This is a genomic window from Paraburkholderia sp. FW306-02-B, assembly GCF_058782725.1.
In genome coordinates this window covers 685,059-742,729 of sequence record NZ_JBYSXZ010000001.1, presented here as the reverse complement: position 1 = coordinate 742,729, position 57,671 = coordinate 685,059, and the positions used below count along the sequence as shown (strand labels likewise).

Sequence of the window (57,671 nt, the reverse complement as noted above, 5' to 3'; positions counted from 1 at the left end):
ATAGCGATGGTACGAGTAGTCGACATCCGAAAAGCCGACCCGGTCGTGTTCCGTATCCGCAATCTGCACCATCGAGTAGCGAATCGCGCCGGATGCCGAAATGTTGTGCAAGGCCGAGAAAACAACACCTTTGTGGCGCGACCATACGACGTTGTGAAAGATCGTGACTGACGCTGTCATTTTGATGCCACTCCTCGAAAAATCGTCTTTGTGCCCGTTGCGCGACCTGTCCGCGCGAAGAGCCCCAAGCGTTCCTGAAGATCCGGAACAGCGTTCTACGGCTCGCTGTGCGCGCCTAAGCGTGCAGCGCGGCGGCGGGCGTCGAACCGGCGTGCGATGTAACGAAATCCCGATAGGTTGCCGCGATGCCCTCCTCGAGGCCGATCGTCGCGCGCCAGTCCATCCGCGCCAGCCGCGATACGTCGAGCAGCTTGCGCGGCGTGCCGTCAGGCTTGGACGCATCGAATACGAGTTCGCCCTCGAAGCCGACCACGCGGCTGATGCATTCGGCCAGCTCGCGAATCGACAGATCATCGCCGACACCGACGTTGAGCAGGCCCTCGGTCACGTTGTGCTCGAGGACGAACAGCGTCGCTGCCGCCAGATCGTCGACGTGCAGAAACTCGCGGCGCGGCGTGCCCGAACCCCACACCGTCAAGGTGGCGGCGCCGCTTGTCTTCGCCTCGTGCGCCTTGCGCAGCAGCGCCGGCAGCACGTGGCTGCTGTTCAGATCGTAGTTGTCGTTCGGACCGTACAGATTGGTCGGCATCAACGCGACGAACTGGGTGTTGTATTCGCGGTTGTAGGCGTCGCACAGCTTGAGGCCGGCAATCTTCGCGATCGCGTAGGCATCGTTGGTCGGTTCGAGCGCCGAGGTCAGCAGATACTCTTCGCGAATCGGTTGGGGGCATTGCTTCGGATAAATGCACGACGAGCCGAAGAACACCAGCCGCTCGACGTGGGCGCGATACGCGGCATGGATCACGTTGGTTTCGATCACGAGGTTTTCGTAGATGAACTCGCCCGGCTTCGTCGCATTGGCGAGAATGCCGCCCACTCGCGCGGCCGCGAGCAGCACGACGTCGATCTGTTGTTCCTCGAAGAAGCGATTCACGGCAGCCTGATCCGTGAGATCGAGTTCCGCCCTGGAACGCGTGACGATGTTGCAATAACCATCGGCGCTTAAACGCCGGACCAGCGCGGAGCCGACCATGCCACGGTGGCCCGCGACGAAGATGCGTGCAGTTTTGTTCATCGCAGTCACTCGTGATGTTCCAGTGTCGTAAATCCGGCCAGCGTGACGAGCGCATCACGTCTCGCGATCTGATAATCCGCCCGCACCATTTCCTTGACCAGCGCGCTGAACGGCGTGGTCGGCCGCCAGCCGAGACGCGCATGCGCTTTCGACGGATCGCCGAGCAGCGTTTCGACTTCCGCCGGCCTGAAGTAGCGCGGATCGACGCGCACGATCACGTCGCCCGGCGACATCTTGATTTCGCGTCCTTCGACCTTCTCGACAATCCCGACTTCGTCGACGCCGGTGCCTTCGAAACGCACCGTCGCGCCCAACTCGGCAGCAGCGTGCTGAACGAACTCGCGCACGCTGTACTGCACGCCGGTGGCGATTACGTAATCTTCGGGCTGCTCCTGTTGCAGCATGCGCCATTGCATCTCGACGTAATCGCGCGCGTGTCCCCAGTCGCGCAGCGCCGACAGATTGCCGAGATACAGCGTCTTCTGCATGCCCACGGCGATACGCGCCATGGCGCGCGTGATCTTGCGCGTCACGAAGGTCTCGCCGCGCACCGGCGATTCGTGATTGAACAGAATCCCGTTGCACGCGTAGAGACCATAGGCCTCGCGGTAATTGACGGTCGTCCAGTAGGCAAAAAGCTTGGCGACCGCGTACGGGCTGCGCGGATAGAACGGCGTCGTCTCCGACTGCGGAATCTGCTGCACGAGACCGTACAACTCCGATGTCGAGGCCTGATAAAAGCGTGTCTTGTGCTGAAGCCCCAGAATCCTGATCGCTTCGAGAATGCGCAAGGTCCCGAGGCCGTCCGCGTTGGCCGTATATTCGGGCTCCTCGAACGACACCGCCACATGGCTCTGTGCCGCGAGGTTGTAGATTTCGTCGGGCTCGACGCGCTGGATCACCCGCAAGATGCTGGTCGAGTCGGTCAGGTCGGCGTGATGCAGAAAGAGCCTCTGCTCGGGATCGTGGGGGTCGCGGTAAAGATGATCGATACGGTCTGTGTTGAACAGCGATGTCCTGCGTTTGATGCCGTGCACGTCGTAGTTCTTGGCGAGCAGCAACTCAGCCAGGTACGACCCGTCCTGTCCAGTGATGCCGGTGATCAGCGCGACCTTGCGTTTCATGGAGCATTCTCCTCGGTGAACATTGTTATGCCAGTGCCGCAGCGCGGTTGAATAATGGCGGTCGGCCGCGGGCCGCCGCATCAACCGGCGATGCTGTCGTATCCGTAGTAGCCGCCGTGATAGCCCGAACCGAGGAAAGCCCCTTCCTGCGGCACATCGGTGAGCAACACGCCCTTGAGCGACACGCCGCCGTTGAACAGCCGCTTGGCCGTCTCGGATATCTCGTTCAACGGATGGCGCCCGTAGCGCACCACCAGCAGCGCCGTGCCCGCGTATTTGCCGATCACCGTCGAGTCGGTCACCGCCAGCACCGGTGGCGTGTCGACGATGATGAGGTCGTACCTCGACTTCAATTCGTCGAGCATCGTCTCGAAGCGTTTGCTCATCAGCAGTTCGGACGGATGGGCGGGCAGCGTGCCCTTGGCCAGCACGTCGAGTCCCGGCAGTACTTCGCGCTGGATCATGGATTGCAGATCGCCGCCGCTCAGCACGTCCGAAAGCCCTGGCTGGTGTGCGATACCGAAATGCGAATGGACGTCGCCGCGCCGCATGTCGCCGTCGATGATCAGCACGCGCTTATTCGCGGACGCAACCAGCGCGGAAAGATTCACCGACAAAAACGACTTGCCGGTATCGGGCCGCGAACCCGTGATCATCACAACGTTGTTCTCGGCATGATCGAGCGACAGTTGCAACGAGGTCCGCAGATTGCGCACGCCTTCCACCGCGATGTCTTGCGGCGCCTGCTCGGCCAGCACATGAAGCCCGCGGCGGCGCAGCATGACGTTTTCCTGCAATCGCAGCTGATGCTGGCTTCTCGGCACGACGGCGAACACCGGCACGCCTAGCACGGCCTCGATTTCGTCCGGACGCTCGACGCCGCCATACATCGCCCGCTTGAAGAACGTCAGCATGATGCCGATCAGCAAGCCGCCGCCGAGCGCGATCAGGATCGCCAGCACACGCTTCGGACGCACCGGCTCGTCAGGCGCCTCGGCGAAATCCACCACGCGCACGCTGCCGACCTGGCCGGCTTTCGCCACCCTGAGTTGCTGCGCGCTATTGAGCAGATTGGTATAGAGCTCCGTATCGACGTGCACGTCGCGCAACAGCCGCAAGGCGGTCTGTTCGGTATCGGGCATCACGGCCACGCTGCGGTTCATGTTGTTCTGCGCGCCCTGCAATGCCGCGATCTGTGCGTCGAGTGCCGCCACCGCCGGGTGATTCGCCGTGAAGCGCGTCGACATCTCCGCCCGCTGCTGCTGCAGGTCGAGCAGCTTGGTCTTGTTGTCGACGATCTGCTGAAGCAGCAGCCGGCTTTCTTCGCCGAGATCGACCGTACCGTGCGTATTGCGGAACTTGTTATAGCGTTGCTCGGCTTCGTCGAGCTCCTTGCGCAAGCCCGGCAGTTGCTGATCGAGGAACGCCAGCATATGTTCAGCTTCAGTCGAGCGGCTTTCGACATCCTGGCGGATGAATTCGCGCGCCATGCTGTTGACGATATTCGCGGTCAACGCGCTGTCGCCGCCTTCAAGGCTTGCGCGAATCACGCCGGACTGAAGCGTGGTTTCGGCGACCACGAGCGCCTTTTGCAGCCGGTCGACGGTACTCAGCGTCGAGGCACGCTGCAATTCGAACCGCGAACCGGCAGGCCCGACCAGCGCATCGACACGCAGCGCAACCGGGCCATCGGCGGTATCGGTCTGCACGGTCTCGCCGACATGGCCGGAGAGAATGGCGATACCGTTCCTGTCGCGCAGCACATACGATCCGTCATTGCCTTTGACCAGCGTAAAGGTCGTGTCGTAGAGCTCCTTCGTGGTGTCGAAGCGGGACACCGAAATACGCTCGCTGCCCCACGCGTAACCGGACAGGTTGACGAAAGACGGCAATTTGAAGCCCCATTGCCCATTCACCAGCCCGGCGATCATCCCGCCGATAAACGGCAGATAACGCGGCGTCGCCGTGATGTCGAGGTGCAGCGCCCTGACGGTTTCCTCCGTGACGAGACGCGACTTCAGCAACTCGATCTCTGCCGCCGTCGACGGCTTGGTGTCGAACATGCCGGTGAGCGGCGGCAAAGAATCCTTGCCGTTGGCGTTGTTGTTACCCGTCTTGTCCTCGACATGGAACAACACATCCGCGCGGTAAGTCGGTGGTGCGAGAAACGCGTAGACGCACCCCAGCGCCAGCGCGATCAGCATCGCCATCACGATCGTGCGCCAGCCACGCACGATCGTACGCAGATAGTCCGACAGGTGGAGCTCATCCTGCGTGGACACGTCGGTGTAGCGGTTTTCGAAGTTGATTGCCATTTTCATCACCCAGCAAAGCCCGGCGGTTCAAGATCTCGACAGATCGTTTTATTTCGCGAGCACAGCTCCCGTTACCGCGGCATTGATCGCCGGCAGCAGCAGGTTCAGCACACGGTTGAAGCGAACGAGCGAACCCTGGCCGACATACACCACGTCCTTCGGCTGAAGCTCGAACTGGTTGGCGAGCAGCATCGACACGGGCGAAGTCGCATCGAGGTGATAGACCTGCGGCTGCTCGCTCATCGAATTGCGGATCACGAACAACTGCCTCGTTTGGGCCGTGTTCGAATCGAAGCTGCCGCTGTCCGAAATCGCCTGCGAAAGCGTCAGCGAACCGTTGCGCATCGGCATGATGGTCGCCGGCTTGTTGACCTCGCCCATCACATACACGCCGCTGTCTTCGCGCGAAGCCACGCGCACCAGGTCGCCGGGTTGCAGGTAGATGTCCGACGGATTGCGGCCGCGTTTGATCAGATCGTCCACGTTGAGCGGATAGGTGACGCCGTTGCGGACCAGCTCCACGCGACTGCGGTCCGCGTTAGCACTGAAGCCGCCGCCCTGGTTGATCGCGCTGGTCAGCGACATCGGAATGTCGTTGAGAGACTGCGCGCCGGGCGTCCGCACTTCGCCGTCGACATAAACCTGCGCCGCACGGAACGACGCGACTCGCACCGTGACCTCGGGCTTCTGGTACACCTTACTCAGGCGGCTGTGCAGTTCGCGCTGGATCGTCGCGACGTCTTGCCCGGCGACGTGCACAGTGCCTGCATACGGAAACTGCACGTTGCCGCTTTCATCGATCAGAAAGCCGGGCGCCGCATCCGACGGTTTCTGATTCGCCGCGGGTTGTCCGAGCGCCGCCGCGAGTTCCGGGTGATCCCACACGACGATCTGCAGCACATCGCCCGGACCGACCTTGTAAGCAGTCGGTTTGCCGAACAAAGCGGCCGTCTGCGGAGTCAGTGCCGCGGACGCCGTCGCAGCATTCATCTTGCGCAGCATCGCCAGGTTGATATCGGTAATCGGTATCTGTACCTGCTGCGCCGCCTCCGTGCTGTAATCCCCACCCGTATCCTGCAGCGCGGCAGGCGTAATCATTCGCTGGCCCGGTGCCAGCGAGCACGCGGAAAGCAGCGTTGCAATTGCGCAAACCAACACGCTTCCTGTACGTAACCCAAGCGAACCCATGATGTTTCCTCCTTGCGCCAGGGAGCTGTCCTCGGGGGAGGCAGCGCCCCTTGTGCTTGTTAACTACTTAGTAAGCGTTGCGATGCCTCAGTCCCTCGACGATCGTCACGCCGATGATCCGCATGTCGAGTGCGAACGACCAATGTCCCAGGTAGTACAGGTCGTGTGCGACGCGACGCTCCATTTTCTCGATGCGGTCGGTTTCGCCACGAAAGCCGTTGATCTGCGCCCAGCCGGTAATGCCCGGCTTGATTCGATAGCGATTGATGTAGCCGGCGACCACCTTCTGATAGAGGTCGTCGTGCTCGAGCGCATGGGGACGCGGTCCTACGACCGACATGTCGCCACGCAGCACGTTGAAGAACTGCGGCAATTCATCGAGGCTCGTGCGGCGTAGAAATGCACCGACTTTCGTGACGCGCGGATCGTTGCGCGTCGCCTGGCTGAGGGTGCCTTTTTCCTCGACATGCGGACGCATCGAGCGAAACTTGTAGATCGTGAATACGCGCCCGTCCGCGCCTTTGCGCTTCTGCTTGAACAGGACAGGGCCGCGTGACGAAAGCTTTACCGCGATCGCGATCACGATCAGGATCGGCGCGAGGCCGATCAATGCGGCCGCCGCGAACAGGCGGTCGAAGATTTCCTTCTTCAGCATCGAACTGGCGGACAGCGGCGAGGCGACGAGGTTGATCGCCGGCACACCGAGCAGATCGATGACGCCGCTGCCGTCGAACAACGCAATGCTGCGCACGTCCGGCATGAAGCGGATATTCACCAGATCGTCGCGAAACTCGCTGATCAGCTTGCAGATCAGCGGCTCTTCGGCGAGCGACAACATGAGCCAAAGCTCGTGCACATCGTTAGTTCGAATGTAGCCGGCGAGCGCATCCACCGAATCGAACACAGGCACGCGCGCGCTGGCGACAGCGGGCACCTCAGGGTGTGTGTTATAGACGGCCGTGGCGCGAAAACCCGTGCCGGGCGCCGATTCGATCCGCCGAATGATCGCGTCGCATTGCGAGCCGCTGCCGACAATCGCGACCTGATGCAGGTTCAAGCCGGCGCTGCGCGCGCGCGCCAGCACCGCATGCGTGATCAACCGGTAGGCGATCAGCAGGCCGCCGGTCACCGCGGTCCAGTAGGAGAACCACAGTCTCGACACGAAGTCGATGCGATGCAGCGAGTACATCAGCACCAGCGCGCTGCCCTGCACCATCAGCCACGCAAGAGAGACCTGGCCGGCCAGCGCCAGCTTAGAGCGGCCGCGCCATGATTCGTAGACGCCGAACGCCGGAAAGGTGGCCAGCGCAAACGCTGCGGAAAACATCACCAGCGCCCAATAGAAACCGGATTGGGCGAGGTAATCGAAACGGATCTGGGACGCCACCGCCGCTCCCGCGAGCACTAACGCAACATCGAACACTCGCGCGAGCAAATCCTGAAACTTGCGCATTTTGCTTACCTCGTTCTTACCGTTCTTTTCCGCACATGATTCCCGGCCCGCTGTTAGGAGCAGCGGCCGTAGCTGTCGTTGAACCTCACAATGTCGTCTTCACCCAGATAGGTGCCTGACTGGACTTCAATGATTTCGAGCGGCACTTTCCCCGGGTTCTCGAGCCGGTGACGCGTGCCGAGTGGAATGAAGGTCGATTCGTTTTCGCTCAGCAGAAACTGCTCGTCGCCGCGCGTGACGAGCGCCGTGCCGCGCACCACGACCCAGTGTTCGGCCCGATGGTGATGCAGCTGCAATGAAAGCTGGGCGCCCGGCGTGACGACAATGCGCTTGACCTGGAAGCGCTCGCCCCGGTCGATGGAATCGTAGAAACCCCATGGGCGGCGCACCTTGCGATGCGCATCGGCCTCGGGCGCGTGCTGCGCCTTGATGCGCGCCACCAGCCCCTTCACGTCCTGCACATGGGAGCGGTCGACCACGAGCACGGCGTCGGCTGTTTCGACCACCACGACGTTGCTCGTTCCGACGCAGGCGACCAGCCGTCCTTCCGAATGGGCGTAACTCGACACCGCACCTTCGAAAGTCACGCGGCCGCGGCCGGCGTTACCGCACGAGTCCTTCTCCATCGCGGCCCAGACCGCGTCCCAGGAACCCAGATCCGACCAGCCCGCATCGAGCCGTACGACGACGCCGGCTGGGTTCGCGCCGGACGCTGTATCCGCGTCTGTGTCTGCGTCTGTTGCACCCAGACGCTCCATCACCGCGTAGTCGATCGAGTTCGCAGGCGCGCTCAGAAACGCCTCCACCAGCGGACGGAAATACGCGCCGTCGGTATGGCCGTTTGCGAATGCGCGCTCGCACGCGGCGTGCATGTCGGGCTGCAGACGTTGCAAGGTATCGAGCCAGACCCGCGCCCGCACGATGAAAATGCCGCTGTTCCACCAATAGGTGCCGGCCGCCACATACTGCGCCGCGATTTCCTCCGCCGGCTTCTCGACGAAACCGTCGATCGCATAGCCGCCGTCAGGCAACTCGGCGCCGATGCGGATATAGCCGAAGCCGGTATCGGGACGGGTCGGCGGCACGCCCAGCGTGGCGATCGCGCCCTGGTCCGCGTGCCTGGCGGCGCTTTCGAGTGCGCCTTGCAATGCCCGCACATCGGCAATCGAATGGTCGGCCGGCATCACGATGAGAATGGCGTCGTCGCCGTCCGCACACGCGAGCGACGCGGCGAGCGTCAACGCCGGCGCCGTATCGCGTCGCGCAGGCTCGACAATCAGGCGCGCATTGACACCGTTTTCATGAAGCTGCTCGGCGATCACAAACCGGTGCTCCTCGCCGCAGACGATGACCGGCGCAGCATCCACATTCCAGCCCGCGGGAAATCCGTCCATGCGCCGCGCGGTCGCCTGCAACAGCGAGTCGGAGCCGACCACGTCGATCAGTTGTTTCGGATAGTTTTCGCGCGACACCGGCCACAGCCGCGTACCCGAGCCACCCGCAAGAATGACCGGCACAATCCGCGTGCAACGCACCCCGGTTGTCCCGGCGCAAGCACCATCCGGGCCAGCCGACGCCATGCTCATCGTCCCATTCGTCAACATATTCGCATTCCTTACAATACATAAGAGTCTGCGGAAATACTTACCGAACCACTGCGCTGCGGGCGTGATCAGCCAAGGAGCATCGCGTGCGCTATTCGCCGACCATGCGGCGGCTCTGAATCCGGAACTCCGTGGGAGAAATTCTCATACGTTTGCGGAACACCTTCGCGAGCCGGTCACCGTTGCCCATGCCGGTGCGCCGGGCAATCTTGTCGACCGGCAATTCCGATTCGGTCAACAGACTGCAGGTCACCGCAAGGCGTTCGTGCAACAGGAAACTCGAGGGCGTGATGCCCATTTCCATCTTGAAGCGGCGCAAGAAGTTGCGCTCGCTCATCGCGGCGAACTGGGCTGCGTCGGCGATCGAAATAGCCTGCTGGCAATTCTCTTGCAGCCAGCGAGCCGCCGCGCGGACTTTGTCGCCGGCGCTCAAGCCACCGTCTTCGCCAAGCAGCGGCGCAAGATTCGCGCAGGAGTCGGCGAGCAGACGTTCTGCAACCGTGCGTGCAGCGGCTCCGCCAAGATCGCGCTTGACCATCGCAAGCGCGCTTCTCATCGACTCGAGCCGGTCGCCCGTGTCGCCGTTCTGCTCTGTCTGGCGCGGCGGTATGGGTTGTTGGCGGAAATCGCCGGATTCCTTACTGTCGGCCAAAGACGCGGCCTCCAGCAAAGCGCGTCCTTCCGCGATCGGACGAACCATGCCCGTGTTGCGGCGAACGCGCCGAAGCCACGCGATCAGCCGTTCGTCGGTAGAGGCTGCGAACGCGCCTTTACCGCCGGCGACATACAACGCGTCGAAGCCGCCGTAGTGCCGGGCGTCGAGCCCGTCCGTCCAGACGCGTAGAGCGGAGGAACAGGTCACCATGCCGCCGTCGGCCGACAGAAAGGAGACGTCGTACAGCCATCCGCCCGAGCTGGACGAGGCAAGTTCGTTGGCTGCCTGGAACACTTCGGCAACGACGCCGGCGCCCAGCAGCGAGCATTCGTTGAACATCAGTATCGCGACGCGGCGCGTACCCTTGTTCGGCGCGTGCACCCAGCGCAGCATTGCAGACTCGAGACTCGCACAGGTCATAGTCATCCTCTCACCAGAAAACGGATCTACTTTTCACCTTGAACGACCGGCACAGAGAGGCACTCTGTGCGGTGCATCATAGTCATGCCGAATCAAGCATTTAACCGCCATGACTGAAAGCGCAGACAATTTGGCGCTTGGGCATGGGGGTCGGCCAGTTATTTTCGGAACGACCATCGACTACCAATTTTTCAACGAATTACAAATTCAATTCCACATATGAATAAGTTTACATTTCGCGAATCTTATATGTGTATTAATGGTGTTTTTTGTGCGCCACCACACATACAAGCGCTTCCCGAACTGCTTGAATTTATGTTTGATCGATCCAACATCCCGTTGATTTGAAGTGACTTTTTTCCACCAAACCGACAGAATGAGCGCAGCCGCCTTGGCTCTACAGAGCTTTGCCGCCATGAATAAGACAGCGGACTTTCTTCCGACGATACAAATACGCCGCCGGGATATCTAAAGCGAGTCTCAAATATAAACGTTTTTTAGCGAGACGAAATTATTTAATTCGTTGCTATTGGGACTTATGAATATAAACGTGACGATTAATGTTTCAAACGTGAAACACGCAAGTAAGACAACTTCAGACCGTACGGCAATAGACGGGCCAGTGGCGGATTCTGTCGTGTGCGATACGGTATATTTCCGCCGCCAGATTGCGGAAATACACTATGCGGTTTACACAACAGTTTGCTGTACGAGGTAGCCGAAGGCGGGTCTGACCTGGTGAAGTAGCAGTTCGCCGACGCGCGCGAGCACATTTTTGCCGTGGCGGCACGCACTGAACGAGGATGGGGAACACATGCCGAACGTACGCGAATATCGCGCGCTGCGACCGCTCGCCAGCGCCTTTGCCACCTGGACCACTGGGCAGCATGTCGCCGCCTGGGCGGCGGTGTTTGTCATCGGCCTGGCCGGCGCAAACTGCAACGCGGCAGGCGCTTCTGAGCAGGAAGGCGCAAGCAATGCCGATGCGCCTGGCAACGGCGCGGCCAACATCGCTGCCGACGGCCGGACATGGCAGCCGTGCGCGGCGGAAAACGAAACGTGCCGGTTCACCGGCACGCGCGACGTGCTGTACGGCACGGCAGAGCGGCACGTGGTCAAGACCCTCTCGAACGGCACCGAATGCAGCAACAGCGTATTCGGCGACCCGGCATTCGGCGAGAACAAGCGCTGCGCCGTTGCGCTCCTCGCGAGCAAAGACGCGCCGCAGAGTACGGCGCCGGAAGCGGCTGTCGCGCGCCCTGCATTGCGCGTGCCTGGCGGCCAGGGGCTACGTTGCGCCGCACCCTCTACGCAGAGTAGCGCGGCCGGCAACGGCGACCTGCTCGAAGCGGACACGCCGAGCGACGGAACGCGCCTGTTCGCGTCAGGCAAGCCGTTTGCAGTCACATTCACGACGCGCCCGACGCAAGGCGATACGCTCAACTGGCAGATACGCGACAGCTGGAATGCGGTGCGTGCAAGCGGCCGATTCCCCGTTGCCGCAGGCGCCGGCCTATCGACACTCACTTGTGCGTCGACCCTCGCCGGCTACTTTGCGATTTCCGCTTCGCTGGAACGTGCCCACGGACAGCTCGAGTCGCGCGGCACACGTCCGGCGGGCATCGTCACTTTCGGCGTGCTGCCCGACACGTCCGCCACCTTGCCGCCGGTACGCTTTCCGTATGAAGACCTGCATCGATTCGGCGGACAAGGCACCGCCTATCTGGCGCCCGGGCAGCACTGCTGCGATGGCGACGGCTATCGGCCGGTCTATACGGCGCTCGGCCTGTCGTGGGCGAATGACAATCGCAACTGGTATATGGAGGAGCCCGAAAAAGCCGGCACGTTCGATCCCGCGGCCAGGCAGCTGATCCCCTTCTTCCGGCGCGGCGACATCATGCGTCTGATCCAGCTCGACGGGATTCCTAAGTGGGCAAGCCCGACCGGCAAAGAGACTCACAGCTATGCGCCGACCTCGCTCACGCAATTCAAGGACTACATGGCCAAAGTGGGCGCGGAGTCGAGCCGCGTACGGTTGACCTATTTCCCCAGCCAGCGGGACAACTACTATCAGGTGACCTGGGAGCCTGACGCGGACGGCGGGCTGCCGTGGCGCGACACCGACGCGAATTTCGTCGCGTTGTACGAGGCAGTCTGGCGCGGCATCCACTCGACCGATCCGCACGCCGTGGTGATGGGTTTGACCTACTCGTCGGTACAAGGCAACGTCCAGTGGCTCAGCCGGCTGGGCCCGCTCGGTATCGGCCGCTACCTGGATGGCCTGAGCATTCACGGCTACTACGATGCGGGGACGTCTCCGTCGCATCCGCCCGAGCGGCTCGCCAATGCGGGTGATCCGGCCGTGGCGGCCAATGCGCTGCCCGCGGCGATGCGCGCGCTGCGCCACCAGATGCACCAGTACCTGAAGCCCGGTGCGCCGCTGTTCGTGACCGAAACCGGCATCAGCTACGACATCGGCGAATCCTACGGCAAAAACTATCCGGGCTGGAACGTGCTGTACGCACAGGCTGCCGTCGTCGCGCGCACGCACCTGATCCTGCTGGGCGAAGGCGCGGACATGTCCTACCTTTTCTATCTCGCGGATATGCCGGACGCCGCGCCCGGCTACGGGCTCTTCTTCGAGCTCGATCATCCGACCGGCGCCTACGGCCCGATTCGCATCAGCCCGAAACCCGCTGCGCTCGCGACCGCGGCAATGACCCGGATCATCGACGGAACCGAGACGCTCGGGCCGCTCAAGGGTGTGCCCAACGGTGTCTATGCGTACGCATTCCGCCGCATCGGCGGCGGCAAGGTGGTGACCGCGCTCTGGACCCACGACAACGAAAAGTGGAACGCCAAGGCGGGTTTTAGTACGAGCCAGAACGTCGACTATCGTCTGAGGGTCGATGCGCCGGGCAGGTCGGGCGAAGTCACCGCGTTCGACATGATGGGAAACGCAACGACACTGCCGTATCGCGACGGTGTGGCCAGCCTCAAGCTGTCCCCGGCGCCTATCTATGTGATCTCCGCCAACGCAGCGGTTTTCAAGGACGCGGTCATGACGCCGGAGGGCTACGCGCCGCGATAAGCGCCCGCGCGCGGCGCGTCGGCAGCAAATAGCAGATGCCGGCAGATGTCGAGAAGTGACGATACTTCGGCGTGCCGTGACAGGGCCGCCTGCCTTTTGCTCGCGTAGACTCCAGCCGGGTACTGGTTCGCATGCGTATCAACGCGCTGGAGCCCAAAGATGAACGGCCTCGCATGGACCATGCTGGTGCTTGCCGCGATGATCGGTTCATTGCTTTTCGTGACGATCGGCGCGATCGTTCTTGCGCTGTTGCTGGGGAATGTTTCCGACCGGCTCACCAAAGACGGCTCGGACCATCACGATGACTAGTGCCCTATGTCCGACCGCCGTTCACCCCCGCTCGACCCGCAGGAGATGTCATGCTGACAGAGATCGATTTCCTGGACGTGCTCCGCCTGACGCCTCTGGTCGCGATCGATCTGATCGTCAACGATTCCGCGGGCCGCGTGTTGCTTGGCCGTCGCCGCAACCGCCCCGCTCGCGGCACATGGTTCGTGCCCGGCGGGCGCATTCTCAAGGACGAAACACTCGACGCCGCGTTCGCCCGCATCGTCGATGCCGAACTGGGCATCGCGAAACTCCGACGCTCGGTTGCACGCTTCGAAGGGGTATTCGAGCACCACTACAACGACAACTTCGCAGCCGAGCCGGATATCTCGACCCATTACATCGTCCTCGCTTATTCGCTGCCGCTCGGCAGCCTCGGCAGTTCTGCGCCGGTCGGACGGCTCGATCAGCACAGCGAGTATGTATGGCTCACGCCTGCCGAATTGCTGGCGTGCGACGACGTCCACGAGAACACCAAGGCGTATTTCCGCTAGCGCATGCGGGGCCGGCATGGGCTGATGCGCTGTTGCCCGCGCGCAATCTGATTCCTGCTGTGAGTCCGCTAACGTGCCGGGCCAGTCCGGTACAGTAAGATCGAGCTCACCGTCAGGGCTCGAATCCACATGCGATCAATGGCAGCCAGGCTCGTTCGAGATTCATCCATTGTTTTCTTCCTGCTCATTTTCTTCGCCGTCCTGGCTGGTTCGGCGCGTGCTGCCGACTGCCGCGCCGGCACGCTCGTCACCGTCGTCGCCCATCTCGACGACGATCTGCTGTTCGTGGACCCCGCCATCAGCGAACGTCTCGACGCAGGCTGGTGTATCACGACCGTCCATCTGATCGGCGGCGCCAATGGCGCGGACTTCGCCTACGTGCAGACCCGCGAGCGGGCGTCCCGACTTGCTTACGCACGCATGGCCGGCGTGCCTGACGACTGGGCCGAATCCAATATCCCGATTGCCGGCAAGCTCGTTCATCAAATGGTGCTGAAGGCAAAGCCGCAAGTGCGCCTGCTCGAGTTACGCCTGCCCGGCGGCGGCGTGCGTGGCGGCCGCGAACCGCTTGGCCTGCTGTGGGAACAGCGCGCAACGCTTTCGACTTACCCGATGAACGCGGACGGCTCCGTTCGTGTGCAATACGATCGTGCCTCCCTGTCGGCGACGCTGAGCGTGATACTCGCGGATGCCTCGCGGATCTTCACGCTCAATCCGGACACGGTACCGTTTATCGAGCATCCCGATCACATTTTCGCCGCGCGCATGACGCGTCACGTCGCCCAGACGCTCAACAAAAGCGTGCCCATCGAATACCACATCACTTATCCGACCGGCGGATGGCCCGCCAATCTTCGCGCCGCCGAGGTGCAGCGCAAGCGCGACATCGTCGCCAGCTACTTTGCTATCGACGGCAGCGACTCGTCGCATGTATTCGGCGAGTATCAGTGGGACGGCAACTGGGTCGCGCGCCGCTATGCGTTCGCCGATCGCACCGATCGTCCCGCCGCGGATTTCCAGCCGCTTCCTGTTCAACTGTTCAACGCAGCGTCGAACCGCTGTCTGAGCGCCAACGGCGCCGGCCGCGAGCCCCTCCTTGCCGCATGCACAGGCTCGCCAACGCAACAATGGCGTTGGCAACCGCTGGCGGTCTATCCCGGCAATGCGCACAACGCCGCGCTGGTCAGCGTCGCGACATCGCAATGCATCGCCGAGCGCGACGGCTTTCTGATCTCGGAGACATGCGACGAATGGGACTCGGCTCAGCGCTGGACGCCGTGGGACTTCGGCCTCGTCTACACGCCGCAGCGGCATTGCCTCGGCGAGAACGACGGCAAGCTCGCCATGCGCGGCTGCACCTTGCTCACGACCCGCTACCGATGGGCGACCACGCAACGCACCCAGGCAACCGACCTGCGGCTCGCGACGGCAATGTATGGCGATATCGCCGGCCGCGGCGAGCCATCCGCCATCTATGTTCAACGACAGCACGACGGGCCCGGATTCAACGTGTATGCGGCGGCGCTGTCGAAAGCGTCGCGCCCCGTCCTCTGGTACGCCAACCCCGTCCGATTCGATTACCGTTCGACAACACCGAGCTGCGCCAACGACAAGCTGTGCTTCGACAGCGTGCGTTTCCTGCTGGGAGACTTCGACGGCGACGGCCGGGCGGATCTGATGGCCATCGCCGCGCGCCGCGGCGGGACCGCGTTCTGGTTACTGCGCAACGCAGGTGACAGGTTCGAGGCCCCGCGTCTCTGGCTACAGACAAACCGTGTTTTGAAGCCCGAACTGGCACAGCAGTATGTAGCGGCCGACTTCACCGGAAGAGGACGAGCCAGTGTGCTGATCGCCCAGAAACGCGCCGATAGCGGGCTCGACCTCTGGATCGCATCTTCCACAGGGGCAGCCAGTCCCGCGCCGGCCTTATGGGCGCAAGCAAAGAATTTGCCGCAAAACGCGAACTTTCTGCCGGTCCACACAGAGGGCTCGCGGGCGTCACTGGTTGCCCTCGACGGTTCGGACGGCAGGCTCGCGCTCACGCAAATCGCCAACGATGGAGCGCATCTGCTGATCGGCGAGCGCAGCGTTCTGCCGGCGCGTTTCGTCCCCGGCTTCGTCAAAGCGGCGATCGGCGCTCCGTATGGCAAAGACAGCGACGCGTTGATCCTGTTGACACCGCATCTGGACAGCGCGAGCGACGACGCCGTCATCGACATTTCTACCGTGGACCTTGCAGACGCGGCGAAAGCACCTAGACAGGTGGCGGCATTACGCGGCATGTCATGGTCGGATGTCTTTCCGGCGCTCGTGCGTGACAACCGGAATACGGCGCTAGTGCTCTATCGAAGGACCGACGCGACGCTCGGTGACTTCTATTTCACCGGCGGCTCAGCGGCGCTTCTGCGCTACCCGGTCGGAGAAGGTTTCGCCTTGGGGACCGCACAGGATCTTGGCGAACTGCCGGGGTTCTTCTCGGAGACTGTGCGGATCGACCGGCTGGCGCAGTAGCGCAAGCCGGTCGATCCGCTGCCGCTCACGCCGAAATCGCAAGCGGCCGGACGAACTTCCGCGCAATCGTCATATAGCGATCCGCGGTGTCATGCAGCGTGTATCCCGCCAGGTGCCGGTTCGCCCGCGGCGTGCTCAGCGCCGCGAGCAATGCCCGGCCGTAAGCCTCCGGATCGGTCGTATCGACGAGACTGACGCCGGCAAAGCCACTTGCGAAACTGAACGACGGAATCCGGCTGGCCACGACCGGAATGCCCGATGCGAGCGCCTCGAGAAAACCGATGCTCTGCGCTTCGAAGCGCGAAGGCATCGCGAAGACGCGCGACGACCGGAGGATGGCGGCGACATCCGATCTGGGTCCGCATACGGTCACGTGGCTCCCCAACCCGAGCTGGTCGACCAGCGACAGCACGGCATCGTGATACGCGACGTCTTCTACGACACCACATAGCAGCAAGCGCGCCTCAGGCTCGCTCTGCAACACGCGCGCAAACGCGCGGATCGTGTCCAACTGGCTTTTCCCTTCGATGTAGCGGCCCAGCTGAACAATCTGCTTCGCGGGCACATCGGTATCCGGCGTCGGTGCGTCGAGATCCCCCGCGAACTGCGACGCATCCACGCCATTAGGAATGACCACCAGAGCTGGGTGTTTGCCGATCTCCCTCAGGTATTCGTCGATATTTTTCTGCGACACGCCGATGACCGCCCTCGCCCGCCGCGACAGCAGACGCTCTGCCTGCTTGAGCGCGCCGTTCTCGAAGTCGTTCACGCCGGAGTGCATCACCCAGACGATCGGCGTATGGACGGGCAGAAGACGGACATATAAGGCAGCAAGCGTTGCGTGAGCCACGATGAAATCAGGCCGGAACCGGCGCACCACGCGATACAGGTGCAGCAGCTTGCCCACCCGGCCGTAGTGGGTTTCGGGGAAGAGGCAGGTCACCCCTGCGGCCTGGAGTTCAGCGCGAATGCCGGCGAAATCGTCCTGCTGCGGGAGCAGCGATGCCACACACACTTGATGGCCACCGCGCTGATGATGAATGGCGAGACCTTTTACCAATACTTCCGCTCCGGATAGCCGCGGTGCGTGAACAAGCTGAAGAATTCTCACGATTTATCTCTCGGGATAACCGCATTTCTTACGCAGCGGATGGACATGCCGACCCGGCAATCGCACCGACCCAAAGAATCGCCGACATCCCATCATCGTTTGATTTGGCGCGCCCCAATTTCTTATGCGGCGTGGCATTGTCTCCGAAAGACAGCGACAGTTCCGCTGCGAAGTCACTATCGCCGAAGAAACGTTACACCGAAGCTCCAGCACTATTACGCCAACTCTAAGGCACTATCGGCTGCGCAATGCGCGCTAACGCCCATTTCTCGCCGTCTTACGCCAACTCAATAGTTAGGTATCCGTTACGTTAAATTCTTGACCCCAATTTTTCATGGCGGAAGAAAACTGGTATCGGCAGATATTTTCTTTCTTGTGAACAAGGCAATTAGTACTGCGTCATTGTTCATACGTTACAGCTCGTTACTTCTTTTAAACATACTAATGCGTATTGTTGCCGTCGATTCTCCCCAATAAAGCCTGCCTCGCTTTAAGGGACAGTAAAAAGTTCATTGACGTGCGCGATGAGCTCGAGCACGGCGATGCGAATTCCGCTGTTCCTTAAGACGTTGCCTGTTTTCGTCGTACTTTCCTGATCGCTTTATTCCGCCACGCCGGCTTTGCCGGCCGCGCGAATCGTTAGACAAGACGTTTTCCCGCAGAGAATTTCGCGGGATGCCGACAACCCAGGAATGCATCACTCGTCGCGCAGCCGGACAGTTGCGCACTCAAGACGGCCCGTGCCGACGGCTCGGTCATCGGCTGGCTTGCCAATTGAACCCAATGTTCAATCCGTCTCGCGACGCGGCTCGTGCGAGACAACGGAAGAACATTTAGCTAACGCATGGCTTACTGATTGATGAAATCACATCTACTTCTACTCTCTACACTCTCATTGGCACTCGCAGGCTGTGGCGGTGGCGGCGGTGGCGCCTCCGGCAGCAGCGCGGCAACCCAGGCGAACGGAACCGGTGGCTCCGCCACCTCGAACGCCTCGGGAAACACCGGCACAAGCAGCAACCCGGCCTCGACGTCAGCGCTGTCCGCCAACCCCAACGCAAAGCTCAGCTGCGCTGCGCCGGCCACTTCGGCGGGCTCCGGCAGCGCCGTCATCTCCGCCGACACGCCTAGCGCGGACGGCACCCGCATCTTCGCTTCAGGCAGCACCTTCCAGCTTGCCTTCACCACCAACGTTTCGTCCGCGGATACGCTGAACTGGTCCGTCACGGACACCGTCGGCAGGGTTGCGGCAAGCGGCAGCACCGCCGTACCCGGCGGTTCGCAGACCATCACGCTCAATTGCACCTCGACGCTCGCCGGCTATTTCGCGGCGTCGGGCACGCTCGCGCAGAACGGCGGCCAGTTGCCGCAAGCAGGCACGCGTCCGGTCGGCATCGCGACTTTCGGTGTGATGCCGAACCTGTCCGGCGTCGTTCCCGCCGTCACCTACGCGCATCAGGAACAGCACCGCTTCGGCATGCAAGGCGCGAACGACAACGGTCCGCTGCTCGCCGCGCTGGGCATCTCGTCGACCATCGACGATCGCCAGCTCTCGAAGATGGAGCCGAACGGACCGAACACCTTCAACCCTTCGACCAGCAATCTCGACCCGTTCTACAAGACGGGCAACGTGATGCGCCTGATCCGCCTCGACGGGATTCCCGCGTGGGCGAGCAGCACCGGCGCGTTCCAGGACGATGTGAGCGTGCCGACCGATCTTTCGTACTACCAGAGCTACATGAGCCGGGTAGGCACGGAATCGAACGCCATTCGCACCGCGTACTTCCCGCAGCAATCGGCCAACTACTATCAGGTGACGTGGGAGCCGAACCAGATGTGGACCGATACCGATGCGAATTTCATCGCGCTGTATAAAGCCGTCTATCAAGGCATTCATTCGACCGATCCGCACGCCGTCGTGATGGGCCCGGCCGATGCGTTCCCGAGTTTGACCACGACGCGCCTGAAGCGTCTCGCGCCGCTCGGCTTCGGCAGCTATATCGACGCCGTGGCCACGCACGGTTACTACGATGCGGGTACGTCGCCCTCGCATCCGCCTGAGCGCTACGACGCCGATCCGTCGACCGCCAGCGGTTCGTTGCGCGGCCAGATGCGCAATCTGCGCGCGGAAATGGCCACCGACTATCGTCCGGGCATGAAACTGTTCTCGACGGAAGCCGGCATCAGCTACGACCTCGGCAGCTCGTACGGTCCGAACTACCCGAGCGCGAACGTGTTGTACGCGCAAGCTGCGGTGGCGGCGCGCATGCACATCATCACGCTCGGCGAAGGCGCGGATCAGACCTACGTGTTCTACGGCGCTGACTACCCGGGCGAAGTCGGCTACGGCACGTTCTTCGATCTGAACGATGCCCAAGGCGCGTTCGGCGCGTCGAACCTCAGTCCGAAGCCGGTGGCGATGGCGATCGGCGCGATGACGCGCGCACTCGACGGCACCACCACGCTGGGCCCGGTGAACGGCACGCCGACCGGCGTCTACGCCTACGCGTTCCAGCAGGTGGGCAACGGCGCGGTGATCACCGCGTTGTGGGCGCATAGCAATAGCGTGTGGAACGCGAGCGCCGGGTTCAGTTCGACCTATAGCGTGACGTACAGCCTGAGCGTCGATGCGCCGGGCACCAGCGGCACGGTGAAGGTCATCGACATGATGGGTAATGCGTCGACCGCCAATTACAGCAACGGTGCGCTGACGCTTACCCTGACGGAATCGCCGGTGTATGTGGTGTCGAACAACGCGTCGGTCGCGAAGTCCAATGCGACGGTTCCGGTGGGATACGCCGGCATCTAGGCACCGACCTCTTGAAGTAGAAGCACAAAAGTCAGCCGGCATGGAGATCCTTGCCGGCTGACTTTTTTCAGACGCGTGCCGCGAAAGCAGACTCGGGCGACCTCAGCCTTCCCCCAGTTGCCCCTCCATCCCGCTCAACTCCTGTTCTCGCTCCTTCGACACCTTGCCGATCGGCGGCCCGGCAAAGCTCTTGCGCACGCCTGCGCCGTACCAGATCGCCAGCAACACCGCGAGCAAGCCGACGATCACGTAGACCACCTTCTGGTTCGGCGGCTGCATGCCGACATACGCCAGCACCAGCGCACCGATTACCGCTGCCACCGCGAACGGCTTCGACAGCATGCCCAACTGGAACGGGCCCTTCTCGTTCCACGTGCGGCCTTCCGCGAGAATCCCCGCGGCGATGGGCATCGCATATGAAATAAACAGGAACACCGCGCTACCCGCGCTCAGCACGGTGAATGCATCGCCATACAGCGTGACCACGATCGCCAGCACCGCCGAGGTCCAGATCGCAGCACCCGGCGTGCGATGCGCCGCGTTCACTTTACGCAACCACTTCGACGCAGGCAGACCGCCGTCGCGAGCAAACGCGAACATCATCCGCGAGGTCGACGTCACCGCGGCAAGACCGCACACGTAATTGATGAAGAACATCAGCAATTCGATCACGATGCGCAGCGGTCCCGGAATCGGCGCAAGAATCGCTTCGAAGAATCCCGTGCCCTGCTTCACCGCCGCGCCGAGATCCGGCATCACCAGCACGAACGCACACACCATTACGTAACCGAAGGTGGTCGACCAGAACACCGAACCGACGATGCCGCGCGGCACGTTGCGTGCCGCCTCGTGCGTCTCCTCCGACGTATGCGCGGACGCGTCGAACCCGGTGATCGTGTAGGCGGTCAGCAGCAGGCCGGACAGAAACGCCATCGCGATGGTCTGCTTCGGCCACGCGCCGCCGTCGACGCCGGTGAAATTGGTAAACGTATAAAGCCGCGAAAGATCGATCCTGACCGGCGAATACACCAGCAGCGACACCACCAGCATGATCGTCACCACAAAGATCAGATAGCCGGACAGGTCGGTGATCTTGCTGGTGATGCGAATGCCGCGATGATTGAGGAACGCTTGCGAAGCGGTGATCACGGTCAGAAAGATCGTCTGCTGCCACCAGCCGAGCGAGTCGGGATTCACGCCGAACATCGGCGCGATCAGCGTGCGGAAGAACGGATCGTAAGTGCCGTAATTGATCGCCGCGACCACGAATACGAGGCCGAGCAGATTCAGCCACGCGGTGAGCCAACCCCACGTTTTGCCGCCGAGAATCGAGCTCCAGTGATAGAGGCCGCCGGCAGTCGGATACGACGACGCGATCTGCGCCATCGCCGCCGCGACCACCATCGCGAACAGCGAGCCGAGCGGCCAGCCGAGTCCGATCGACGCCCCGCCCGCCGCCGACAAGCCCATCTGGAACGACGTGATGCCGCCCGACAGAATGCAGATCAGCGAGAACGACACCGCGAAGTTCGAGAACGCGCCCATCCGGCGGGACAGTTCTTGCGCGTAGCCCATCTTGTGCAGCAGCTTGACGTCGTTGTCGGCGGGTTCCGCCGACGGCACGGCCGTGTTGATGTCCATGACGCGATCCTTTGAACAGGGTTATGACGAAGCGGCTCAGCGATGAAGAGACGTGACCGCGCGACGGAGAACCGGCTCACGCAGCCGTGAAGCAGTTATCGACGTACAGATGCGCGCCGTTGACGAAACTGGCGTCGTCGCTGGCGAGAAACAGCGCCGCGCGCGCGACTTCTTCCGGCGCGCACAGCCTGCCTTGCTGCACTGACAAAGCCGCCTCGCTCGCATCGAAACCGTATTTCGCCAGCGCGCTGATTTCGCGGCGGCCATGCGGCGTGTCGATGAAACCGGGGCACACCGCATTGCAGCGAATCCCGCGATCGCGATACTCGACGGCAATCGCGCGGGCGAACATCGCGCATGCGCCTTTGGTCGTGCAGTACAGCACTTCGAGCGGCGTCGCCGCGACCGACGAGATCGACGCCGTGCAGACGATCGAACCGCCGCCCGCGGCGAGCATGTGCGGCAGCACTGCGCGCGTCATCATGAACATGCTTTTGACGTTGACGTTCATAAGCCAGTCGTAGTCTTCGTCGGTGGTCTCGACGAACGGCTTCACGACGATGCTGCCGGCGTGATTGAACAGCACGTCGATGCGCCCGAAGCGCGCGATGATGTTCGCCACCGCGGCATCCACGGCCACGCGCTTCGACACATCGGCCGCGAACAGCTCGGCGACGCCGCCTGCCGTGCGAATCCGCGTCACCACTTCCTCACCCGCATCGGTATTGATATCGACGACGGCGACCTGCGCGCCTTCCTGCGCGAACAGCAGCGACGCCGCGCCGCCCGCGCCCGTTGCGCCGCCTGACACGATCGCGATCTTGCCTGCCAGCCTGCCTGCCGGTCTGCTCATGCGTGACTCCTGTTCTGGTGCATTGCGTTGTGCACAAAGTAGGGGTGGCAAAAAGCGGCGACTATCCAAAATTGGCAAAAAGTAAAAATGCCGTAAAAATCCGGCTTGCTGACAAACACATTACAGCCGGGCTTGCGCGCGGTGGCGGCTCACGGTAACGGCTCGTCGCATAACGCCGGCGGCGGGTTTTTTTTCACATACACTGGACGGCACGAGGCTTTCGGGGAGCGCCACCACAGAATCGGGAGAAGCTATGCAGGCGGTCTATCAGACTCGCAGTGCCGTCGAGATTCGCTGTTGCCGGAACATCGACGAGCAGGCGATGTTGCTCGACGCGTGGAACCAGAGCTATTGCCAGATTTCTCGCGGCGCCTTCGACGGCTCGGTGAGTTCGTTTGCCGCGGGCGGCGTACGGGTGCTGGTCGAACGCCTGAACCGCACGGTTTATCAACGCGGCCAGGTCGCGCCGTCCAGGCTTGCTGTCGGCGTCCCGTTTCAACTCGAGGGACATGCGTTGCTGTGCGGGCAGACCAGTCACCGCGACGGCTTGCATGTGTTTTCCGGCGATGGCGGGTTTGAGTTTTTATCGCCTGACAAGCACGTCGTGGTGAATCTGGAGATCGAGCCTGGCGCGATTGGCGATCGGCTGGTGCGATCGCAGCTTGATGAGTTGACGCCGCTGCTGGGCACGAGGCCTGGCGTGCTGAATGTCGATCCTGCGCGGTTGCAGGGCTTTCGCGAGGTACTGAAGCAATTGCTCGACGCGGCGGCTGCCACGCCGACTTTGCTCGACGATGCGGGGGTGGTTGCTGCGTTTGAGAAATCAGTGATATTTGGTCTTGCTGATGCGTTACGGGGAATGCGGGGGGCGGATCCGCACGGGCATCTGGAGGCGCGTACCGCGAGGAATTGGCAGCTAGTGCGCAGTGTTCGCGAGTTGGTTGAAGGATCGCCTGATTGCCCACTGTCGGTGGCGGAGCTTTGTGCCCGGTTTCGCGCGAGCCGGCGCACATTGCAATATGCTTTTGAGGATACCCTTGGGGTGAATCCTTCGGCTTATATTCGAGCCGTTCGGCTCGATCATGTGCGGCGTGAATTGCGTGGGTCTTCTTCTGTTACTGAGGTCGCTACGCGGTGGGGGTTTTGGCATTTTGGGAATTTCTCCAATGAGTATCGGGGGCAGTTTGGGGAACTGCCCAGTGAGACTTGGCGGCGTAGCCGCGATCGAATTGTTTAGGGGTTTTTTGCGCGTAGCGGTTGATTGGGGTGTTTGCCTACGGCGTCGGGGTTTGCTTGAGCTTGGTTGCCTGCGCGGCGCTTTTTGTCTGTGTGCCTGCGGTGTTGGCCTTTCCTTGATTTGTTAGTGGTCTATTAGCTTCGCCCCTGTGCTGTTTGCCTTCGCGGCGCTTTATGTCTGTGCGCCTGCGGTGTTGGCCTTTCCTTGATTTCTTAGTGGTCTATTAGCTTCGCCCCTGTGCTGTTTGCCTTCGCGGCGCTTTATGTCTGTGTGCCTGCGGTGTTGGCCTTTCCTTGAATTGTTAGTGGTCTATTAGCTTCGCCCCTGTGCGGGGCAGGCACTTACTTTCTTTGCGGCGGCAAAGAAAGTAAGCAAAGAAAGCGGCTTCATACCGCTAACTTTGAAGCGGGTCCCCTGGCTTGGAGGAGGTAGTGGAGCATCTGGAATCAGTGTGCCCGCGCACTCCGCGCCGGTGACAAGGCCGTCATCCTTCCGGCGGCGCTGCGCGCGCCGTGGCGGTACTTCACAAAACCAGCGGACCCGTCGACCGTAGGGTGCTTCCTGGGTCTGCGATTGTTCAAGCGTAATGGCTTGCCTTTGCTGCGCTAGCGTAACTCGCGGCTGTGTTTCGCTCGGCACTTTCCCGTGCCTGCGGTGGCTCGCCCTCCGCCCCCATGCCTCGCTGCGGCGCTCGCGTTTTGTCCGGGGCGCTGGCGCGCCGTTGCATTGCCAATCCTCACTATCGTACCGGTTCTTCGCTTTGCGTGATGGCTCGCACTCGCACATTCGGGTGCTTCGCCGAGGCGAAGCCGATGGCCCCCACCAAGCCCAAACGAAGCCCCTGGTTTCCCTGGCAGACCGTTCCGGCGAGCACGTAGTGCGAGGTGGGAAGAATGATGCGGGAAGCGCGTACGCTCTATCGGCTTTGAGAAGTACCGCCACGGCGCGCGTAGCGCCGCCGGAAGAATGACTGCTTTGTCACCAGCGCGGAGTGTGCGAGAACACCGATTCCAGATGTTCCACTATCCCCTCCAAGCCAGGGGACCCGCTTAAGTGTTAGCGGTGTGAAGCCGCTTTCTTTGCTTACTTTCTTTGCGGCGGCAAAGAAAGTAAGTGCCTGCCCCGCACAGGGGCGACGCTAATAGACCACTAAGAATTCAAGGAAAGGCCAACACCGCAGGCGCACAGACATAAAGCGCCGCGCAGGCAACCAAGCTCAAGCAAACCCCAACGCCGTAGGCAAACACCCCCCAATCAGCCGCTACGCGCAAAAAAAACCCAAACATCAAAAACAAAACCAGCGCACACTACTCTACTGCTCCCTCGCGGAGCGAAAAAAGCCAAATTGGGAGTCCATCATGGCAAAAGGTCAACTCCGCAGCAACCGCGAAGCGAAAAAACCCAAACAGGAAAAGAAACCCAAACCAGCCACTTCGCCCTCAGGCGCGCCGCCGATCCGCGTAGCACCGAGCACGTCCGCGACGCAAAAGAAGCACTAGCAAAGCAAGCCCGCCCCGCAAGGCGGGCAGCAAATAGCTATTTAGAAATATCCTCCAACGCGACATCGCGCGTCTTAGGCCCAAGCGTAGCAATGGCCACCATCACGATGACCATCGCTCCCGAAATAAACACAAACACGCCGTTCACCCCGAAGCTGTTCAAACACGCCGCGATCACGAACGCTGAAAACATCGCCGAGATCCGGCTCCACGAATAAACAAACCCCACTGCCCGTGCCCGGATGCCGGTCGGAAAAAGCTCCGCCTGATAGGCGTGATAGCTGTACGAAATAATATTGCCCGCCAACACAAGGCACACGCCCAGGCTCACCAGCAACACCGTCTCGCGCGCCTGGCTGAACAGCAACCCGCACACCACGTTGACCGCCGCCATACAGACGATCACCGTCTTGCGCTCGAAGCGATCGGCAATCAGCAATCCAAGCAACGGCCCCAACGGCGCAGCAATCGCGATAACACTCGCATACATCAAACTCGTCGTGACAGTAATGCCCTGCCTGATCAATAGCGTCGGAATCCAGTTCGCGAAGCCGTAATAACCCATCGTCTGAAACACGTGGAAAATGATCAGCATCAGCGTGCGCTTCCGATATGGCGGCGCCAGCAGATCCCGAAACGCCGCACGCGCACGCACCGGTTCGGGCAACGCCGGCTCCGGCAATCGCCGGCCATATTCGCGTTCGACGCGCGCTTCGAGACGCGTCATCACCGCGTCCGCTTCGTCGATACGCCCTTTCTGCGCGAGCCAGCGCGGACTTTCCGGCAACCCCAAACGGATCCACCACACCACCACGGCGCCGATCACGCCGGTCAGCACAACCAGACGCCAGCCGTCGAGCCCGAAGTAGCGATGCGGCACCAGCAAATAGGACAGAAACGCGACGATCGGCACCGCGCAAAAACCGACCGCCTGCGAACATGCCGACGCACGGCCGCGCACATGCTTCGGCACGAGTTCGGAGATGTACGTGCCGATCGTGACGATCTCCACACCAATGCCGATCCCCGCGATGAAACGCCATAGATTCAGCCCAGGCGCAGTGTCCTGAAACGCCATGACGATATTGGCCGCGGTGTACCACAGTAGCGACCACGTAAAGATCGCCCGTCGGCCGAAACGGTCGGCGAGAAAGCCGCACGCCGCCGTGCCGATGAAAAGCCCCGCGAACAACGCGGCGATAAAACTGGCAACACCGCTGGTGCCGAACAGTCCGTGCGTCGTCGCGGTCAGAATGCCGCTGCGCACGAGGCCCGGCGCGATGTAGCCGGAGAACATCAGGTCGTACAGTTCGAAGAACAAGCCGAGGCTCAACAGCATCACCAGCTTCCAGATCGAACGCGTGGCAGGCAAGCGGTCGAGCCGCGCGGAAATGCGCGCGCCGTCCAGCGCGATCTTGTCGGCTTGCGCGCCAGGCGCGACGTCGGCACCCGCCCCTGCGCCGGACGGCAAACCGCCAAGCGTACCGGCCTGGCCCACCGCCGTTGCATACACCGCATGATTCGACGATTTCATCGTCTGTCTCCTTTGTCGATCGGCGTTGGCGCTTTAGCTGTCGACCAGAGTTCGCGTGTCGGCTGGAGTTAGCGCTTTAGCGCTTACTCCGGCCCCATAGCGCTTACTCCAGCTCCATAGCGCGTTACTCTGGTCCCATGCAAAGCACTTATGTCGATCCGGAGTTAGTGCTTCAGCACTTACTCCGGTCCCACTCAGAGCGCTCCGATCCCACGCAAAATGGTTGCTGAATTCCGGTCTGACGCCGGATGAGATTGATTGTTTATCCGCGACGCTTTGAACACCCGCCTGCTGCCTGCTCAAGCGGCTTCGCTCGGCGTCTGAGCCACACCGCCGCCGAGCGCCGCGATCTGCGCTTCGTCGTATCCCAGGCCGCGCAGCACTTCGGCGGTGTGCTCGCCGATCTTCGCGATCGGCTGGCGCGGCTGCAGGCGTTTGCCATCCATCGAAATCGGCAGCAGCGGCATCGCGGTTTCGCTGCCGTCGTCGAGCGTCAATCGGGCCAGGCCGCCGCTCTGGTTCAGATGCGGATCGTCGAACAGTTCTTCGGGTCTCGTGATCGAGGCGAACGGAATGTGATCGCGTTCGAACTGCGGCACGAGCGCGGCGCCTTCGAAGGTGCTCAAGGTTTCGCCGAGCGTCTTCAGCAGCCGGTCGCGCGCCAGCACGCGATCGTTGTTGGTCGCGAGAAGCGGGTCGGCCAGCAGATCGGCGCGGCCGAGAATCGCGCACAGCGCGCGCCACTGGCCATCGCCGGTCGCGGCGATGAACATCTGCTCGTCGTTGGCGAGCTTGAACACATCGTAGACGGCCCATGCGCTGATACGCTCGGGCATCGGCGCGGCAGGCACGCCGGTCGCGGCGAACTGCTGCATGTGTTGCGCGGACAGCAGCACGCAGTTTTCGAACAACGCACTCTGCACCTCCTTGCCGCATCCGCTCGTATGCCGTTCGTGCAACGCGGCCAGCACGCCGATCGCGCCGAACATGCCGCCCATGATGTCGTTGACCGAACTGCCGGCGCGCAGCGGGCGTCCCACCGGTCCGGTCATGTAGGCGAGGCCGGCCATCATCTGCACGACTTCGTCGAGAGCGAGACGGTGTTCGTATGGGCCGTTCAGAAAACCCTTGTGCGAGACATAGATCAGCTTGGGATTGCGTTCGCGCAGCGTCGCGTAATCGAGACCGAGGCTCGTCATGCGGCCCGGCTTGAAGTTTTCGACGAACACGTCAGCGGTATCGACGAGCTTATGCAACGCAGCCCGCCCCGCCTCCGTATCGAGGTCGAGCGCAACGCTCTTCTTGTTGCGATTGAAGGTGCGGAAAAAACCCGCGCCGGTGCCGAGCAAACGGCGCGTGCCGTCGCCGCGCGGCGGCTCGACCTTGATCACCTCGGCGCCGAGGTCGCCGAGAATCATCCCGCAGGTCGGCCCCATCACCATATGCGACAACTCGACGACGCGAATGCCCGCGAGCGGCAACGCGCCCGCGCTTTGCTGGGAAGAATTCATTTGCTACGCCTGTGATTCGGAAAAGTAAGCGGTGGCGGCGAACTGCCTGGGCAAACCGGCGCGCGCCAGGTAGCCGTACAGCGGTTCGCCGGGCAAGGCGTCGGCGAGCACCGCACGCGACGCGATCAGGCGCACGAGGTCGATGCCGGTGTCGTAGCCCATGCTGTCGAGCATGAACACGAGGTCTTCGGTATTGACGTTACCGGTGGCGCCGGGCGCATGCGGACAGCCGCCGAGGCCGGCCAGCGATGCGTCGAATTCGCGGATGCCGTGTTGCAGCGCGACCAGCGTGTTGGCGAGGCCAAGCCCGCGGGTGTCGTGGAAATGCAGCGAGCGCAGTTTGTTGCCGGCAACGCCGCGCACCAGCTCGATGATTTCGCCGACCTGGCGCGGCGTCGCTTCGCCGGTGGTGTCGCCAAGCGCGATCACATCGGCACCCGCCTGCAACGCGGCGCGTGCAATCGCGGCGATATCGGCATAAGGCACCGCGCCTTGCAACGTGCAGCCGAACACCGTCGATAAACCGGCGATCAACTCGACACGTTGCGGGCTCGGGTTCGCGTTTGAGTTTGAGGCTGTGTCGATCAGCTCGCGCATCGCAGCGAACGCGTCGATCATCTCCACAGGCGTCTTGCGCACATTGGCGAGGCTATGCGCGGTGCTCACCGAAATCGGTGCGACGATCCGATGCACGCCGCACTCGAGCGCGCGTTGTGCGCCCTTCAGGTTCGGCACCAGCACCGTCACGATCAGGTCGTCGTAAGTGAGGGCGTGGGCGATCACTTCGTCGGCGTCGGCCATTTGCGGCAACAGCTTCGGCGGCACGAACGACGCGACTTCCATATGCCGCACGCCGGCGGCATAGGCGGCGTCGATCCAGCGCCGTTTGAACTCGGTGGGCATCGCGCGCGAGATGCTTTGCAGGCCGTCGCGCATACCGACTTCGGTCACGACGACGCGTTCATGGGTGTCACTCATGGTCCTGGATTCCGGTCTTGAAACCGCGGCTAAAGCCGCTCTGGAGCTGAAAATAAAGAGGCTGAGCGACAGCGTGCCCGCGCAGGGCCGCGCGGCAAAGTCTGCGTTGACGACGCACTCCATCGCCATTCGCGATGACGGGCGAGGCAAGCGGGACGGGCGTGCGCCGTCGCAAAGGGGAAACCCTTAAGGGCTTTTCAGAGGGGCCTTGGCAGGACAATCGCGGCTGGAATTCAGGCGCTGTTCAGCAAATGATCGAGCAGATGCGTCGCCGCCAAGGTCAGCGCATGGCGCTCGCGCATGCAGATCACAAAGCGTCGCTGCGCCCACGCTTCGCGCAGCGGCACGGCCACAATGCCGTATTCGTCGGCGGCGTGTCCCGGCAACGCTTCGCGCGGCAGGATCGCGACGGCGAGGCCCGCCTGGATGAAACGATAGGCGGCGTCGAAGGTCGACACATGGGTTCGATAGTTCAGCTCGCTGCCTTTTTCCACGGCAATGCGCTGCATCAGCGCGTTCACCGACGCGTTCGATGCGAGCCCGAGATGATCGAATGCCAGCGTCTGCTCGAAGCCGATGTCGGTCTCAGCCGCGAGCACATGATCGCGCGGCACGATCAGCGCGAGGTGGTCGCAGCGATACGGCAACACGTCGAGACTGCCCATCGGCACCACATCGCGGCAGATGCCGAGATCGGCGACACCTTCTTCCAGACCGCGTACGATCTCCGCGCTGACGCGCTCTTCGACATCCACGCGAATCTGCGGATTGGCCTTCAGAAACACCGATAACGCTTCGGGCAAGAACTCGACCATCGACGACACGTTCGCCAGCACCCGGACATGGCCGCGCGCACCGGCGGCATATTCGCTGAGTTCGGCTTGCAGCCGTTCGTGGCCGCGCATGATCAGACGCGCGTGCTTGAGCAGCGCCTCACCGGCGGCAGTCGCGCGCACGCCGCGCTGACTGCGCGAGAGCAACGCGACATCGACGAGCGCTTCGAGATCGGCAAGCCGCTTGCTAACCGCGGACGGCGCGATGAACTCGCGTTCGGCCGCGCGGGCAATCGTGCCTTCCTCGCATACCGCGATGAACAGGCGCAACGTCACCTGATCGATTTGCCACATGAGCGAACGCGCCTCGGGTGTTTTGAAGTGGAAAAATTATGCCCGAGGAAGACCGCGGCCGAGCCGATGCCAGGGTATTCACGCCCCACGCCACACGCCCGGCGCACGCGGAGTTACGCAGGTTTTCCGCGCGCCGTCTTGCTGGAGATTATCGGTCTGGCTATGCTGACGCACGCGTCTGGCGTGCGCAACCAAGGCAAACAAGCGGCGCCGCACGGGATACGATCAGGCAGAACAATCAACCGGGAATCTCCATGTCCACCACTAGCCTCTTCTTCATCGCCGCGGGCGTCGGCCTCGCAATCGCCGCACCGGTCGGCCCGATGGGCATGCTGTGCATCCGCCGCACGTTGACCGGCGGTCCGCGCGCGGGACTGGCGATCGGTTTCGGCATCGCCAGCGGCGATGCGTTCTACGGTCTGATCGCGGCGCTCGGGCTCGTCGGCATTTCGCAGTTCATGCTCGCCTACGACCGGCCCTTGCATCTCGTGGCGGGCCTCTTTCTGCTTTACCTCGGCGTGCGTACACTGCTGCAAAAGCCCCCCGCCGACGCGCCGAACGGTGACGGCAAGCTCGCGCAGATCGGCCGCGCCGGCGCGCTGCGCGCGTACGCGAGTTCGCTGCTGCTCACGCTCACCAATCCGCAGACCGTCATCATGTTCGCCGCGTTGTTCACGACGCTGGCGCCGCGCGGCGCGTTTTCATCGAGCATCGCGTTGACGACGGTCAGCGGGGTGTTTTGCGGCTCGATCGCGTGGTGGTGTTTTCTCGTGACCGTGGTGTCGCTCGCGCGTCACGCGATCGGCAGCAAGCTGCGGCTCGCGATCGACCGGCTTGTCGGGATCACGCTGGCGGCGTTCGGTATCGTCGAAGTTCGCCGCGCGCTTTGAGCGGCAGAGGTCGGCCAGAGATCACAGGTCGTTGCGAAAGGCGCGCTTGCCGACTCCCCAGCAAGGCCCGCCGAGGCCGTGCCTGCTGACGGTTTTGTACGCAAGCGCGGCAGTTTTGCGACAATAGCGCCTTTTGCCGCGCCGACCACGCGCCTGTCCATCGACCATCGAAGGCACGCGCGTGCCGGCATTGCCGCTCAACCGACCCAACCCACCCGACCGTCAGCGGTCTGCTCAATGGCCTTTCCCCACATCGATCTGCTGTATTCCGTATCCGGCCTGTTCGTCGGCTTTCTGGTCGGACTGACGGGCGTCGGCGGCGGCTCGCTGATGACGCCGATCCTGGTCCTGCTGTTCAATGTGCATCCGGCCACCGCCGTCGGCACCGATCTGCTGTACGCCGCTGCGACCAAGGCGACCGGCACGCTAGTGCACGGCCTGAAAGGCTCCGTCGACTGGCAGATCACACTGCGTCTGGCCGCCGGCAGCGTTCCGGCGGCGACCATTACGCTGGTGCTGTTGCATCGTTTCGGCATGGACACGCCGGGCGCAAGCCGGCTGATCCAGATCGTGCTCGGCGTAGCGCTGCTGGTGACGGCGGTGGCGCTGGTGTTCCGGCCGCAACTCGCGGCGCTCGGTGCGCGCCATCTGCCGGTGCCGAAGCAAGGCCGTACGCTCGCGCTGACCATGGTGACCGGCGCGGTGCTCGGCGTGCTGGTGTCGCTGACTTCGGTGGGAGCGGGCGCCATCGGCGTGACGGTGCTGTTGCTGCTGTACCCGCTGCTGCCGACCACGCGCATCGTCGGTTCCGACATCGCGCATGCGGTGCCGCTCACGCTGCTGGCAGGCGCCGGGCACTGGCTATTGGGTTCGGTCGACTGGTCGATGTTGTTGTCGCTGCTGGTCGGATCGCTGCCGGGCATCGCCATCGGCAGTTATCTGTCGTCGCGCGCGCCCGATGCGCTGCTGCGCAACCTGCTCGCCGCCACCCTGACGCTGGTCGGCGTGCGCCTTGTGCTGGCCTGAACGCCAGACCGACGCGCCAGCGTGCCGGCTATTTGAAAAAGCGGCAGGTCAGATCGGTCTCGAACTGCCGCACCCATTGACCGTGATGGTCGCGATAGGACTGCGCCCAGCCGCCGCGCCGCACCGTGACGAGGCGCTCGTGCGCGGCGTCGTGCGGATCCGCGCAGGCGCTGATGTCAAAATGCGCAGGCGCGAAGCCGTGCCGCGCGCACACCAGCTCGAAAGCCGCCCGATCGCTGATCGGTAGATCGGTATAGCGCAAAAGCGTGGTTTCCATGGCGTTGACTCCGGTTCACCACTCGTCACAGTACGCCTCACGACGCGTCAATTGTGTGTCATAGCGCACGCAGGACGGTTCGTTGCGGTGCCGTCTTCCGGCTCGAACTGCCCCGATCCATCATCACCGTTTCAAAAATCGCCGCTGCGAAAAATAAAACGAAAAAAACGGGCCCCGGCGATTCGCCGGAGCCCGTTTGCTGGCATGCATCAAGATGGCGCAAAGCGGCAACGGAGTGCGCGCTTCGTGGAGCGTGGCGCGCATGGCGCCTTGCGGCGCGTCATGCACTTATTGCGCTTATTGCCCCTCGTGCCGCCGGCTTATTGCTGCTCAACGCTCAGCTTGTTCGACACCGACGTCACACCCGCGACGCCCTTGGCGACTTCGCCCGCCTTGTCGATCTGGCCCTGGTCAGGCACCGAACCCGTCAGCGTCACCGCACCGCCGCGAGCGCGCACCGAGATGTTCGCCACGTCGATGCCTTGTGCCTTGGCGAGCGCGCCGCGCACTTTGCGGCCGAGCTGGCTATTGGCCTTCTTGGTGGTCGCGGCCGGGGCGGCCGGGGCGGCCATGGCGCCGCTTGCCGCCGTATCGCTTGCCTGAGCGTACACATTGCACGCCACCACCATCGCCACAACCGAGCCCAGCGTTTTCAGAAAACCGACCGATTTCATAATTTCTCCTTTTGCTTCACATTGGACCGCCTCTACCAAGCGGCTTCGTTACGACTACCGGCGGCCGGGCCCGGGCGCGACAACGCGTGGCTGAGCGACGGCCGACTATGGTTGCAACACGGTGCGCGAGAGGCGAGAGAAGCCAGCCGCCGTTAGCCGCACGCGATGACAGGCATGCATGCGGCATGAAGGCCGGCAAGCCGCGAAGTCCGCCAACGCGCCCGGTTCTGCTATGTCGTGCCGGGTCGCGCTGCGCAAACGTCTAATCGCGGCAGCGATGCACAATTTAATCTAGCCGAGCCAGAAGCGCAAAGGGTTTAGTCATGCTCGGGGCGCGTGCCGCGTGCCGTCGACGGGTGGTTCGTGCCGGTGTTGACGCATCCGTCATACTTTGAGTGTGGGTCGTTCGCGCTACCGTCATGCTTCGTTCACGCGCCTGTTCACATGCTTTCCGCGCGCTTTTTCACGCGCTTTTTCACGTTTTGTTACGGGTTTGTCGGCGCTCACCCTCGCCGTGCGCGCCGCCGCCGCGCGAATCTCAGGTACCATCGCCGCGAATGCGAGCTGCCGCGCGGCGCCCCGGCATCAAGCCAGGCATGGCGCGAGCGCCTCGACTTGCGCTACGCTAAAGTGCCGCCGCAACCCTGTTCACCTTCGACCGTAGCCGTCACGTCATCCGATGAAGCCTGCCACCGGCCGCAAACGCCCTCCCCGCCTCGTCGCCCGTTTCGTCGCAATCTCGTGGCGCGATCTGGCGGTCTCGTTCGGTCCGATCCTGCTGGTCGCCATCGCGGCGATCTGGGTCGCCGTGCGTCTGATCCAGCCCGCCCCGCCCAATACGCTGACGATCAGCGCCGGCCCCGAAGGCAGCACGTTCTGGACCGCCGCGCAAAAGTACAAGGCCATTCTGGCGCGCAACCGCATCACGTTGAACGTGTTGCCGTCGGAAGGCTCGTTGCAGAATCTCAAGCGCCTGTCGGACCCGAAGTCGGACGTCGACGTCGGCTTCGTGCAGGACGGCGTCGCGCCCGGCCCGGTGAGCGACGCTCTGATGTCGCTCGGCAGCGTGGCGTACGTGCCGCTGGCGATTTTCTATCACGGTCCGACCGTCACGCGGCTGTCCGAATTCAAGGGTTCGCGTATCGCGGTCGGCGCCGAAGGCAGCGGCACGCGGGAATTGGCGCTCGCGCTGCTCAAGGCGAACGGCATCGAGCCTGGCGGCGCCACCAGACTGCTGCCGCTCTCCGGTGACGACGCCGCGCAGGCGCTCATCTCCGGTAAAGTCGACGCGGCCTTTCTGGCTGGCGATTCCGCGCAACCGGCGGTAATGGGCAAGCTGTATCGCACGCCGAACGTGCAGTTCTACGACTTCACCCAGGCCGATGCGTACACACGCCGTTTTCCGTATCTGACGCAACTCGAGATGCCGATGGGCGCGTTCGACCTCGGCAAGAATCTGCCGTCCGCGCCGATTCACATGGTGGCGCCGACCGCCGAACTGGTGGCGCGCGACTCGTTGCATCCCGCGCTCTCCGATCTGCTGATCGAAGCCGCCCGCGAAGTGCACGGCAAAGCGAACATCATGCAGCGGGCCGGCGAATTCCCCGCGCCGCTCGCGCACGATTTCCCAATCAGCGACGACGCCGCGCGCTACTACAAGTCGGGCAAGAGCTTCCTCTACCGGATCCTGCCGTTCTGGCTCGCGAGTCTCGCCGACCGGCTGCTGGTGGTCGTGGTGCCGCTGATCGTGCTGCTGATTCCGGCGCTGCGCGTGGTGCCGTCGCTGTATGCGTGGCGGGTGAAATCGCGCATCTATCGCTGGTACGGCGCGCTGATCGCGATCGAACGCAGCGCGCTCAGCGAGTATTCGGCCACCGAACGCGCGTCGCTGATCGAGCGGCTCGACGCGATCGAGGAGTCGGTCAACGGCCTGAAGATGCCGCTCGCCTACGCGGACCAGTTCTATGTGCTGCGCGAACATATCGGCTTCGTGCGCCGGCGGCTTACGCATAGCCGCGAGGCCCAGCGCGAAGCGTCGGACGAACCGGACGAACCGGACGATAGGCCGGAACCGCCCGAGACGAACGAAGCGACCGAAGCACCCGGCGCATCCGAGGCGGGCAAGTCTTCAGACGACCGCCCGGCATCGCCCGCGCCCAGCCCGGTCTGACGGTCACCGCAACGGCTGCGACCGGTCCCAAACCAGGCGCCAACCCATATTGACCGCTGCAAGCAGCGGCCGCACCGCGTAAGATCATTACAAATCCGACGGTTTAGCAGACGCACACCGTTCGGCCCAGGCAATCCGGGAGACATTCATGACCGTTGGCATCGACGCCAGGCAACCGCTGTGGTTTTACGATTTTGTCTCGCCGTTCACCTACCTGTTGCTCGAGCAACACGACAAATGGCCGGGCAACGACTTCGCGTTCACGCCGGTCGTGCTGAACGACCTGTATCGCCACTGGGGTCAACTACCGGCTTACAACGTGCCCACCAAGCGGGTGTTCATGTACCGGCACGCGTTGTTTCGCGCGGAGCAGCTCGGCATTCCGTTCAAGATGCCGCCGGCTCATCCGTTCGACTCGATGAAGCCGCTGTTGCTCGCCACCGCGGTGAACGGCGACATCAGCTTCGTGCGCGAGATCTTCCGTTTCATCTGGCGTGAAGGCCGCGATCCGTCGAGCGACGCAGCGTTCGCCGAACTGTGTGAACGCGTCGGCCAGCCGGACGGGCCCGAGTTGATCGAAAGCAAAGAGGTCAAGGCGAAATTGCAGCGCAATACGGCGAATGCGATCAGCTTGGGCGTCTACGGCGTGCCGACCTTTTACCTGAACAAACAATTGTTCTGGGGCGAAGACGCACTGCCGATGGTGCTGTATTGCGCACGCACGCCGAACTGGCTCGATTCGGAAGAAGTGAAGCGCATCAGTTCGCTGCCTTTAGGTGTCGCGAACACCACCGTAGGCGAAGTGTAATATTCAGACGGGTTCGGTGCGCTGAGCACGTAATGAAATGCGCCATGGCCGCCGCCCATGCCTTGCTGATGCCGGCCATACCGTGCCCGCTATGGCCGCAGCACTGCAATCGGGCCTAAGGTTATGACCTTTGTGCGTTGCTGCGCGAGCCGTCTTGCGGGCGGTTTCGCGCGACGCTTCATTCGAGCCCGATCCGCTTGCACCGCCTCGCCTAAACCATGGACGACACCGCCGCCTCCCTCGATATCTGGCTCGTGCGCGTGCTGCGCACGCTGCTGGTCGAGCGCAGCGTCACACAGACCGCGCTGCGGCTGAATCAGACCCAACCCGCCATCAGCACCGCGCTGCGCAAACTGCGCGAGACGCTGAACGATCCGATCCTCGTACGCGGCAAATCGGGCATGGTGCCGACCGAATACGGCGAATCGCTGCTGGCGTCCGCGCAACGCGTGCTGCGCGAAGTCGATTTCGTCGCGACGCCACATGGCGACTTCGACCCCGGCCGCTCGCGCCGCACCTTTCGGGTGGCCGCACCCGACTATCTGAACGACTTCTTCATGCCGACCGTGATCGCGCAGTTTCGCGAGGCGGCCCCGCATGCGCGTCTGGAAATCGATTCGCTGAGCCCGATGCTCGATCACTCGGCCGCGCTCGATGCGGGCGAACTCGATCTGGTGATCGGCAACTGGCCGAAACCCGATCCGCGCTTCGGCAAGACCGACCTGTTCTCCGACACAGTGGTGTGCCTGATGCGCGCCGATCATCCGTTGACGCGCGCGCCGTTGACACGTGAAGCGTATCTGGCCGCACCGCATCTCGCGCCGACGCCCTATAGCGGCGCGCGCGGCGGCGCAATCGACATCGGTTTCGCGAGGGCGCGCGCCAAACGGCGCATCGTCGCCACGCTGCCCTACTTCGGCCTCGTGCCGCAAACGCTGCTGCAATCGGATCTGATCTTCACCACCACGCGCCGCTTCGCGACCCACTACGCGAACATCCTGCCGCTTGCGGTCGTCGAGGTGCCGATTCCGTTTCCGCGCATCAAGTGCTATCAGTTGTGGCATCCACAGCCGGATCGGCCAAGCGACGTCGGCTGGCTGCGGACCTTGATGTCGCAAGTGTCGGACGGATTGGTGGCGCAGAAGGCGCGGCGCGTGAAACGGCCGCAGGAAAAGAAAACGTCAGGGGAACCGTCAGCCGCAGCGGGCTGACGGTTTTTATTTGACCGCTTATTTGACCACTCAGACGCTCGCGCAGAGCTTGTGCGTCGTCTGTGCCGCGGCCTGCCGCGCGCGAATCCGCAGCAACTCCGCACACACCGCCACCGCAATGGCCGGCGGCGCCTTATCGGCGATGCCCGTCACGCCGATCGGGCAAGTCATCTCGACCAGCCGATCCGGACCCACGCCGCGATCCAATAAGCGCCGCTCGAATTTCACGCGCTTGGTCTTCGAGCCGATCATGCCGAAGTAGGTGAAATCGCGCCGCCGCATGATGCGCGCGGCGAGCGAGAAGTCGAGCGCGTGATTGTGCGTCATCACGAGGAAGTACGCGCCGGGCGGCGCCGTGTCGACGATTACGTCGGGCGTGTCGGTCGCCTCGACCTGCACGTTGGCCGGCGTTTCGTCGGGGAACAGCTCATCGCGTTCGTCGACCCACTGGACGACGCACGGCAAGCGCCCGAGCAGCGCGACGAGCGCATGGCCGACGTGGCCCGCGCCGAACAGCACGATGTGCATCGGCGCCGGAGGCGGCGCTTGCACGGCGCTACGCCGGCCGATCTGAACGGAAGAGAAGTCGTTCATGGCGATCATTCCAGTGAGTATTTTATCGCTGCCGGCTACGCTCGTGCCGCCGCGGTTGCTGCCCGCACCGCGCCGACTGCCTTGAGGATTTCCTCGCTCGTCGCGGGCGCGTTCAGCGGCGCATTGACCTTGTGGCCACCCACGGCCGACACTGCGTCGCGAATCGCAAAGAACACCGAGAACGGCAGCAGCAACGGCGGCTCGCCAGTCGCCTTCGAACTATGGATGCTGTCCTCGGCATTGCGGTTCCTGAACAGCCGCACATTAAAGACCGGCGGCGTATCGTTGACGGTCGGAATCTTGTAGGTGGACGGCGCGTGCGTCATCAGCTTGCCGCCGGCGTTCCACCATAGTTCTTCGGTCGTGAGCCAGCCCATGCCCTGAATGAACGCGCCTTCCACCTGGCCGACGTCGAGCGCCGGATTGAGCGACGCGCCCACGTCGTGCAACGCATCCGCGCGCAGCACGCGCATTTCGCCGGTCAACGTGTCGATCACGACTTCCGACACGGCCGCGCCGTACGAGTAGTAATAGAACGGCCGGCCTTGCAGCTTCGATTGATCCCAGTAGAGCTTCGGCGTCGCGTAGAAGCCGTCCGACCAGAGCTGGATGCGCGCGATGTAGGCCTTCGCGATCACTTCCTCGAACGGCACCACGACATCGCCGACCAGCACGCGGTCGTGCGCGAAGCGCACATCCGCGGCGCTCACCTGCCCTGCGCCGAAGCGCTCGGCCGCAAATGCCGACAGACGTTCGCGCAACTGGCGCGCGGCATCCTGTGCGGCTTTGCCGTTCAGATCGGAACCGGTCGATGCAGCGGTGGCCGAGGTATTGGCGATCTTGCTGGTGTCGGTGGCCGTGACGCGAATGCGGTTGAAGCCGACACCCAGTTCATGCGCGACGACCTGCGCGACCTTCGTGTTCAGGCCCTGGCCCATTTCGGTGCCGCCGTGGTTCACCAGCACCGAGCCGTCGGTGTAGATGTGCACCAGCGCGCCGGCCTGGTTGAAGTGCGTCACGTTGAACGCGATACCGAACTTGACCGGCGTGAGTGCCAGGCCTTTCTTCAGCACTTCGTTGTTCGCATTGAACGCGTTGATCGCCGCGCGCCGCGCACGGTATTCGCTGGTCGCCTCGAGTTCATCGATCAGCTCGTGAATCACATTGTCTTCGACCACCTGACCGTACGGCGTCTGGTTGCGCTCGGTCTTGCCGTACAGATTGCGGCGGCGCACGTCGAGCGCATCTTCGCCGATCGAGCGCGCGACGTTGTCCATGATGTATTCGATCGCGAACGCGCCTTGCGGGCCTCCGAAGCCGCGGAACGCGGTATTCGACTGCGTATTGGTCTTGCCGCAGAAGCCGTCGATCGTCACGTCGGACAACCAGTACGCGTTGTCGAAGTGACACAGCGCGCGCGTCATCACCGGACCGGACAGATCGGCGGAGAAACCGCAGCGCGAGGTCATGTCGACGCTCACGCCGTCGATGACGCCCTTGTCGTCGTAGCCGACTTCATACGTGTAGTGGAAATCGTGGCGTTTGCCGGTGACCATCATATCGTCGTCGCGGTCCGGACGCAGCTTGACCGGGCACAGCAGCTTCCACGCGGCGAGCGCCGCGCAGCAGGCGAACAGACCCGATTGCGATTCCTTGCCGCCGAAGCCGCCGCCCATCCGCCGGCATTCGATCAGCACGTTGTGCGACGCCACGCCCAAAGCGTGCGCGACCATGTGCTGCATTTCGGTCGGATGCTGCGTCGAACAGTAGATGTGCATGCCGTCGTCGTCTTTCGGCACCGCGTACGAAATCTGGCCTTCCAGATAGAACTGCTCCTGGCCGCCGAGCAGCATTTCGCCGGCTTCGCGATGCGCCGCGCGGGCGATCTTCGTGCCGGCTTCGCCGCGTGCGAGTTTCATCGGCGGCAAGACATGTTGATTCGCGGCGCGGGCCTGCTGCGCGGTCAGAATCGCCGGCAGCTCTTCGTAGACGACTTCAGCACGGCGCGCAGCCAGACGCGCCGCTTCATGCGACGTAGCGACCACGATGAAGATCGGCTGGCCGACGTATTGCACGACACCGTCGGCGAGAATCGGATCGTCGCCATGGATGATCGGGCCGACGTCGTTGACGCCGGGGAAATCGTCCGCGGTAAAGATCGCGACCACGCCGTGCGTCGCGCGCACCTTGTCGAGCGACATCGAGACGATTTTAGCGTGCGCTTTCGGCGACAGCCCGAGCGCGGCGTGCAGCGTGCCGGCAAGCGTCGGAATGTCGTCGGTGTAGGTCGCGCGGCCGCTCACGTGCAGATGCGCGGACTCGTGCGGACGCGAGATGTGGACCTGAGTAAAGTCTTCCTGTTCCTGAAGGTCTTTCAGGAACGGTTCGGCGTGCTGATTCATTGTTGTGTTCTCCGTATCCTTTGGGCTGCTCAGGCGCTGGCGCCGGCCGGCGCGCAGGCAGCGGCGACCGCGCGAACATCCAGCGCGCTCTTCGGCAGCGGATTGTTCGGACGCGTTTCGAGCCAGAAGCGGTACAGCGTGTTTTTGGCGGATTCGAGGCGATAGTTGCTGGTTGCGCGCATGTCGGAAAGCGGCGCGTAGTCGTTGCCGAGCGCGAGCATGGCGGCCTGCGCGGTGGCTTCGTGCCATTCGGCGTCGCGCAGCACGGCCTCGGCGTGCGTCGCGCGCTTCGGCGTGGCGGCCATGCCGCCGAAGGCGATGCGCGGCTCGCAGATCACGTTACCGTCGGCGATGAACGAGAACGCCGCGCACACGGCCGAGATATCCGAGTCGAAGCGCTTCGAGAGTTTGTAGGTGCGGAATTGCAGATTCTTGCGCGCACCGGTGCGCGTCGGCACCTTCAGCCCGACGACGAACTCATGCTCCGCCATGTCCTTCTTCTGATACGCGAGGTACAGATCTTCGAGCGGCATGTCGCGTTCGATCTCACCGCCGCGCACGATGACGCGCGCGCCGAGCGCGATCAGGCCGGGCATCGAATCGCCGATCGGCGAGCCGTTCGCGATGTTGCCGCCGAGCGTGCCGGCATTGCGGATCGGCAGCGACGCGAAGCGTTGCCACATTTCGGTCAGCTCCGGATATTGCCTCGCGATTTCCGCGTACGCGCTTTCGACGGTGACGCCGGCGCCGATCTCGATCCACTCGTCGTTGGTTTCGAGCTTTTGCAACTCGGCAATCTGACCGACATAGACGATGTTGCCGAGCTCGCGCATCTGCTTGGTGACCCACAGGCCGATGTCGGTGCTGCCGGCGAGAATCCGCGCGGCGGGTTCCGCTTCCTTGATCCTGGCGAGGGCTTCGACGGTGCGCGGCGCGTCGAACTGCTGACCGGCGTGCCGGTAGTGGAACGTGTCCGCGCGTTCGAGCGTGGCGAGCGTCTTCGCCAGCGCTTCGACATTGACCGGCGCTTTCGGCGCGGGGGCCTGGAACATGCGCACGGCCGCGTCGACGATCGGCCGGTAGCCCGTGCAGCGGCACAGATTGCCGGTCAGCGCGTTGCTGATCGCGTCGCGCGACGGCACGGTTTTGTTCGCGCAGCGATGTTCGTGGCCGTGCTTTTCGTACAGCGACCACATCGACATGATGAAGCCCGGCGTGCAGAAACCGCACTGCGAGCCGTGACACTCGACCATCGCCTCCTGAACCGGGTGCAGCGAGCCGTCCGGCTGGCGCAGGTCTTCTACGGTGAAGAGCGCTTTGCCGTCGAGCGTCGGCACGAACTGGATGCAGGCGTTGACCGCCTTGAATTTGACGCCGCCCGCCTCGTCGCGCTCGCCGATCACGACCGTGCACGCGCCGCAATCGCCTTCGGCACAGCCTTCCTTGGTGCCGGTGCAATGCGCGTCCTCGCGCAGATACTGCAGGACCGTGCGGGTGACGGGGGCGTCCTTGATCTCGCGGATCGCGTTGCGGTGGTAGAAGCGAATCGGCTCAGTCATGTGTCGTTACTCTCGAATGTTCTGTGTCCATGGGACGTACTGCGGTGACGGTTCGAAAACTATCACCGTCAATAAATACAACCCATAGCGGGGATCGCATGCGGGACATATCCGCAAAACGATATAGGGATGGATTTGACGCACAGTTGGCTTATGTTGACTCGCCCGTTTTGCCATGTTTATTTCAATTTTGTGGATTTTTGGTCACAAGCGTGTGGATGCACCACTGCGCTGGGGCGCAAAAGTCAGCGTGTGCCTGGCGAAAGCGGACCACGATATCCATCTGGCACCGTTATTCAGGCAGCTAAATTATTAAGCAACCCCTGCAAGAGAATCGGTTCCATGGGAAAATCACGCGTTCCCGCCGTTTTCAAGTCTCGTTTTCCCCATGTCCACCGACTCAGCGACACCTCGCAGCGAATTTGCGACGACCATGCAGATCATTCCGGTCGTCTTTTTCACGTTTCTTTGCTACCTGACGATCGGGATTCCGCTGGCGGTGCTGCCCGGCTACGTCCACGACGACCTGGGTTACAGCGCGGTGCTGGCTGGCGCGGCGATCAGCGTGCAATACCTGGCGACGCTGGCATCGCGGCCACTGGCCGGGCGTTCGGCGGACACGCTGGGGCCGAAGCGGACGGTGTCGATTGGTCTGCTTGGTTGCGGCGCGAGCGGGGTTATGTTGCTGCTGGCTGTGTTGTGCGGGCGCTGGCCTGTACTGAGCATGGTGTTGCTGGTGTGCAGCCGCCTCGTGCTCGGATTTGGCGAAAGCCTGTGCGGAACCGGTGCGATTCTGTGGGGCATTGGCCGGGTGGGCACGAGCAACAATGCTCGGGTGATTTCGTGGAACGGCATCGCTACCTATGGCGCGCTGGCTGTCGGCGCGCCGCTTGGGGTGGCGATTGCGCACACGGTTGGGTTCGCCGCGCTGGGCATCCTGGTGATTTTGCTGGCGGCGCTCGGCTTTTATCTGGCCCGGCCGATGGCACCGGTGCCGATCGTGCATGGCGAGCGGATGTCTTACCGGAGCGTGTTCACGCGGGTGTTGCCGCATGGGATTGGGCTTGCTTTGGGCTCCGCCGGGTTTGGGTCGATTGCTACGTTTATTACGCTGTTTTATGCGGCTAAGCATTGGCCGAATGCGGCTTTGTCGTTGACTGTTTTTGGCACGCTGTTCATCGGCTCGCGGTTGTTGTTTGCCAATACGATCAAGACCTACGGTGGGTTTCGGGTCGCTATTGTTTCTTTTTCGTTCGAATGTGTTGGGTTGCTGATGTTGTGGTTGGCGCCTGAGCCGCATTTTGCCCTTGCTGGGGCGGCGTTGACCGGGTTTGGGTTTGCTTTGGTGTTTCCGGCTCTTGGTGTTGAAGCCGTCGGGCTTGTGCCGCCCGCTAGCCGCGGGGCTGCTTTGTCGGCTTATTCCGTTTTTCTCGATCTCTCGCTGGGGATTACTGGGCCGTTGGCCGGGTATATCGCTGGAGAGTTTGGATATGGATCGGTGTTTCTTTTTGCAGCTGTTGCCGCTGCGGCGGGAGTCGGGTTGTCTACGCTTCTTTATTTGCGGAATGCCAAGGTGGCTAATTTGCCTGCGGCACAGTGATTTTTTTTGCGCGTAGCGGCTGATTGGGGGGTGTTTGCCTACGGCGTTGGGGTTTGCTTGAGCTTGGTTGCCTGCGCGGCGCTTTATGGCTGTGTGCCTGCGGTGTTGGCCTTTCCTTGAATTGTTAGTGGTCTATTAGCTTCGCCCCTGTGCGGGGCAGGCACTTACTTTCTTTGCCGCCGCAAAGAAAGTAAGCAAAGAAAGCGGCTTCACACCGCCAACACTTAAGCGGGTCCCCTGGCTTGGAGGGGATAGTGGAGCATCTGGAATCGGTGTTCTCGCACACTCCGCCTTGGTGACAAGGCCGTCATGCTTCCGGCGGCGCTGCGCGCGCCGTGGCGGTACTTCATAAAACCATTAGACCGTTTCCGCGCCGATACCTTGCTTGGTGCGGTGGCCCGCATTTGCATGGATCTGTACCGATCGGCGAGTACCTTTCTCAATACCGTAACAGCTTCGGCGTCTCGCCGAGGCGAAGCCGATGGCACCCACAGAGAAAAAACGAAGCCCCTGGTTTCCCTGGCAGACCGTTCCGGCGAACACGCAGTGCAAGGCGGGAAGAATGATGCCGGAAGCGCATACCCCCAGTTGGTGTTGAGAAGTATCGCCGCGGCGCGCGCAGCGCCGCCGGAAGCATGACGGCCTTGTCACTCACGCGGAATGTGCGAGAACACCGACTCCAGATGCTCCACTATCCCCTCCAAGCCAGGGGACCCGCTTAAGTGTTGGCGGTGTGAAGCCGCTTTCTTTGCTTACTTTCTTTGCGGCGGCAAAGAAAGTAAGTGCCTGCCCCGCACAGGGGCGAAGCTAATAGACCACTAACAATTCAAGGAAAGGCCAACACCGCAGGCACACAGCCATAAAGCGCCGCGAAGGCAAAAAACGACCCTTACTTCCCCCCGGAAAGGCCCCGTTCCAAAGCCGCCACGCCAGCTGGCAAATCAACCCTAACGCCGAGATCAACCATAGTCCGACCAAGAGCATGCAAAGTGCGAAAAAGATTATGTTCGCGGCACTGCTCTCCCATCTGCCCAATCCGAACAATCGGCAGCCCGAAGGAACCAGAAATTTCGACTTGATGCTGCCGCGAGATATGCGAGCACACATCCCCAGGACTCAGCCCGACGGGCACTTCAATCCCCACAACAGAATTCAACCGGCAAGCCGCAGGCGTATACAGCTGTAGGCCCAAAGCCGTCACCCCTTCCTGCAACGCAATCGAACACTTCAAATGCCGCGCAAACCGCTTCTCCAATGTCTCAGCACACACCAGCCGTAAAGCCTCATGCAAAGCCAGCACGCCGGACACAGGCGCGGTGTAGTGATATCCGGCGTTATGCCAGAAGTTCTCAGCCAGCGAAGCATCCAGACACCAATGCGCATTGGGCGCCGTCCGCCCCTTCACTCTCTTCCAAGCCGCATCGGAAAACGCAATCAGGGACACGCCAGGAATCGACGACAACCCCTTCTGACCGCCGGTAATCACGGCGTCGATACCCCATGCATCCATCTCGAGCGGCATCGTGCTCAACGTGCACACCGCATCGACGATCACCAGCGCGCCCGCGGCTTTCGCCAACGCGGCAATGTCCTTCAAGTGATAATTCCACACCGTGTTGGACGTCTCGCCCTGCACCACCGTCACGATCTCCGGACGCTCGCGGCGGATCGCCTCGGCGATCTGGTCAAGGCTTGCTACCGAACGGTCGGCGACGTCTAATGTGCTCACCTGCGCGCCGACGCGGCGTCCCATCTCCGCCATCCGCTCGCTGAAAAAGCCGTTCTTGATGCTCAACACCCGCGTGCCTTCCCACGCAAGATTGGAGATCGCCATTTCCATCGCGGCCGAACCGGGGCCCGCCACGCCCAGCACCCACTTCGAGTTCGTCTGGAACACGTAGCGCGCCATCGTCTTTACCTGGCCGATCACCTTCACCATCGTGCCGCCCAGGTGATTGATCACGATCGTATTGGCCTTGGCGACGGCGGCGGGAATCGGCACGGGGCCGGCGCCCATCATCAGTAACGGCTCTTCGGGAAGGATGGCGTCGAGCGATTCGACAACCGGACAGGGCACGGCAAAGGAAGCGGAAGTAGATGATGAAGTCGGCATGATCGATACGTGAATGTCAGAACGCAAAGGAGCAAACGGCCTCGCCAACAATGACACTGGCGAGGCCGTTCATTCGATCATTCACCGATCCGCGCGATTGCGCAAGTTTTTTGTCCATGCTTAATCGCCCGGAAACGTCGGCCAAAATGCAGACCAACGCGTCACTTCACCCGGGTCTTGTCGAGTTTCTTGCCGGTGGCGGCGTTGAAACGCTCGACGTACTCTTCGATCAGCTTGCGCATCGCGCGCCCAATCAGCCGGTAGTCGGACTCGCTCAGATTGGCCAGCGACACACGTCCCGACGGATGCTGCGTGCCGAAACCGCGTCCCGGCAGCAGGACGACCCACGCTTCGCGCGCGAGACGGAACAGCAGTTCCGACGGCTCAGTGTTCTTCAGCAGCCACTCGACGAACTCACGCCCGAACATCCGCTCGCCAAGGAACTCGATGTCGAGAATCGTGTAGTAGTCGACCTGGTTCGGATCGTCGTCCTCGAACGAAATGCCGACCTCTTCGTACAGCGCCTGCTTGCGTTTGCGGATCAGGCGCTTGAGCGCGTTCCTGTACGCGTGGGGCGATATGATTTTCAATGGTGCGGCGAGTGAAGTTCGCGAAATATGATCGTGGTTAATGCCCGATCTGTTTTTCGGAGCCGCGCGCTGCGCGCGGCAGTCATTGTCGCAACGGACCGATATACTGATCTACCGGCAGGCCATCACGTTGTCAGTGCGCATCGCCAGCGCCGGCACGCATCCTTCGGAGCCTTCCATGCGCATGATCCTGTTCAGCAGCCGCCAATACGACAGCGACACGTTCACTGAGGCAAACCACACGCATGGCTATGAACTGCACTTTCAGGAATCGCACCTCGATATCGAAACCGCGATCCTCGCGCAGGGCTACGAAGCGGTATGCGCGTTCGTCAACGACAACGTCGACGCCGCCGTGCTGGAGCGCCTGCATGCCGGCGGCACGCACCTGATCGCGCTGCGCTCGGCGGGCTTCAATCATGTGGATCTGGCAGCGGCTGAACGTCTCGGTATAACGGTCGCGCGAGTGCCGGCCTACTCTCCGCACGCCGTCGCCGAGCATGCGGTCGGCCTGATTCTTGCGCTGAACCGGCGGCTGCCGCGGGCGGTCGCGCGCACGCGTGAAGGCGACTTCTCCCTGCATGGGCTGCTCGGCTTCGATCTGCACGGCAAGACAGTGGGCGTGATCGGCACCGGCATGATCGGCCGCGTGTTCGGCCGCATCATGGCGGGCTTCGGCATGCAGGTGCTCGCGCACGATCCCGGCATGCCGGCCGAAGAGTTGCTTGCGCTCGGCGCTCGCTACGTGCCGCTCGATACCCTATTGGCCGAAGCCGACGTCGTCAGCCTGCATTGTCCACTGGTGCCCGGCACGTACCATTTGATCGACAGCCGCGCGCTGGCGAAGATGAAACGCGGCGCGATGCTGATTAATACCGGACGCGGCGGCCTCGTCGAAAGCAATGCGCTGATCGGCGCGCTGAAGGACGGGCAACTCGGCCATCTCGGGCTCGACGTGTACGAGGAAGAGGGCGGCCTGTTTTTCGAAGACCACTCGAACCTGCCGTTGCAGGACGACGTGCTGGCCCGTCTGTTGATGTTTCCGAACGTGATCGTCACCGCGCACCAGGCGTTTTTCACGCGCGAGGCGATGAGCGAGATCGCGCAGACCACGCTCGATAACGTCGCCGCATGGCAGGCGGGCACGCCGCGCAATGCGGTGCGGACGCGCGGGTAGGGGCGGCCGGCCAGGCGCGCCCCGACCAGGCATCCCCAGCTAAGCGCCCTTGGCCAGGCGTCCCCGACTAGGCGCCCCCAACTAGGCGTCCCCCTCCATCATGGTCGAGCGAATCGCCGTGCGGGCGTCGTCCGCCGCGCCGCAGACTTCGCGCAGCAACGCCACCTCGCGCTCGTGCACTTCCACCGGAAACCAGCGCGCGCCCGCGTCGGCCAGATAGCGTGCGCGATGCTGGCCATTGCGAAACGCCACCACGCCTTCACGCTCCAGACCCATCCAGCCCAACAAACCCGGCGCGCGACGCGTCGTGATCGTCACGTACGGCATCTGCGGAATGCGTGGGTTGTCCGGATCGAGAAACTCGCGAATGCCGCGCATCTTGCCCGAATGCCATTCGGCAACGGGCTTCAACACGTAGTCGGTGTCGTCGCGATCCGCGCACGCCAGCAGCTTGCGCGCGTCGACCAATACCACTTGATGCCGCGTATCGTCGGTGACGAAGACGCGCTTCAGACGCACATGGTCGTACCATGGATGGTCATGCAAAGGCACGATCCAGACCGGCTCGACATAGGCCGGTGCGGCGGAGGACGATGGATTGGACAAGTGCAAAGGCCGGCTCGATAAGCCAGCGCGCACGCGCCAGCAGGTTAAAAGAGCGCCTAAGCTACGAGTCGATTGTGAAAGAAGCATGACAAGCCTATGTATTAATCACCCGGCATCGGCGGGCGTCCGCAGGTCTTACGGAAACAACGATGATATCCACCCAAAATTTCAATGAACACGTGCGTATCGAAGCCGATGAGGCCACCGGCGTCGCCACCATCGTGCTCGATCGTCCGGCACGGCGTAATGCCGTCGACCGCCCTATCGCCGATGCGCTCAGCGCCGCCTTCCGCCGTTTCGAAGCGGAGCCGGCGTGGCGTGCGGCGGTGCTGTTCGGCGCGGGCGGCACCTTCTGCGCCGGCGCGGACCTCACCGCGCTCGCCGACGACACGCGCCGTAACGAACTGCACGCCGACGGCAGCGGCCCCGGCCCGATGGGACCGACGCGCATGGTCTTCAGCAAACCGGTGATCGCCGCCATTGCCGGATACGCCGTCGCGGGCGGCCTGGAACTGGCGGCGCTGTGCGATCTGCGCGTGGTCGAAGAAGACGCGGTGCTCGGCGTGTTCTGCCGGCGCGTCGGGATTCCGCTGATCGACGGCGGCACGATCCGTCTGCCGCGCCTGATCGGGCTCTCGCGAGCGCTGGACCTGATTCTGACCGGCCGCGCCGTGAACGCGCAGGAAGCGCTCAGCTTTGGCCTCGCCAACCGCATCGTGCGCACAGGCGAGGCGCGCGCGGCGGCCGAACAGTTGGCCGCCGAACTGGCGGCGTTTCCGCAGGCGGCGTTGCTGGCCGACCGGCGCTCCGCGCTCGAGAACAGCATGCTCGACGATCTCGCCGACGCGCTGCGGCGCGAAGGCGCCGGCGGCTATCAGGCGGTGTTCGACGAAGGCGTCGCGGGCGCCACCCGTTTTGCCGATGGCGCCGGCCGCCACGGCGACACGCTCGGCCCCGGCGGCGGCGTTCGCTAGACCCCGGCTTACCGCCGACGACCGCCGCCGAGCGCCGCCAAATCGTTGCCAAAGCGTCGGCAAAGCCCGTCCCGCCGCGCCTTTCAACGAAAAACAACACTCCGCTTGACGCTCAGCAAAGCCGTTTTGACTTAGGTAGAATCCCTTACTGTTTACCCCTTGCACGGCGCATGCGCTCTTCGCCCCGAAAACGCGCGCCTGCCGCGTGGCGCTCCCCGTCACGCCGATTCTCGCTCCGTCATCATGCCTTTACCCCTGCTCGCCCTCGCCGTTGCCGCTTTTGGAATCGGTACCACTGAATTCGTGATCATGGGGTTGCTGCCCGATGTCGCGCGTGACCTGGCCGTGTCGATCCCGGCTGCCGGCATGCTGGTGTCGGCCTACGCGCTCGGCGTCACGATCGGCGCGCCGATCGTCGCGATCGCGGTGGCGAACATGCCGCGCAAGAAGGCGCTGATGAGTCTGATCGGCGTGTTCATCGTCGGCAATCTGCTGTGTGCGATCGCCCCGGGCTACGCGGTGCTGATGGCCGCGCGCATCGTCACGGCGTTTTGCCACGGCGCGTTCTTCGGCATCGGTTCGGTGGTCGCCGCCGGTCTGGTCGCGCCGAACCGCCGCGCACAAGCAATCGCGCTGATGTTCACCGGCCTCACGCTCGCCAACGTGCTGGGCGTGCCGCTCGGCACCGCGCTCGGCCAGGCGGTCGGCTGGCGCGCGACCTTCTGGGCGGTCACCGGCATCGGCGTGCTCGCCGCGGGCGCGCTCGCCGTGTGTCTGCCGGCAAAGATCGAGATGCAGAAGGCCAGCCTCGTCCGCGAATTCAGCGTGTTGAAGAATCCGCAGGTGCTGATGGTGCTCGGCATCAGCGTGCTCGCGTCGGCCAGCCTCTTTTCCACCTTCACGTACATCACGCCGATTCTCGAAGACGTGACCGGCTTCACGCCGCATGCGGTCACGCTGGTGCTGTTGCTGTTCGGCCTCGGCCTGACGGTCGGCAGCACACTCGGCGGCAAGCTGGCGGACTGGCGGCTGATGCCGTCGCTGTTGGCGTTTTTGCTGGCGATCGTCGTGATCCTGACCATCTTCGCCGGCACGATGCACGCGGAGATTCCGGCGATGATCACGATCTTTGCGTGGGGCATTCTGGCCTTCGCAATCGTGCCGCCGCTGCAAATGTTGATCGTCGATCGCGCGAGCCATGCGCCGAATCTGGCATCGACCTTGAATCAGGGCGCATTCAACCTCGGCAATGCGACGGGCGCCTGGCTCGGCGGCATGACGATCGGTGCAGGCGCGCCGCTGACTACCTTGCCGTGGGTCGGCGTGGCGACCTCGATCGGCGCGCTGGGTTTGACGCTGTGGTCGGTGTCGATCGACCGGCGTACGCAACGGATAGCGGTGCCGGGTTAAGTACGGGCACGATCGGCTGATTGCCCCGGCCGCGCCTGGAAAGCACCTTCGAACGCGGCCTTCGTCCGCGTTCACCCGATCTTCCCAAAACCGTTCACAAAACCCCTCGGAAAGCCGCACAAAGGTACGAATGACCGGCGGCCGTAGTAGCATCCCGGCCGATGAAAGTCATCTTCACTCGCGATTTCTTCGCCCTGATTCTGAGTGTCGCCGTTGTCGGACTCGGTAGCGGCGCCACGCTTCCCCTCACGGCCCTTGCGCTGACGCAAGCCGGCTATGGCACCGACGTGGTCGGCCTGCTGACCGCCGCGCAAGCGGGCGGCGGACTTATCGTCGTGCCAGTGGCAAGCTGGGTGGCCGCGCGTTTCGGCGGCCGTCAGGTGATTGTCGGCGCCGTGCTGACGGTTGCGGTGGCAACCGCATTGATGCAGTTCACGTCGAACCTCTGGGTATGGGCCGTGCTGCGCGTGCTGTGCGGCGCGGCGCTCATGTTCCTCTTCACGATCGGCGAAGCATGGGTCAACCAGCTCGCCGACGATGCCACGCGTGGCCGCGTCATCGCGATCTACGCGACCAACTTCACGCTGTTCCAGATGGCCGGCCCGGTGCTGGTGAGCCAGATCGCCGGCTATATGCACGGGCGCTTCCTGATCTGCGGCGCGATCTTCCTGCTGGCGTTGCCGACGCTCGCCACCATCCGCAAGACGCCGCAAGCGTCCGAAGAAGAACATGCGGCGCACGGCAGCTGGCGCTACGTGTTGCCGCAGATGCCGGCGCTCGTGATCGGCACGGGCTTTTTCGCGTTATTCGACACGATCGCGTTGTCGCTGCTGCCACTCTTCGCGATGTCGCACGGAATAACGAGCGAAGTGGCCGTGCTGTTCGCCTCAGCGTTGCTGCTCGGCGATACGACCTTGCAGTTTCCGATCGGCTGGCTCGCCGACCGGCTCGGCCGCGAACGGGTGCATATCGGCTGCGGTGTGATCACCGTGCTGTTGCTGCCGTTCCTGCCATGGGCGATCACGTCGCCGAGGCTGTGCTGGCCGCTGCTGTATGTACTCGGCGCGGCCGCGGGCGCGGTCTACACGCTATCCATGGTCGCGTGCGGCGAACGTTTTCGCGGGATCGCGCTGGTATCGGCGAGTTCGCTGATGGGCGCATCGTGGAGCGCGGCGAGTTTCGGCGGCCCAATGGTGGCCGGCGCGCTGATGAAGGGCGTCGGCAATGACGCGATGGTCGGCGTGCTGTTCGTCGCGGCGCTCGCGTTTCTCGCCGCCGTGTGGTGGGAAAGACGGCGAGCACCGCTGCGCGCGATCGGATGACGCTCCGGCACTGATTTTTGGCGCGTTCGCCAGCACGCTTGATGCTACCTTTAATGCCACATTGCACGGCCCTTCGCTGGTTTGAAGGATCTCTCATGGCGCGGACGCCGGCAATGGGGAGAACGCCATGCAAACTCTGCCCATCCTGCGCCGTTTTTACCTGCTGAGCGCGCTGATTTTATGCGCCGTGCTCTTCTTGAGTTGCGGCGGAGGTGGCGGCGGCGGGACCTCAGGTACGGCCAGCACCAGTGGCAGCGGCTCAGGCAGCACAACCGGCGGGACCGGAAGCATGGGCGCTACGGGCAGCACGGGCACTTCAGGTCCAGGTACCTCTTCCGGCGGCACCGCGAGGTCCGCGGCCGGCGATGTCGTGACTTACCACAACGACATTGCCCGCACCGGCCAGAACCTCAACGAAACCATCCTCACGCCCACGAACGTCAACGCAACGACGTTCGGCAAAGTCGGCTTCTTTACCGTCGATGGCAAAGTAGATGGACAGCCGCTTTTCGTCGGGTCGCTGGCGATTGCCGGCGGCACGCATAACGTGCTGTACGTCGTGACCGAACACGACAGCGTGTTTGCGTTCGATGCCGATGCCGGCACACAACTGTGGAAAGTGTCGGCACTCAGCGCCGGCGAAACACCGAGCAACGACCTCGGTTGCCCCCAGATCACGCCTGAGATCGGCATCACGTCGACGCCGGTCATCGACCGCTCACGCGGGGCGCACGGCACGATCTTTGTTGTCGCGATGACGAAGGATTCCGGCGGCGGCTACCACCAGCGCGTCCATGCGCTCGACCTCGCGACCGGCGCCGAACTGCTGAACGGACCGACCGAAGTCACTGCGTCGTATCCGGGTACCGGTGCGAACAGTTCGAACGGCCGCGTCGTGTTCGCGCCGTCGTCTTATGCCGAACGCGCGGCGTTGCTGCTGCTCAACGGCGTCATCTACACGACGTGGACCTCGCATTGCGACGCGGGCGCGTATACCGGCTGGATTATCGGCTACAGCGCCGACACTTTGCAGCAGACCTCCGTACTCAACGTCACGCCGAATGGTTCGGACGGCTCAGTCTGGATGAGCGGCGCCGGCCCCGCGTCGGACGGCTCGTCGATTTATCTGCTCGACGCGAACGGCACGTTCGATACCGCCTTGAACGCCGGCGGCTTTCCTGCACAAGGCGACTTCGGCAATACGTATCTGAAACTCGGCACGGCCGGCGGGCTGTCGGTCGCGGATTATTTCGCGATGTCGAACATTGTTCAGGAGTCCAACGCCGATGAGGATCTTGGCTCGGGTGGCGCGCTCGTGCTGCCGGATCTCGCCGATGCGAGCGGTGCTGTTCATCATCTCACCCTGGGAACGGGTAAGGACGACATCATTTATGTCCTGAATCGTGACTCGATGGGGAAATTCAACGCCGCGGGCGACAACATTTACCAGGAGATTCCTGCGCAGTTGAGCGGTGGCGAATTTGGCATGCCGGCCTATTTCAACAATACGGTTTATTTTGGCTCCGTCAGCGATCATTTGAAGGCGTTCACGATTACCAATGCGAGGTTGTCGGCGACGCCTTCCAGTCAGACGGCGATGAGTTTTGTTTATCCTGGGACTACGCCGAGTGTATCGGCCAATGGGTCTGCTAACGGTATCGTGTGGGCGGCCGAGAATGGCAACGTTGCGGCGTTGCATGCGTTTGATTCTGGCAATCTTGCCACCGAGCTGTACAACAGCAATCAGATGGGTACGCGTGACCAGTTCGGGGTGGGGAATAAGTTCATCACGCCGATGATTGCTAATGGGAAGGTTTATGTTGGGACCACCAATGGAGTCGCTGTTTTTGGTCTTCTGGCGAAGAGTTGATATGTGGTTTGATGCGGTGGCGGTGTTCTTCTGTATGCCTACGGCGGTGGGCTTTGCTTGATCTTATTTGCCTTCGCGGCGCTTATGTCTGTGTGCCTATGGCGTTGGCCTTTCCTTGATTTGTTAGTGGTCTATTAGCTTCGCCCCTGTGCGGGGCAGGCACTTACTTTCTTTGCCGCCGCAAAGAAAGTAAGCAAAGAAAGCGGCTCACACCGCCAATTCTTAAGCGGGTCCCCTGGCTTGGAGGAGGCAGTGGAGCATCTGGAATCGGTGCTCTCGCGCACTCCGCGCTGGTGACAAGGCAGTCATTCTTCCGGCGGCGCTGCGCGCGCCGCAGCGGTACTTCTCAAAACCGATGGGGCGTACGCGCTTCCTGCATCATTCTTCCCGCCTCGCGCTGCGTGTTCGCCGGGACAGTCTGCAAGGGAAACCAGGGGCTTCGTTTTGGGTTGGTGGGGGCCATCGGCTTCGCCTCGGCGAGGCGCCCAGGTGTGCAAGTGCGCGCCAGCACTCCGGGTGAGACGCAAGCGCCTCCGCAAGGCATTAGGGACGTGAGTGCGAGCCACCGCAGGCATCGAAAAAGTGCCGAACGAAACGCAGCCGCGAGTCACGCTAGCGCAGCAAACACAAACCACAATGCTTGTCCAACCGCGGGCGCCACACGCGCCCGCGGTTTTGTGAAGTACCGCGTCGGCGCGCGCAGCGCCGCCGGAAGCATGACTGCCTTGTCACTAGGGCTGAATGTGCGAGAGCACCGATTCCAGATGCTCCACTGCCTCCTTCAAGCCAGGGGACCCGCTTAAGAATTAGCGGTTTGAGCCGCTTTCTTTGCTTACTTTCTTTGCGGCGGCAAAGAAAGTAAGTGCCTGCCCCGCACAGGGGCGACGCTAATAAACCACTAAGAAAACAAGGAAAGGCCAACGCCGTAGGCACACAGACAAAAAGCGCCGCGCAGGCAAACAAGCGCAACCAAAAGCAAAACCCAACGCCGTAGGCAAACAACCAAACCAACCGCCACGCGCAAAAAAATCACAGCGCCGCAGGCAAAATCTCCCCAATACACGTGCCAAAGCCGACCCGATATCCATCGCCCTGACACCATCCAGCCAGCGTCAGTTCGTCTCCATCTTCGATAAACGCCCGCGTGCCGCCCTCCTTCAACTCCAACGGTTTCTTCCCATTCCAGGTCAGCTCCAGCAGACTGCCAAACGAATCGTCAGTCGGCCCACTGATCGTCCCTGATCCCATCAAATCGCCAACCCGCGTATTACACCCCGACACGGTGTGATGCGCGAGTTGCTGCGCCATCGTCCAGTACATGTGCTTGAAATTGGTCCGCGCGATCGTACTCGCCTGCTTCGCGTGCTGCGGGCGCAACTTCACCTCCAGCGAGATATCAAAAGCATGCTTACCGTCGTGACGCAGGTACGCCAAAGGCTGCGGCTCCTGCGCCGGCTGCGCGACGCGGAACGGTTCGAGCGCGTCGAGCGTGACGATCCACGGCGAAATCGTGGTCGCGAAGGTCTTCGCGTTGAACGGGCCGAGCGGCACGTATTCCCATTGCTGGATATCACGCGCGCTCCAGTCGTTCAACAGCACCATGCCGAAGATGTGCGCTTCGGCATCGGCACATGCAATCGGCTCACCCAGGGCATTGCCCTGACCGATCACGAAACCCGTCTCCAGTTCGATATCCAGCTTGCGGCACGCACCGAACACCGGACGTTCCTGATCGGGCAGCTTCAATTGACCGTTGGGACGGCGCACCGGCGTGCCGCTCACCACCACCGACGAAGCGCGTCCGTTGTAGCCGATCGGCATCTCCGACCAGTTCGGCAGCAGCGCATTCTTCGGGTCGCGGAACATCGAACCGACGTTGGTCGCGTGCTCCTTCGACGAATAGAAATCGGTGTAGCCAGGAATCTGCACCGGCAGATGCAGCTGCGCGTCGGACTGGCGCACCAGCACCTTTGAACGCAATGCCGCATCGTCGCGCAAGGTGGCGCTGTCGCGAGCCAGCAGGCTGCTCAACTGGACGCGCACGCTGCGCCATGCATCGCAGCCGAGTGAGATGAAATCGTTGAGCGTGTCGCGGGCAAACACGCCATCCTTCGACACGTTCAGCAATCCTGCCGCTTGCAGCGCCGCCAGATCGGCGATCTCGTCACCGATCGCCACGCCCACGCGGCGCGTGACATTGTTCCGGTCGCTGAAAATACCGAACGGCAGATTCTGAATCGAAAAATCGTGAGTCGAATCGTTCGCCGATTCGACCCAGCTCTTGCGCGACGGATCGAGCGTCGCCTGAAGATCGCTCGATGCGTTCATCGTTGCTCCGGGTTGAAATGTTTCTTGAGACCTTGCCAGCACTCGTAGTAATCCGCCTGCAATTGCGCGGTTTCGAGCGCGAAACGGGTCGGCTTGATCAGCGTGCGGGTTTCGAACATAAAGGCCATCGTGTCGCCGACTTTCTTCGGCATCGACGTATCGCTATGCGAAGCTTTCTCGAAGGTGTCCGCGTCCGGGCCGTGACCCGACATGCAGTTGTGCAGACTCGCGCCGCCCGGCACGAAACCCTCGGCCTTCGCGTCGTACACGCCATGCACCAGCCCCATGAATTCACTCGCGACGTTGCGATGGAACCAGGGCGGGCGGAAGGTATCTTCGGCCGCGAGCCAGCGCGGCGGGAAGATCACGAAGTCGATCGTATCGACGCCCGGCGAATCGCTTTGCGATTGCAGCACGAGGAAAATCGACGGATCCGGATGGTCGAAACTGATCGAGCCGATCGTGTTGAAACGGCGCAGGTCGTACTTGTACGGCGCGTAATTGCCGTGCCACGCCACCACGTCGAGCGGCGAATGACCGATGTCCGCACGCCACAGATTGCCGTTCATCTTCGCGACGAGTTCGAAGTCGCCTTCGCGGTCTTCGTAGGCAGCGTGCGGGCTCAGGAAGTCACGCGGATTGGCGAGGCCGTTCGAGCCGATCGGGCCGAGATCCGGCAGACGCAGCAGCGCGCCGAAGTTCTCGCAGATGTAGCCGCGCGCCGCGCCATCCGGCAAGCTCACCGCAAAGCGGATGCCACGCGGGATCACCGCGATTTCGAACGGCTCGACATCGAGCAGGCCGAGTTCGGTCGCGATATGCAGGCGCCCTTCCTGCGGCACGATCAGCAGTTCGCCGTCCGCGCTGTAGAAGAAGCGGTCCTTCATCGACCGGTTCGCCGCGTACAGATGAATCGCGCAACCGTTCATCGCTTCCGCCGAACCGTTGCCCGCCATCGTTACCCAGCCGTCAACGAAATCGGTCGGCCCGGTCGGCATCGGCAACGCGTCCCAGCGCAACTGATTCGGCGGCGTCGGCGGCACGTCGGCGAAGTTGGCGACGAGCCGCTCCGACGGCAGCGGCGTGAACGGCTTATGCATCGCGGCCGGACGAATCCGGTACAGCCACGAACGGCGGTTATGGCCGCGCGGCGCAGTGAACGCAGTGCCCGACAGTTGCTCGGCGTACAGGCCATAGGCCGCGCGCTGCGGAGAATTGCGGCCTTCGGGTAGCGCGCCCGGCAATGCCTCCGTCGCGAATTCGTTCGCAAAACCCGACTGATAGCCCGGCTCGATTTCAAGCCGCGAACTGGCGGTATTCGGCGTACGTGTTT

General features: G+C 62.7%; 42 protein-coding genes and 1 pseudogene (2 of these 43 cut by a window edge). 18 read left to right on the top strand and 25 right to left on the bottom strand.

Annotated elements, in window-relative coordinates; all coding sequences use genetic code 11:
- From AC3WOG_RS03270 to AC3WOG_RS03235, 8 genes are all read right to left on the bottom strand, one after another.
- A protein-coding gene (locus AC3WOG_RS03270; RefSeq protein ID WP_492576648.1) for a glycosyltransferase family 4 protein crosses the window boundary here: on the bottom strand, window positions 1-180 show its 5' end (the start). The gene continues 963 nt to the left of window position 1, outside the view; 180 of the gene's 1,143 nt are visible here — the first part of the coding sequence; its start codon is at window positions 178-180; its stop codon lies beyond the left edge, outside the window.
- 115 nt (window positions 181-295) lie between these two features.
- Window positions 296-1,255 (bottom strand): GDP-L-fucose synthase family protein, encoded by a 960-nt coding sequence (locus AC3WOG_RS03265; protein WP_492576647.1) that lies wholly within the window; start codon window positions 1,253-1,255, stop codon window positions 296-298.
- Between the two features lie 5 nt (window positions 1,256-1,260).
- Complete coding sequence (gmd, locus tag AC3WOG_RS03260) at window positions 1,261-2,379, bottom strand: GDP-mannose 4,6-dehydratase (RefSeq protein WP_492576646.1); 1,119 nt, start codon at window positions 2,377-2,379, stop codon at window positions 1,261-1,263.
- A gap of 80 nt (window positions 2,380-2,459) precedes the next feature.
- Window positions 2,460-4,694 (bottom strand): polysaccharide biosynthesis tyrosine autokinase, encoded by a 2,235-nt coding sequence (locus tag AC3WOG_RS03255; protein ID WP_492576645.1) that lies wholly within the window; start codon window positions 4,692-4,694, stop codon window positions 2,460-2,462.
- Between the two features lie 48 nt (window positions 4,695-4,742).
- A complete protein-coding gene (locus AC3WOG_RS03250; protein WP_492576644.1) occupies window positions 4,743-5,882 on the bottom strand; it encodes a polysaccharide biosynthesis/export family protein in 1,140 nt (379 codons plus the stop codon).
- A gap of 67 nt (window positions 5,883-5,949) precedes the next feature.
- The gene (locus AC3WOG_RS03245; RefSeq protein WP_492576643.1) at window positions 5,950-7,335 is read right to left on the bottom strand and encodes an undecaprenyl-phosphate glucose phosphotransferase; all 1,386 of its coding nucleotides are present in this window, start codon (window positions 7,333-7,335) and stop codon (window positions 5,950-5,952) included.
- 53 nt (window positions 7,336-7,388) lie between these two features.
- Window positions 7,389-8,939: a mannose-1-phosphate guanylyltransferase/mannose-6-phosphate isomerase gene (locus AC3WOG_RS03240; RefSeq protein WP_492576642.1), complete on the bottom strand. Its 1,551-nt coding sequence runs from the start codon at window positions 8,937-8,939 to the stop codon at window positions 7,389-7,391.
- 91 nt (window positions 8,940-9,030) lie between these two features.
- The gene (locus AC3WOG_RS03235) at window positions 9,031-10,014 is read right to left on the bottom strand and encodes a GlxA family transcriptional regulator (protein ID WP_492579703.1); all 984 of its coding nucleotides are present in this window, start codon (window positions 10,012-10,014) and stop codon (window positions 9,031-9,033) included.
- 814 nt (window positions 10,015-10,828) lie between these two features.
- Between AC3WOG_RS03235 and AC3WOG_RS03230 the strand changes: the two genes are divergently transcribed.
- The 4 genes from AC3WOG_RS03230 (at window position 10,829) to AC3WOG_RS03215 (ending at window position 16,437) form a co-directional block, all read left to right on the top strand.
- Window positions 10,829-13,105: a hypothetical protein gene (locus tag AC3WOG_RS03230; protein WP_492576641.1), complete on the top strand. Its 2,277-nt coding sequence runs from the start codon at window positions 10,829-10,831 to the stop codon at window positions 13,103-13,105.
- Window positions 13,106-13,264: 159 nt separating this feature from the next.
- Window positions 13,265-13,414: a hypothetical protein gene (locus tag AC3WOG_RS03225; RefSeq protein WP_492576640.1), complete on the top strand. Its 150-nt coding sequence runs from the start codon at window positions 13,265-13,267 to the stop codon at window positions 13,412-13,414.
- A gap of 50 nt (window positions 13,415-13,464) precedes the next feature.
- Complete coding sequence (locus AC3WOG_RS03220) at window positions 13,465-13,926, top strand: GDP-mannose mannosyl hydrolase (RefSeq protein ID WP_492576639.1); 462 nt, start codon at window positions 13,465-13,467, stop codon at window positions 13,924-13,926.
- Between the two features lie 129 nt (window positions 13,927-14,055).
- A complete protein-coding gene (locus AC3WOG_RS03215) occupies window positions 14,056-16,437 on the top strand; it encodes a hypothetical protein (RefSeq protein ID WP_492576638.1) in 2,382 nt (793 codons plus the stop codon).
- Window positions 16,438-16,462: 25 nt separating this feature from the next.
- Here AC3WOG_RS03215 and AC3WOG_RS03210 read toward each other — a convergent pair whose 3' ends face one another.
- A complete protein-coding gene (locus AC3WOG_RS03210; RefSeq protein WP_492576637.1) occupies window positions 16,463-17,548 on the bottom strand; it encodes a glycosyltransferase family 4 protein in 1,086 nt (361 codons plus the stop codon).
- Between AC3WOG_RS03210 and AC3WOG_RS03205 the strand changes: the two genes are divergently transcribed.
- Window positions 17,440-17,778 (top strand): hypothetical protein, encoded by a 339-nt coding sequence (locus tag AC3WOG_RS03205; protein ID WP_492579854.1) that lies wholly within the window; start codon window positions 17,440-17,442, stop codon window positions 17,776-17,778. The genes AC3WOG_RS03210 and AC3WOG_RS03205 overlap by 109 nt on opposite strands.
- Before the next feature lie 629 nt (window positions 17,779-18,407).
- On the top strand, window positions 18,408-20,357 hold the full coding sequence (locus tag AC3WOG_RS03200; RefSeq protein WP_492576636.1) for a hypothetical protein: 1,950 nt from the start codon (window positions 18,408-18,410) through the stop codon (window positions 20,355-20,357).
- 102 nt (window positions 20,358-20,459) lie between these two features.
- On the opposite strand, the gene AC3WOG_RS03195 is transcribed toward AC3WOG_RS03200, so the two are convergent.
- The gene (locus AC3WOG_RS03195) at window positions 20,460-21,998 is read right to left on the bottom strand and encodes an amino acid permease (RefSeq protein ID WP_492576635.1); all 1,539 of its coding nucleotides are present in this window, start codon (window positions 21,996-21,998) and stop codon (window positions 20,460-20,462) included.
- 76 nt (window positions 21,999-22,074) lie between these two features.
- Window positions 22,075-22,851 carry an SDR family NAD(P)-dependent oxidoreductase gene (locus AC3WOG_RS03190; protein WP_492576634.1) on the bottom strand — a complete coding sequence of 259 codons (777 nt, stop codon included), beginning with the start codon at window positions 22,849-22,851 and terminating at the stop codon, window positions 22,075-22,077.
- 253 nt (window positions 22,852-23,104) lie between these two features.
- Here AC3WOG_RS03190 and AC3WOG_RS03185 point away from each other — a divergent pair, with 253 nt between their 5' ends.
- Window positions 23,105-24,088, top strand: a complete 984-nt coding sequence (locus AC3WOG_RS03185) for a helix-turn-helix domain-containing protein (protein WP_492576633.1) — start codon at window positions 23,105-23,107, stop codon at window positions 24,086-24,088.
- Between the two features lie 1,536 nt (window positions 24,089-25,624).
- Here AC3WOG_RS03185 and AC3WOG_RS03180 read toward each other — a convergent pair.
- The 4 genes from AC3WOG_RS03180 to AC3WOG_RS03165 form a co-directional block, all read right to left on the bottom strand.
- Complete coding sequence (locus AC3WOG_RS03180; RefSeq protein WP_492576632.1) at window positions 25,625-27,121, bottom strand: MFS transporter; 1,497 nt, start codon at window positions 27,119-27,121, stop codon at window positions 25,625-25,627.
- Between the two features lie 299 nt (window positions 27,122-27,420).
- Entirely contained in the window at window positions 27,421-28,632 is a 1,212-nt protein-coding gene (locus tag AC3WOG_RS03175) for a CaiB/BaiF CoA transferase family protein (RefSeq protein WP_492576631.1), read from the bottom strand.
- A 3-nt stretch (window positions 28,633-28,635) separates the two neighbouring features.
- Window positions 28,636-29,610: a hydroxymethylglutaryl-CoA lyase gene (locus AC3WOG_RS03170; protein WP_492576630.1), complete on the bottom strand. Its 975-nt coding sequence runs from the start codon at window positions 29,608-29,610 to the stop codon at window positions 28,636-28,638.
- Between the two features lie 233 nt (window positions 29,611-29,843).
- Window positions 29,844-30,737: a LysR family transcriptional regulator gene (locus AC3WOG_RS03165; protein WP_492576629.1), complete on the bottom strand. Its 894-nt coding sequence runs from the start codon at window positions 30,735-30,737 to the stop codon at window positions 29,844-29,846.
- 254 nt (window positions 30,738-30,991) lie between these two features.
- Here AC3WOG_RS03165 and AC3WOG_RS03160 point away from each other — a divergent pair, with 254 nt between their 5' ends.
- Window positions 30,992-31,627 (top strand): LysE family translocator, encoded by a 636-nt coding sequence (locus AC3WOG_RS03160; RefSeq protein ID WP_492576628.1) that lies wholly within the window; start codon window positions 30,992-30,994, stop codon window positions 31,625-31,627.
- 237 nt (window positions 31,628-31,864) lie between these two features.
- Window positions 31,865-32,653: a sulfite exporter TauE/SafE family protein gene (locus AC3WOG_RS03155; protein ID WP_492576627.1), complete on the top strand. Its 789-nt coding sequence runs from the start codon at window positions 31,865-31,867 to the stop codon at window positions 32,651-32,653.
- 28 nt (window positions 32,654-32,681) lie between these two features.
- Here AC3WOG_RS03155 and AC3WOG_RS03150 read toward each other — a convergent pair whose 3' ends face one another.
- Both AC3WOG_RS03150 and AC3WOG_RS03145 read right to left on the bottom strand, forming a co-directional pair.
- The gene (locus tag AC3WOG_RS03150) at window positions 32,682-32,930 is read right to left on the bottom strand and encodes a hypothetical protein (RefSeq protein WP_492576626.1); all 249 of its coding nucleotides are present in this window, start codon (window positions 32,928-32,930) and stop codon (window positions 32,682-32,684) included.
- Between the two features lie 320 nt (window positions 32,931-33,250).
- Complete coding sequence (locus AC3WOG_RS03145) at window positions 33,251-33,604, bottom strand: BON domain-containing protein (RefSeq protein WP_492576625.1); 354 nt, start codon at window positions 33,602-33,604, stop codon at window positions 33,251-33,253.
- A gap of 679 nt (window positions 33,605-34,283) precedes the next feature.
- On the opposite strand from AC3WOG_RS03145, the gene AC3WOG_RS03140 reads away from it, so the two are divergent.
- The 3 genes from AC3WOG_RS03140 to AC3WOG_RS03130 all read left to right on the top strand — a co-directional run bounded on the left by AC3WOG_RS03140 (window position 34,284) and on the right by AC3WOG_RS03130 (window position 37,793).
- The gene (locus AC3WOG_RS03140; protein WP_492576624.1) at window positions 34,284-35,774 is read left to right on the top strand and encodes a TAXI family TRAP transporter solute-binding subunit; all 1,491 of its coding nucleotides are present in this window, start codon (window positions 34,284-34,286) and stop codon (window positions 35,772-35,774) included.
- A 148-nt stretch (window positions 35,775-35,922) separates the two neighbouring features.
- Window positions 35,923-36,582, top strand: coding sequence for a 2-hydroxychromene-2-carboxylate isomerase (locus AC3WOG_RS03135; protein WP_492576623.1), 660 nt, complete (start codon window positions 35,923-35,925; stop codon window positions 36,580-36,582).
- A 218-nt stretch (window positions 36,583-36,800) separates the two neighbouring features.
- Window positions 36,801-37,793, top strand: a complete 993-nt coding sequence (locus AC3WOG_RS03130) for a LysR substrate-binding domain-containing protein (protein ID WP_492576621.1) — start codon at window positions 36,801-36,803, stop codon at window positions 37,791-37,793.
- A gap of 30 nt (window positions 37,794-37,823) precedes the next feature.
- Here the strand turns inward: AC3WOG_RS03130 and xdhC are convergent, their stop codons facing one another.
- Genes xdhC through xdhA form a run of 3 tightly spaced genes read right to left on the bottom strand, consistent with a single transcriptional unit; the run spans window position 37,824 to window position 42,348 of the window.
- Window positions 37,824-38,387 (bottom strand): xanthine dehydrogenase accessory protein XdhC, encoded by a 564-nt coding sequence (xdhC, locus tag AC3WOG_RS03125; RefSeq protein WP_492576619.1) that lies wholly within the window; start codon window positions 38,385-38,387, stop codon window positions 37,824-37,826.
- Between the two features lie 35 nt (window positions 38,388-38,422).
- On the bottom strand, window positions 38,423-40,789 hold the full coding sequence (gene xdhB / locus AC3WOG_RS03120) for a xanthine dehydrogenase molybdopterin binding subunit (RefSeq protein ID WP_492576617.1): 2,367 nt from the start codon (window positions 40,787-40,789) through the stop codon (window positions 38,423-38,425).
- Window positions 40,790-40,818: 29 nt separating this feature from the next.
- Window positions 40,819-42,348 (bottom strand): xanthine dehydrogenase small subunit, encoded by a 1,530-nt coding sequence (xdhA, locus tag AC3WOG_RS03115; protein ID WP_492576615.1) that lies wholly within the window; start codon window positions 42,346-42,348, stop codon window positions 40,819-40,821.
- 388 nt (window positions 42,349-42,736) lie between these two features.
- Between xdhA and AC3WOG_RS03110 the strand changes: the two genes are divergently transcribed.
- Window positions 42,737-43,948 (top strand): MFS transporter, encoded by a 1,212-nt coding sequence (locus AC3WOG_RS03110; RefSeq protein WP_492576614.1) that lies wholly within the window; start codon window positions 42,737-42,739, stop codon window positions 43,946-43,948.
- Between the two features lie 889 nt (window positions 43,949-44,837).
- Here AC3WOG_RS03110 and AC3WOG_RS03105 read toward each other — a convergent pair.
- A complete protein-coding gene (locus tag AC3WOG_RS03105; protein WP_492576613.1) occupies window positions 44,838-46,061 on the bottom strand; it encodes a pyridoxal-phosphate-dependent aminotransferase family protein in 1,224 nt (407 codons plus the stop codon).
- Between the two features lie 161 nt (window positions 46,062-46,222).
- Window positions 46,223-46,639 (bottom strand): annotated as a pseudogene (locus AC3WOG_RS03100) (bifunctional aspartate transaminase/aspartate 4-decarboxylase); the annotation flags it as partial.
- Between the two features lie 190 nt (window positions 46,640-46,829).
- Here AC3WOG_RS03100 and AC3WOG_RS03095 point away from each other — a divergent pair.
- On the top strand, window positions 46,830-47,828 hold the full coding sequence (locus AC3WOG_RS03095; protein WP_492579702.1) for a 2-hydroxyacid dehydrogenase: 999 nt from the start codon (window positions 46,830-46,832) through the stop codon (window positions 47,826-47,828).
- Window positions 47,829-47,909: 81 nt separating this feature from the next.
- Here the strand turns inward: AC3WOG_RS03095 and AC3WOG_RS03090 are convergent, their stop codons facing one another.
- Entirely contained in the window at window positions 47,910-48,521 is a 612-nt protein-coding gene (locus AC3WOG_RS03090; protein WP_492576612.1) for a plasmid fertility inhibition factor family protein, read from the bottom strand.
- A gap of 62 nt (window positions 48,522-48,583) precedes the next feature.
- On the opposite strand from AC3WOG_RS03090, the gene AC3WOG_RS03085 reads away from it, so the two are divergent.
- The 4 genes from AC3WOG_RS03085 (at window position 48,584) to AC3WOG_RS03070 (ending at window position 54,010) form a co-directional block, all read left to right on the top strand.
- The gene (locus AC3WOG_RS03085) at window positions 48,584-49,408 is read left to right on the top strand and encodes a crotonase/enoyl-CoA hydratase family protein (RefSeq protein ID WP_492576610.1); all 825 of its coding nucleotides are present in this window, start codon (window positions 48,584-48,586) and stop codon (window positions 49,406-49,408) included.
- A gap of 243 nt (window positions 49,409-49,651) precedes the next feature.
- Complete coding sequence (locus AC3WOG_RS03080; RefSeq protein ID WP_492576609.1) at window positions 49,652-50,818, top strand: MFS transporter; 1,167 nt, start codon at window positions 49,652-49,654, stop codon at window positions 50,816-50,818.
- Between the two features lie 161 nt (window positions 50,819-50,979).
- Window positions 50,980-52,140 carry an MFS transporter gene (locus tag AC3WOG_RS03075; protein ID WP_492576607.1) on the top strand — a complete coding sequence of 387 codons (1,161 nt, stop codon included), beginning with the start codon at window positions 50,980-50,982 and terminating at the stop codon, window positions 52,138-52,140.
- Between the two features lie 127 nt (window positions 52,141-52,267).
- The gene (locus AC3WOG_RS03070) at window positions 52,268-54,010 is read left to right on the top strand and encodes a PQQ-binding-like beta-propeller repeat protein (RefSeq protein WP_492576605.1); all 1,743 of its coding nucleotides are present in this window, start codon (window positions 52,268-52,270) and stop codon (window positions 54,008-54,010) included.
- 1,029 nt (window positions 54,011-55,039) lie between these two features.
- Here the strand turns inward: AC3WOG_RS03070 and fahA are convergent.
- Both fahA and hmgA read right to left on the bottom strand, forming a co-directional pair.
- The gene (fahA, locus tag AC3WOG_RS03065) at window positions 55,040-56,338 is read right to left on the bottom strand and encodes a fumarylacetoacetase (protein ID WP_492576604.1); all 1,299 of its coding nucleotides are present in this window, start codon (window positions 56,336-56,338) and stop codon (window positions 55,040-55,042) included.
- Window positions 56,335-57,671 carry the 3' portion of a homogentisate 1,2-dioxygenase gene (gene hmgA, locus AC3WOG_RS03060; protein WP_492576602.1) on the bottom strand. Its footprint extends 10 nt past the window's final position, so the window shows 1,337 of its 1,347 coding nt (coding positions 11-1,347); its start codon lies beyond the right edge, outside the window — the gene reads right to left on this strand; the stop codon is at window positions 56,335-56,337. Before hmgA ends, fahA begins: the two co-directional genes overlap by 4 nt.

What these genes read in the sequence shown, in the direction of transcription:
- AC3WOG_RS03265 (WP_492576647.1), bottom strand. Translation starts at nt 1,255, where the DNA reads ATGAACAAAACTGCACGCATCTTCGTCGCGGGCCACCGTGGCATGGTC.
- gmd (WP_492576646.1), bottom strand. Translation starts at nt 2,379, where the DNA reads ATGAAACGCAAGGTCGCGCTGATCACCGGCATCACTGGACAGGACGGG.
- AC3WOG_RS03255 (WP_492576645.1), bottom strand. Translation starts at nt 4,694, where the DNA reads ATGGCAATCAACTTCGAAAACCGCTACACCGACGTGTCCACGCAGGAT.
- AC3WOG_RS03250 (WP_492576644.1), bottom strand. Translation starts at nt 5,882, where the DNA reads ATGGGTTCGCTTGGGTTACGTACAGGAAGCGTGTTGGTTTGCGCAATT.
- AC3WOG_RS03245 (WP_492576643.1), bottom strand. Translation starts at nt 7,335, where the DNA reads ATGCGCAAGTTTCAGGATTTGCTCGCGCGAGTGTTCGATGTTGCGTTA.
- AC3WOG_RS03240 (WP_492576642.1), bottom strand. Translation starts at nt 8,939, where the DNA reads ATGTTGACGAATGGGACGATGAGCATGGCGTCGGCTGGCCCGGATGGT.
- AC3WOG_RS03235 (WP_492579703.1), bottom strand. Translation starts at nt 10,014, where the DNA reads ATGACCTGTGCGAGTCTCGAGTCTGCAATGCTGCGCTGGGTGCACGCG.
- AC3WOG_RS03230 (WP_492576641.1), top strand. Translation starts at nt 10,829, where the DNA reads ATGCCGAACGTACGCGAATATCGCGCGCTGCGACCGCTCGCCAGCGCC.
- AC3WOG_RS03225 (WP_492576640.1), top strand. Translation starts at nt 13,265, where the DNA reads ATGAACGGCCTCGCATGGACCATGCTGGTGCTTGCCGCGATGATCGGT.
- AC3WOG_RS03220 (WP_492576639.1), top strand. Translation starts at nt 13,465, where the DNA reads ATGCTGACAGAGATCGATTTCCTGGACGTGCTCCGCCTGACGCCTCTG.
- AC3WOG_RS03215 (WP_492576638.1), top strand. Translation starts at nt 14,056, where the DNA reads ATGCGATCAATGGCAGCCAGGCTCGTTCGAGATTCATCCATTGTTTTC.
- AC3WOG_RS03205 (WP_492579854.1), top strand. Translation starts at nt 17,440, where the DNA reads ATGCCACACACACTTGATGGCCACCGCGCTGATGATGAATGGCGAGAC.
- AC3WOG_RS03200 (WP_492576636.1), top strand. Translation starts at nt 18,408, where the DNA reads ATGAAATCACATCTACTTCTACTCTCTACACTCTCATTGGCACTCGCA.
- AC3WOG_RS03195 (WP_492576635.1), bottom strand. Translation starts at nt 21,998, where the DNA reads ATGGACATCAACACGGCCGTGCCGTCGGCGGAACCCGCCGACAACGAC.
- AC3WOG_RS03190 (WP_492576634.1), bottom strand. Translation starts at nt 22,851, where the DNA reads ATGAGCAGACCGGCAGGCAGGCTGGCAGGCAAGATCGCGATCGTGTCA.
- AC3WOG_RS03185 (WP_492576633.1), top strand. Translation starts at nt 23,105, where the DNA reads ATGCAGGCGGTCTATCAGACTCGCAGTGCCGTCGAGATTCGCTGTTGC.
- AC3WOG_RS03180 (WP_492576632.1), bottom strand. Translation starts at nt 27,121, where the DNA reads ATGAAATCGTCGAATCATGCGGTGTATGCAACGGCGGTGGGCCAGGCC.
- AC3WOG_RS03175 (WP_492576631.1), bottom strand. Translation starts at nt 28,632, where the DNA reads ATGAATTCTTCCCAGCAAAGCGCGGGCGCGTTGCCGCTCGCGGGCATT.
- AC3WOG_RS03170 (WP_492576630.1), bottom strand. Translation starts at nt 29,610, where the DNA reads ATGAGTGACACCCATGAACGCGTCGTCGTGACCGAAGTCGGTATGCGC.
- AC3WOG_RS03165 (WP_492576629.1), bottom strand. Translation starts at nt 30,737, where the DNA reads ATGTGGCAAATCGATCAGGTGACGTTGCGCCTGTTCATCGCGGTATGC.
- AC3WOG_RS03160 (WP_492576628.1), top strand. Translation starts at nt 30,992, where the DNA reads ATGTCCACCACTAGCCTCTTCTTCATCGCCGCGGGCGTCGGCCTCGCA.
- AC3WOG_RS03155 (WP_492576627.1), top strand. Translation starts at nt 31,865, where the DNA reads ATGGCCTTTCCCCACATCGATCTGCTGTATTCCGTATCCGGCCTGTTC.
- AC3WOG_RS03150 (WP_492576626.1), bottom strand. Translation starts at nt 32,930, where the DNA reads ATGGAAACCACGCTTTTGCGCTATACCGATCTACCGATCAGCGATCGG.
- AC3WOG_RS03145 (WP_492576625.1), bottom strand. Translation starts at nt 33,604, where the DNA reads ATGAAATCGGTCGGTTTTCTGAAAACGCTGGGCTCGGTTGTGGCGATG.
- AC3WOG_RS03140 (WP_492576624.1), top strand. Translation starts at nt 34,284, where the DNA reads ATGAAGCCTGCCACCGGCCGCAAACGCCCTCCCCGCCTCGTCGCCCGT.
- AC3WOG_RS03135 (WP_492576623.1), top strand. Translation starts at nt 35,923, where the DNA reads ATGACCGTTGGCATCGACGCCAGGCAACCGCTGTGGTTTTACGATTTT.
- AC3WOG_RS03130 (WP_492576621.1), top strand. Translation starts at nt 36,801, where the DNA reads ATGGACGACACCGCCGCCTCCCTCGATATCTGGCTCGTGCGCGTGCTG.
- xdhC (WP_492576619.1), bottom strand. Translation starts at nt 38,387, where the DNA reads ATGAACGACTTCTCTTCCGTTCAGATCGGCCGGCGTAGCGCCGTGCAA.
- xdhB (WP_492576617.1), bottom strand. Translation starts at nt 40,789, where the DNA reads ATGAATCAGCACGCCGAACCGTTCCTGAAAGACCTTCAGGAACAGGAA.
- xdhA (WP_492576615.1), bottom strand. Translation starts at nt 42,348, where the DNA reads ATGACTGAGCCGATTCGCTTCTACCACCGCAACGCGATCCGCGAGATC.
- AC3WOG_RS03110 (WP_492576614.1), top strand. Translation starts at nt 42,737, where the DNA reads ATGTCCACCGACTCAGCGACACCTCGCAGCGAATTTGCGACGACCATG.
- AC3WOG_RS03105 (WP_492576613.1), bottom strand. Translation starts at nt 46,061, where the DNA reads ATGCCGACTTCATCATCTACTTCCGCTTCCTTTGCCGTGCCCTGTCCG.
- AC3WOG_RS03095 (WP_492579702.1), top strand. Translation starts at nt 46,830, where the DNA reads ATGCGCATGATCCTGTTCAGCAGCCGCCAATACGACAGCGACACGTTC.
- AC3WOG_RS03090 (WP_492576612.1), bottom strand. Translation starts at nt 48,521, where the DNA reads ATGCTTCTTTCACAATCGACTCGTAGCTTAGGCGCTCTTTTAACCTGC.
- AC3WOG_RS03085 (WP_492576610.1), top strand. Translation starts at nt 48,584, where the DNA reads ATGATATCCACCCAAAATTTCAATGAACACGTGCGTATCGAAGCCGAT.
- AC3WOG_RS03080 (WP_492576609.1), top strand. Translation starts at nt 49,652, where the DNA reads ATGCCTTTACCCCTGCTCGCCCTCGCCGTTGCCGCTTTTGGAATCGGT.
- AC3WOG_RS03075 (WP_492576607.1), top strand. Translation starts at nt 50,980, where the DNA reads ATGAAAGTCATCTTCACTCGCGATTTCTTCGCCCTGATTCTGAGTGTC.
- AC3WOG_RS03070 (WP_492576605.1), top strand. Translation starts at nt 52,268, where the DNA reads ATGCAAACTCTGCCCATCCTGCGCCGTTTTTACCTGCTGAGCGCGCTG.
- fahA (WP_492576604.1), bottom strand. Translation starts at nt 56,338, where the DNA reads ATGAACGCATCGAGCGATCTTCAGGCGACGCTCGATCCGTCGCGCAAG.